The organism is Pseudomonas sp. GCM10022186 (assembly GCF_042656385.1).
GTDB lineage: Bacteria > Pseudomonadota > Gammaproteobacteria > Pseudomonadales > Pseudomonadaceae > Metapseudomonas.
The window spans coordinates 178,943-235,225 of record NZ_JBHSOU010000028.1 but is presented as its reverse complement, the minus strand read 5'-3'; the positions used below and the strand labels follow the sequence as shown (position 1 = coordinate 235,225).

Annotated in this window: 53 protein-coding genes (1 of these 53 running past the window's edge); 45 read left to right on the top strand and 8 right to left on the bottom strand. The window is 66.1% G+C overall.

Going from position 1 to position 56,283, the window contains the following annotated elements:
- A protein-coding gene (locus tag ACFPU0_RS13180; RefSeq protein ID WP_377693495.1) for an MFS transporter crosses the window boundary here: on the top strand, nt 1-1,222 show its 3' portion. 104 nt of this gene lie to the left of the window's left edge; the window shows 1,222 of its 1,326 coding nt (coding positions 105-1,326); its start codon lies off the left edge, out of view; its stop codon occupies nt 1,220-1,222.
- Nucleotides 1,223-1,321: 99 nt separating this feature from the next.
- Nucleotides 1,322-1,942, top strand: coding sequence for a TIGR04282 family arsenosugar biosynthesis glycosyltransferase (locus tag ACFPU0_RS13175; protein WP_377693494.1), 621 nt, complete (start codon nt 1,322-1,324; stop codon nt 1,940-1,942).
- Between the two features lie 3 nt (nt 1,943-1,945).
- Here ACFPU0_RS13175 and ACFPU0_RS13170 read toward each other — a convergent pair whose 3' ends face one another.
- The 4 genes from ACFPU0_RS13170 to flgA form a co-directional block, all read right to left on the bottom strand.
- On the bottom strand, nt 1,946-2,695 hold the full coding sequence (locus ACFPU0_RS13170; protein WP_377693493.1) for a flagellar brake protein: 750 nt from the start codon (nt 2,693-2,695) through the stop codon (nt 1,946-1,948).
- A gap of 89 nt (nt 2,696-2,784) precedes the next feature.
- Nucleotides 2,785-3,252: a flagella synthesis protein FlgN gene (locus ACFPU0_RS13165; RefSeq protein ID WP_377693492.1), complete on the bottom strand. Its 468-nt coding sequence runs from the start codon at nt 3,250-3,252 to the stop codon at nt 2,785-2,787.
- A gap of 48 nt (nt 3,253-3,300) precedes the next feature.
- The gene (flgM, locus tag ACFPU0_RS13160; protein WP_377693491.1) at nt 3,301-3,639 is read right to left on the bottom strand and encodes a flagellar biosynthesis anti-sigma factor FlgM; all 339 of its coding nucleotides are present in this window, start codon (nt 3,637-3,639) and stop codon (nt 3,301-3,303) included.
- A gap of 129 nt (nt 3,640-3,768) precedes the next feature.
- Nucleotides 3,769-4,530, bottom strand: coding sequence for a flagellar basal body P-ring formation chaperone FlgA (flgA, locus tag ACFPU0_RS13155; protein ID WP_377693506.1), 762 nt, complete (start codon nt 4,528-4,530; stop codon nt 3,769-3,771).
- Between the two features lie 61 nt (nt 4,531-4,591).
- Here flgA and ACFPU0_RS13150 point away from each other — a divergent pair, with 61 nt between their 5' ends.
- Nucleotides 4,592-5,524 carry a chemotaxis protein CheV gene (locus ACFPU0_RS13150; protein WP_377693490.1) on the top strand — a complete coding sequence of 311 codons (933 nt, stop codon included), beginning with the start codon at nt 4,592-4,594 and terminating at the stop codon, nt 5,522-5,524.
- Nucleotides 5,525-5,568: 44 nt separating this feature from the next.
- The gene (cheR, locus tag ACFPU0_RS13145; RefSeq protein ID WP_377693489.1) at nt 5,569-6,396 is read left to right on the top strand and encodes a protein-glutamate O-methyltransferase CheR; all 828 of its coding nucleotides are present in this window, start codon (nt 5,569-5,571) and stop codon (nt 6,394-6,396) included.
- Nucleotides 6,397-6,546: 150 nt separating this feature from the next.
- On the opposite strand, the gene ACFPU0_RS13140 is transcribed toward cheR, so the two are convergent.
- From ACFPU0_RS13140 to ACFPU0_RS13125, 4 genes are all read right to left on the bottom strand, one after another.
- Entirely contained in the window at nt 6,547-6,972 is a 426-nt protein-coding gene (locus ACFPU0_RS13140; protein WP_377693487.1) for an organic hydroperoxide resistance protein, read from the bottom strand.
- Nucleotides 6,973-7,051: 79 nt separating this feature from the next.
- The gene (locus tag ACFPU0_RS13135; protein WP_377693486.1) at nt 7,052-7,900 is read right to left on the bottom strand and encodes a helix-turn-helix domain-containing protein; all 849 of its coding nucleotides are present in this window, start codon (nt 7,898-7,900) and stop codon (nt 7,052-7,054) included.
- A gap of 43 nt (nt 7,901-7,943) precedes the next feature.
- The gene (locus ACFPU0_RS13130; RefSeq protein WP_377693485.1) at nt 7,944-9,362 is read right to left on the bottom strand and encodes an aminotransferase; all 1,419 of its coding nucleotides are present in this window, start codon (nt 9,360-9,362) and stop codon (nt 7,944-7,946) included.
- A 30-nt stretch (nt 9,363-9,392) separates the two neighbouring features.
- Nucleotides 9,393-10,487 (bottom strand): polyamine ABC transporter substrate-binding protein, encoded by a 1,095-nt coding sequence (locus ACFPU0_RS13125; protein ID WP_377693484.1) that lies wholly within the window; start codon nt 10,485-10,487, stop codon nt 9,393-9,395.
- A 151-nt stretch (nt 10,488-10,638) separates the two neighbouring features.
- On the opposite strand from ACFPU0_RS13125, the gene ACFPU0_RS13120 reads away from it, so the two are divergent.
- From ACFPU0_RS13120 to ACFPU0_RS12920, 41 genes are all read left to right on the top strand, one after another.
- Entirely contained in the window at nt 10,639-11,289 is a 651-nt protein-coding gene (locus ACFPU0_RS13120; protein ID WP_377693483.1) for a TetR family transcriptional regulator C-terminal domain-containing protein, read from the top strand.
- A 78-nt stretch (nt 11,290-11,367) separates the two neighbouring features.
- A complete protein-coding gene (locus ACFPU0_RS13115; protein ID WP_377693504.1) occupies nt 11,368-12,090 on the top strand; it encodes a response regulator in 723 nt (240 codons plus the stop codon).
- Nucleotides 12,091-12,094: 4 nt separating this feature from the next.
- Nucleotides 12,095-12,868 (top strand): substrate-binding periplasmic protein, encoded by a 774-nt coding sequence (locus tag ACFPU0_RS13110; protein ID WP_377693482.1) that lies wholly within the window; start codon nt 12,095-12,097, stop codon nt 12,866-12,868.
- Nucleotides 12,865-15,111 carry an ATP-binding protein gene (locus ACFPU0_RS13105; RefSeq protein ID WP_377693481.1) on the top strand — a complete coding sequence of 749 codons (2,247 nt, stop codon included), beginning with the start codon at nt 12,865-12,867 and terminating at the stop codon, nt 15,109-15,111. The genes ACFPU0_RS13110 and ACFPU0_RS13105 overlap by 4 nt, the downstream gene beginning before the upstream one ends.
- A gap of 180 nt (nt 15,112-15,291) precedes the next feature.
- A complete protein-coding gene (locus tag ACFPU0_RS13100; protein ID WP_377693480.1) occupies nt 15,292-16,689 on the top strand; it encodes an amino acid permease in 1,398 nt (465 codons plus the stop codon).
- Nucleotides 16,690-17,094: 405 nt separating this feature from the next.
- Nucleotides 17,095-17,877: an enoyl-CoA hydratase/isomerase family protein gene (locus ACFPU0_RS13095; protein ID WP_377693479.1), complete on the top strand. Its 783-nt coding sequence runs from the start codon at nt 17,095-17,097 to the stop codon at nt 17,875-17,877.
- Nucleotides 17,878-17,895: 18 nt separating this feature from the next.
- Entirely contained in the window at nt 17,896-19,056 is a 1,161-nt protein-coding gene (locus ACFPU0_RS13090) for an acyl-CoA dehydrogenase family protein (protein WP_377693478.1), read from the top strand.
- Nucleotides 19,057-19,069: 13 nt separating this feature from the next.
- Nucleotides 19,070-21,166, top strand: coding sequence for an acetate--CoA ligase family protein (locus tag ACFPU0_RS13085; RefSeq protein WP_377693476.1), 2,097 nt, complete (start codon nt 19,070-19,072; stop codon nt 21,164-21,166).
- Between the two features lie 136 nt (nt 21,167-21,302).
- Entirely contained in the window at nt 21,303-22,913 is a 1,611-nt protein-coding gene (locus ACFPU0_RS13080; protein WP_377693475.1) for a 5-guanidino-2-oxopentanoate decarboxylase, read from the top strand.
- Between the two features lie 108 nt (nt 22,914-23,021).
- The gene (locus tag ACFPU0_RS13075; RefSeq protein ID WP_377693474.1) at nt 23,022-24,212 is read left to right on the top strand and encodes a pyridoxal phosphate-dependent aminotransferase; all 1,191 of its coding nucleotides are present in this window, start codon (nt 23,022-23,024) and stop codon (nt 24,210-24,212) included.
- 84 nt (nt 24,213-24,296) lie between these two features.
- A complete protein-coding gene (locus tag ACFPU0_RS13070; RefSeq protein WP_377693472.1) occupies nt 24,297-25,001 on the top strand; it encodes an NAD(P)H-dependent oxidoreductase in 705 nt (234 codons plus the stop codon).
- Between the two features lie 320 nt (nt 25,002-25,321).
- On the top strand, nt 25,322-25,729 hold the full coding sequence (gene flgB, locus ACFPU0_RS13065; protein WP_377693471.1) for a flagellar basal body rod protein FlgB: 408 nt from the start codon (nt 25,322-25,324) through the stop codon (nt 25,727-25,729).
- A 14-nt stretch (nt 25,730-25,743) separates the two neighbouring features.
- On the top strand, nt 25,744-26,190 hold the full coding sequence (flgC, locus tag ACFPU0_RS13060) for a flagellar basal body rod protein FlgC (protein ID WP_377693470.1): 447 nt from the start codon (nt 25,744-25,746) through the stop codon (nt 26,188-26,190).
- A 19-nt stretch (nt 26,191-26,209) separates the two neighbouring features.
- Nucleotides 26,210-26,896 (top strand): flagellar hook assembly protein FlgD, encoded by a 687-nt coding sequence (flgD, locus tag ACFPU0_RS13055; protein WP_377693469.1) that lies wholly within the window; start codon nt 26,210-26,212, stop codon nt 26,894-26,896.
- Between the two features lie 30 nt (nt 26,897-26,926).
- Nucleotides 26,927-28,474 carry a flagellar hook protein FlgE gene (locus tag ACFPU0_RS13050; RefSeq protein ID WP_377693468.1) on the top strand — a complete coding sequence of 516 codons (1,548 nt, stop codon included), beginning with the start codon at nt 26,927-26,929 and terminating at the stop codon, nt 28,472-28,474.
- 462 nt (nt 28,475-28,936) lie between these two features.
- Entirely contained in the window at nt 28,937-29,680 is a 744-nt protein-coding gene (gene flgF, locus ACFPU0_RS13045; protein WP_377693467.1) for a flagellar basal-body rod protein FlgF, read from the top strand.
- 45 nt (nt 29,681-29,725) lie between these two features.
- The gene (flgG, locus tag ACFPU0_RS13040; RefSeq protein WP_280287599.1) at nt 29,726-30,511 is read left to right on the top strand and encodes a flagellar basal-body rod protein FlgG; all 786 of its coding nucleotides are present in this window, start codon (nt 29,726-29,728) and stop codon (nt 30,509-30,511) included.
- Nucleotides 30,512-30,529: 18 nt separating this feature from the next.
- Nucleotides 30,530-31,243: a flagellar basal body L-ring protein FlgH gene (gene flgH / locus ACFPU0_RS13035; protein ID WP_377693465.1), complete on the top strand. Its 714-nt coding sequence runs from the start codon at nt 30,530-30,532 to the stop codon at nt 31,241-31,243.
- 11 nt (nt 31,244-31,254) lie between these two features.
- Nucleotides 31,255-32,355 (top strand): flagellar basal body P-ring protein FlgI, encoded by a 1,101-nt coding sequence (locus ACFPU0_RS13030; protein ID WP_377693464.1) that lies wholly within the window; start codon nt 31,255-31,257, stop codon nt 32,353-32,355.
- 10 nt (nt 32,356-32,365) lie between these two features.
- Complete coding sequence (gene flgJ, locus ACFPU0_RS13025; protein WP_377693463.1) at nt 32,366-33,508, top strand: flagellar assembly peptidoglycan hydrolase FlgJ; 1,143 nt, start codon at nt 32,366-32,368, stop codon at nt 33,506-33,508.
- A 10-nt stretch (nt 33,509-33,518) separates the two neighbouring features.
- Nucleotides 33,519-35,633: a flagellar hook-associated protein FlgK gene (gene flgK / locus ACFPU0_RS13020; RefSeq protein WP_377693462.1), complete on the top strand. Its 2,115-nt coding sequence runs from the start codon at nt 33,519-33,521 to the stop codon at nt 35,631-35,633.
- Nucleotides 35,634-35,645: 12 nt separating this feature from the next.
- Nucleotides 35,646-36,902, top strand: coding sequence for a flagellar hook-associated protein FlgL (flgL, locus tag ACFPU0_RS13015; RefSeq protein ID WP_377693461.1), 1,257 nt, complete (start codon nt 35,646-35,648; stop codon nt 36,900-36,902).
- Nucleotides 36,903-37,687: 785 nt separating this feature from the next.
- A complete protein-coding gene (locus tag ACFPU0_RS13010; RefSeq protein WP_377693460.1) occupies nt 37,688-38,536 on the top strand; it encodes a flagellin domain-containing protein in 849 nt (282 codons plus the stop codon).
- A 79-nt stretch (nt 38,537-38,615) separates the two neighbouring features.
- Nucleotides 38,616-38,963: a flagellar protein FlaG gene (locus tag ACFPU0_RS13005; protein ID WP_377693459.1), complete on the top strand. Its 348-nt coding sequence runs from the start codon at nt 38,616-38,618 to the stop codon at nt 38,961-38,963.
- A 74-nt stretch (nt 38,964-39,037) separates the two neighbouring features.
- Entirely contained in the window at nt 39,038-40,468 is a 1,431-nt protein-coding gene (gene fliD / locus ACFPU0_RS13000) for a flagellar filament capping protein FliD (RefSeq protein ID WP_377693458.1), read from the top strand.
- A 5-nt stretch (nt 40,469-40,473) separates the two neighbouring features.
- Nucleotides 40,474-40,860 carry a flagellar export chaperone FliS gene (gene fliS / locus ACFPU0_RS12995; RefSeq protein ID WP_377693457.1) on the top strand — a complete coding sequence of 129 codons (387 nt, stop codon included), beginning with the start codon at nt 40,474-40,476 and terminating at the stop codon, nt 40,858-40,860.
- A 168-nt stretch (nt 40,861-41,028) separates the two neighbouring features.
- Entirely contained in the window at nt 41,029-41,409 is a 381-nt protein-coding gene (gene fliS / locus ACFPU0_RS12990) for a flagellar export chaperone FliS (RefSeq protein ID WP_377693456.1), read from the top strand.
- Nucleotides 41,410-41,430: 21 nt separating this feature from the next.
- Nucleotides 41,431-41,727 carry a flagellar protein FliT gene (locus ACFPU0_RS12985; protein WP_377693455.1) on the top strand — a complete coding sequence of 99 codons (297 nt, stop codon included), beginning with the start codon at nt 41,431-41,433 and terminating at the stop codon, nt 41,725-41,727.
- Between the two features lie 220 nt (nt 41,728-41,947).
- Entirely contained in the window at nt 41,948-43,420 is a 1,473-nt protein-coding gene (locus ACFPU0_RS12980; RefSeq protein WP_377693454.1) for a sigma-54 dependent transcriptional regulator, read from the top strand.
- 110 nt (nt 43,421-43,530) lie between these two features.
- Nucleotides 43,531-44,736, top strand: a complete 1,206-nt coding sequence (locus tag ACFPU0_RS12975; RefSeq protein ID WP_377693453.1) for a sensor histidine kinase — start codon at nt 43,531-43,533, stop codon at nt 44,734-44,736.
- Nucleotides 44,737-44,742: 6 nt separating this feature from the next.
- Nucleotides 44,743-46,134, top strand: a complete 1,392-nt coding sequence (gene fleR, locus ACFPU0_RS12970) for a sigma-54-dependent response regulator transcription factor FleR (protein WP_377693452.1) — start codon at nt 44,743-44,745, stop codon at nt 46,132-46,134.
- A gap of 304 nt (nt 46,135-46,438) precedes the next feature.
- A complete protein-coding gene (gene fliE, locus ACFPU0_RS12965) occupies nt 46,439-46,768 on the top strand; it encodes a flagellar hook-basal body complex protein FliE (RefSeq protein WP_377693451.1) in 330 nt (109 codons plus the stop codon).
- A 14-nt stretch (nt 46,769-46,782) separates the two neighbouring features.
- Entirely contained in the window at nt 46,783-48,573 is a 1,791-nt protein-coding gene (gene fliF, locus ACFPU0_RS12960) for a flagellar basal-body MS-ring/collar protein FliF (RefSeq protein ID WP_377693450.1), read from the top strand.
- Nucleotides 48,566-49,582, top strand: coding sequence for a flagellar motor switch protein FliG (gene fliG / locus ACFPU0_RS12955; protein WP_377693449.1), 1,017 nt, complete (start codon nt 48,566-48,568; stop codon nt 49,580-49,582). Before fliF ends, fliG begins: the two co-directional genes overlap by 8 nt.
- A gap of 10 nt (nt 49,583-49,592) precedes the next feature.
- Nucleotides 49,593-50,390, top strand: a complete 798-nt coding sequence (fliH, locus tag ACFPU0_RS12950) for a flagellar assembly protein FliH (RefSeq protein ID WP_377693448.1) — start codon at nt 49,593-49,595, stop codon at nt 50,388-50,390.
- Complete coding sequence (gene fliI, locus ACFPU0_RS12945) at nt 50,380-51,732, top strand: flagellar protein export ATPase FliI (RefSeq protein WP_377693447.1); 1,353 nt, start codon at nt 50,380-50,382, stop codon at nt 51,730-51,732. The genes fliH and fliI overlap by 11 nt, the downstream gene beginning before the upstream one ends.
- A 7-nt stretch (nt 51,733-51,739) precedes the next feature.
- Nucleotides 51,740-52,189, top strand: a complete 450-nt coding sequence (fliJ, locus tag ACFPU0_RS12940; RefSeq protein ID WP_377693445.1) for a flagellar export protein FliJ — start codon at nt 51,740-51,742, stop codon at nt 52,187-52,189.
- A 406-nt stretch (nt 52,190-52,595) separates the two neighbouring features.
- A complete protein-coding gene (locus ACFPU0_RS12935) occupies nt 52,596-52,901 on the top strand; it encodes an STAS domain-containing protein (RefSeq protein WP_377693444.1) in 306 nt (101 codons plus the stop codon).
- 11 nt (nt 52,902-52,912) lie between these two features.
- Nucleotides 52,913-54,607 (top strand): ATP-binding SpoIIE family protein phosphatase, encoded by a 1,695-nt coding sequence (locus tag ACFPU0_RS12930; RefSeq protein ID WP_377693443.1) that lies wholly within the window; start codon nt 52,913-52,915, stop codon nt 54,605-54,607.
- A gap of 32 nt (nt 54,608-54,639) precedes the next feature.
- Nucleotides 54,640-54,993 (top strand): Hpt domain-containing protein, encoded by a 354-nt coding sequence (locus tag ACFPU0_RS12925; RefSeq protein WP_377693441.1) that lies wholly within the window; start codon nt 54,640-54,642, stop codon nt 54,991-54,993.
- A gap of 168 nt (nt 54,994-55,161) precedes the next feature.
- Nucleotides 55,162-56,283 (top strand): flagellar hook-length control protein FliK (locus ACFPU0_RS12920; protein ID WP_377693440.1); only part of this gene is annotated, 1,122 nt, incomplete at its 3' end.

Sequence of the window (56,283 nt, the reverse complement as noted above, 5' to 3'; positions counted from 1 at the left end):
GGACAAGGTGGACGGGCTCTGGGTCGGCGCCCTGATGGCGGCCAACTATTTCGGCCTCATCCTCGGCGGCAAGCTCGGCCACCGCCTGATCGCCCGGGTGGGGCACATCCGTGCCTACGTGGCCTGCGCCGGGGTGGTCACCGCGGCGGTGCTGGGCCATGGGCTGATCAGTCTGCTGCCGGCCTGGCTGTTCATGCGGATGCTGGTGGGCCTGGGGATGATGTGCCAGTACATGGTCATCGAGAGCTGGCTCACCGAGCAGGCCGACGCGGGCAAGCGCGGCCAGGTCTTCGCCGGCTACATGGTGGCCTCCTACCTGGGCCTGGTGCTGGGCCAACTGGTGCTGGTGCTGCATCCGGGGTTGGGGCCGGAGCTGTTGATGCTGGTGGCCATGTGCTTCGCGCTGTGCCTGGTGCCGGTGGCGTTGACCCGCAAGCTGCACCCGGCGCCCCTGCACCCGGCGCCGCTGGAGCCGCGCTTCTTCATCAAGCGGGTGCCGCAGTCCATGACCACGGTGCTGGTTTCCGGCCTGGTGATAGGTTCCTTCTACGGCCTGGCACCGCTCTATGCGACGGCCCAGGGCCTGCCGACGCAGCAGGTGGGCTTGTTCATGGGCACCTGCATCCTCGCCGGCCTCCTGGTGCAGTGGCCCCTGGGTTGGCTGTCGGATCGCCACGATCGCGCCGTCCTGATCCGCAGCACGGCGGCCCTGCTCGCGCTGTCCGCGCTGCCCCTGGCGATCATGCCCGAGGCGCCCCTGGAGGTGTTGTTCCCGGTCGGCTTCCTGGTCTGCCTCCTGCAGTTCAGCCTCTATCCATTGGCGGTGGCATTCTCCAATGACCATATAGAGGCCGAGCGGCGGGTATCGCTCACCGCCATGCTGCTGATCACCTTCGGCGTGGGTGCCAGCCTCGGCCCGCTGCTGACCGGTGCGCTGATGAAGCAGTTGGGGCCGAACATGCTCTATGCCTTCGTCTGTTTCTGTGCCGGGGTGCTGGTGCTGCGGGTGCGGCCGGATGCGGTGACCGGTCTGCATCGGGTCGAAGAAGCGCCTCTGCACCACGTGCCCACGCCGGACAACATGACCAGTTCCCCCCTGGTGGCGGCCCTGGACCCGCGCGTCGACGAACGGTCGGTGCACGACCAGATGCAGAACGGCGACGCCCCACCGCCCGCGGAGCCGGACGGAGGCATGCCGGAGCAACCACAACCGGAAAAATAGTGGCCCAACGCCACAATGCTTTTGCCCAATTATCGACCAGTGTGACTACCTGAGCTTCACGCCCGAGCCCCATCTCGGGAGTTCAAGGAGGATGTGGTCATGACGTTGAGCATTTCCCTGCATCTGCTGGCCAGCGCCCCGCAGGCCGGCAAGCTCGACTCCCGGCTGGTCCCGGCGCTGGGGGAGGAGGGGGCGAGCCGGTTGCAGCGACAACTGGTCGCCCGTGTTCTCAACCTCCCGCCCCTGGGCTTCAGCGAACGGATCTTCTGGATCGAGGACGGTCCGGACGAGGCCCTTGAAGCGCTGGCCGAGGATAATGACTGGATGGTGGTCGGCCAGCCGGTCGGCGACCTGGGGGAGCGTATGCGGCGCATCGCCGCCCTCGGCCTTTCCGAGAATGATGCCGTGGTGATCATTGGCCAGCATTGTCCGATGCTGGATGCCGATTACCTGTCTGCCGCCTGTGAGGCGCTGGACCAGCACCAGGCAGTGCTGGGGCCGACCGAGGATGGGCGCTATGTGTTGCTTGGCCTGCGCTGTGTCGACCCGCGCCTGTTCGAGGCCATGCCCTGGGGCAGCAACCGGGTACTGGCCCTGACCTGCGAACGTCTGCGGGAGCTGGAGTGGCAGCACGGCCTGCTGCCTTCGCTCTGGGTGATGGACGACCCCGAGCACCTGCCGCGCCTGGCCAGGCTGGGTTTCAAGGTCGGCGTGGTCTGAGGGTCAGAACAGCTCGTCTTTCTCGAACCGCCGTGCTTCCCGTTGCAGCTGATAGACGAATCGCTCGACGTTGCGTTGCACCAGCCCGCTCATATTGTGGAAGCGGATGCCGGCGAAGGTCAGGCCGAGTTTTTCGTCGAAACGCGCATGGCGCAGTTCGACGGAGGTGGTGATGGGGCCGATGGGCATCCGGGCGGAGAAGCGTTCGTAGATCTGGCCCGGCTGCAGACGGCTTGTCTGGTCGCCGTCGAAGCGCAGCTTGCAGCCGGTGGCGGAGATATCCAGCATCACGCCCTTGATCGGCGCCGACAGCTTGTCGCCGTCCAGCTCGACGGGCACCAGCTGGGTCTGCTTGAGCGCGGCGCGGTAGGCGTTGCGACGCTGGTGATAGGTCACCTCATCGGGCAGGGCGCACCAGTAGCAGCGGTCGCCCTCGAACTCGCCGACGGTGGCCGCCTGCAGGCTTTCCCAGGCGATCCGCACGCCCTCGTGGAAGCCCTCGACACGGAAGGTTTCGCCGTTCTTCAGGAAGCGTTCGCCGTCATTGGGGATCATTTCGTCCAGGGCGATCAGCCCGCGGTCGCGATCCACTTCCACCAGGTAGCTCTGGAAGCGCTGGTTGCGGTCGTGGAAGGTGATGATCAGGGGATCGTGGTGTTGCTGCAGCAAACGAAGATTGGCCAGGATTTCGACGGGCGCCTTGAGCACCTTGGGCGGTTGAGGGCCGTTCACTTCGTGGAATGGGTTGGACACGGTCCAGGTCTCTCCAAACGCAAAGCGGTCTGCGCAGAACACAGTGGCATCAGGCCTCCATGGCTTTGCGCACTTCTTGTAATGTCTTGTCAGGCCTGGCTGAGCGGGCGCTGCTGGCCGATTCTAGCGGTAGCACCACGGCTGTCATAGAGGCCCGGAGTCTCGCCACCCCGTAGGATCCCGAGCATGCTGCCCACCGAGGTGCGATTGGCACGGATCAGCCGCCCGTTGCGTTCGTTGGCGGCCTTGCAGGCATCCAGCAGCTGGCCGAGTTCGTCGCCGCGTTCCAGCAGTTGCTGGCCCAGGGGGGAGCGTTCGGCAAGTCGCTGCAGGCCGGCGCGGTCTGCACTGAGCTGGAGGTTGGCCAGCACCTGGCTGCGCTGGCGGCCATGCTGGTCGAGCTGGGCGAGGAGGGTCTGCTTTTCGGCCAGGAGGCTCTCGAGGCGGGCGAGATCGCGCTCGCCGAGGACCTGGAATTCTTCGTCCATCAGCTCGAGCAGACGCTGGGCGTGGCCGATATCGTCAGTGAACAGCTGGAGCAGGTTGGTGTCTTGCATTACGCGCTCTGGGGTCAGGCGTCCAAGTTCCCCAGCGCCGCCCGTGGACTAGCGCTGGGATTCGAAGTTCAGCAGTTTGCTGGCCACGCGCTCGCTGTCGACCTGGTAGGAGCCGTCGGCAATGGCCTGCTTGAGCTTTTCCACGCGCTCCTTGTCCACCACGGGCAGATCGCGCAGTTTTTCGCCGGCTTTCTGCAGTGCCTGAACGTCACTGCTCAGTTGCACTGATTCGCCGCTCCTGGCGGTGTCGGTCAGCTCGCCGGTGCCTTGGGGCGCAGCAGTCTGGCCGCTGGTGACGGTTTCGTTCCTGCCGGCCTGGGTATTGCCGGTACGCCCCGTGCTGGTGGGCGTGGGGCCGTTATTGAGCCGGTTGAAGTCGATAACCATGGTGTTGAACCTCGGACGCAATTTGGACGCTTACCGATTCATCGGCCCTGTCCGGGATAACTTTAGAAAATTCTTTCGTACCGGCCGAGTTTAGAAAACCCGCCCGCCGGGGCGCCAGCGGAATCATCTCTACATCTCCACCTGGACCTGGCCAGGTCCCTTGACGCGCGCCTTCACCACGCGGCCGGAGCTCAGGTTGCGGACCCTTATCTGCTGGCCCGGCGCACCGTTGGCCAGGGCCTCTCCCGGCATGCGGACGTTGATTGCCGCGCTCATGGCGCTGATCACCACCTGGTCGCCCTTGCTCACCACTTCGGCCTGTTGCAGGTGCAGTGGGGCCAGCACCTGGTCCGGAAGCAGGGCGCGGGTGGTCTTCTGCCCGACTATCTGCCCGGGCTCCGTCAGGAACCCCTGGCTCAGGGAGCCCACGTCACGCTCGGCCAGCGCCACGTCCAGGGGAGCGATGGGAGCGCCGCGGCGCAGGGGCCGGACGACCACCACCACTTCACGGTAGAGCTTCACCTGGGCCGGGACGAACACCGTCCACGGCGACCCGCCGTCGCAGCGGATGCGCACGGTGACCCGTCCCAGTGGCTGGGCCGGACTCTCCAGCTTCGTCGTCAAATCCCTGTCGCACTGCGGCAGGCGTAGGCGCGGATCGAGACGATTGACCTGGATTTCACTGCGTCCCTGGATGTTGCCGCGTTGCAGATATTCTTCGACGGCGTACTCAAGAAAGCCTTCCGCCGTGCCGACAAGTATCTCAGGCGATGTCAGGTTCGCACTCGACGCCGGGCTGTAGCCGAGGCAGCACAAAGCAGGTAAAACAGCCGCAAGCGAGTTGCGGCGTTTTGCCATCAGGCGTCGGAAAAGCGTCGTCGTAGCGTTCATACCCATATAGAAGCAAGGCTCGTGCCGTCTGCTTGGCTGAGCTTGTCACAGGAGTCTGGTCATGGCCGGTATTTTGGATTCGGTAAACCAGCGTACCCAACTGGTCGGGCAGAACCGCCTGGAACTGCTGCTGTTCCGTCTCGACGGAGCGCAGCTCTACGGGATCAACGTGTTCAAGGTGAAGGAGGTGCTGCAGTGTCCACGCCTGACCCTGATGCCCAAGTCCAGTCCGGTGGTGCGCGGGGTCGCCAACATCCGTGGGGGCACCATTCCGATTCTCGACCTGTCCATGGCGACCGGGCGCGGCGGCCTGGATGACCTGAAGAACAGCTTCGTCATCATCACCGAGTACAACACCAAGGTGCAGGGTTTCCTGGTGCGCTCCGTGGAGCGCATCGTCAACATGAACTGGGAGGAGATCCATCCGCCACCCAAGGGCACCGGTCGCGAGCATTACCTGACAGCCGTCACCCGGGTCGATGGGCGGCTGGTGGAGATCATCGACGTCGAGAAGATCCTCGCCGAAGTGGCGCCGACCTCCGAGGTCGTGTCCGCCGGCGTGGTGGATGTCGAGACCCAGGCCAAGGCCATCAGCAAGCGGGTACTGATCGTCGACGACTCCTCGGTCGCGCGCAGGCAGGTGATCCGCTGCCTGGAAACCGTCGGCGTGGAAGTGAAGGCGCTCAACGACGGGCGCCAGGCCTACAGCTACCTTCGCGAGATGGTAGAGGAGGGCAAGGCGCCCGAAGAGGAGCTGCTGATGATCGTCTCCGACATCGAGATGCCGGAGATGGACGGCTACACCCTGACCGCGGAAATCCGCAACGATCCGCGCATGCAGAAGCTGCATATCCTCCTGCATACTTCGCTTTCCGGCGTGTTCAACCAGGCCATGGTGAAGAAGGTGGGGGCGGACGACTTCCTCGCCAAGTTCAAGCCGGACGACCTGGCGGCACGCGTGGTGGAACGCATCAAGGTAACGGATGGGGGTTGATGGTTCGGCCCCCTGAAAGGAAACAGATCGGTGAGGCGCCCCTAGTGTCTTCAGGCAATGTGGATTTCGAGCAGTTCCGGGTTTTCCTGGAAAAGACCTGCGGCATCCTGCTGGGCAGCAACAAGCAGTACCTGGTCTCCAGCCGGCTGAACAAGCTGATGGAGCAGAACGGCATCAAGACCCTGGGGGAGTTGACCCAGCGCATCCAGGGTTTCGCCCATGGCGGCCTGCGCGAGCAGGTGATCGACGCCATGACCACCAACGAGACCCTCTGGTTTCGCGACACCTACCCCTTCGAAGTGCTGAAGGGCAGGGTGCTGCCCGAGCTGATCAAGGCCAACCCGAACCAGCGCCTGCGCATCTGGTCGGCGGCCAGCTCCTCGGGCCAGGAGCCTTTTTCCATTTCCATGGCCATCGACGAGTTCGAGCGGACCAACCTGGGCCAGCTCCGGGCCGGGGCGCAGATCGTCGCCACCGACCTGTCACCGTCCATGTTGGCGGCCTGCCGCGCCGGCGAGTACGACAGCCTGGCCATCGGCCGCGGCCTGTCCCAGGAGCGCCTGGCCCGCTATTTCGACCAGAAGGCCCCGGGGCGCTGGGCGGTGAAGCCGGCCATCCGCAGCCGGGTGGAGTTCCGTCCGCTGAACCTGCTGGACAGCTATGCGGCACTGGGCAAGTTCGACATCGTGTTCTGCCGGAACGTGCTGATCTACTTCTCGGCGGAAGTGAAGAAGGACATCCTCACCCGCATCCACGCCACCCTGAAACCGGGCGGCTACCTGTTCCTCGGCGCCTCCGAGGCGCTCAACGGCCTGCCGGACCACTACCAGATGGTCCAGTGCAGTCCGGGGATCATCTACAAGGTGAAATGAAGAAGGGAGGCCGGAGTGCCTCCCTTCTTGCTACCGATGGGTATCGCTTCGCTCCACCCATCCTACTGGGCTGGACGGTAGGGTGCGCTGTGCGCACCAAGGGCCTGCAAGCACGAATCCCCGGTGCGCATGGCGCACCCTACGGTCGCCTCACACCAAAGTCAGCGTCACGTTGATATTGCCGCGCGTCGCATTGGAGTACGGGCAGACAATGTGGGCCTTGTCCACCAGGTCCCTGGCCACCTGCTTGTCCAGGCCCGGCAGGGAGATCTTCAATTCCACCTCTATGCCGAAGCCCGTCGGCAGGGTGCCGATGCCGACCGCGCCTTCTATATAGGTGTCTTCGCTCAGGCTGATCTTCTCCTTGCCGGCGACGAACTTGATGGCGCCGAGGAAGCAGGCCGAATAGCCCGCCGCGAAGAGTTGTTCCGGGTTGGTGCCGTCGCCGCCGGGGCCACCCAGTTCCTTGGGCGTGGTCAGCTTCACATCCAGCACGCCGTCCGAGGACACGGCGCGGCCTTCGCGGCCGCCATAGGCTTCGGCGTGGGCGGTGTACAGGGCTTTTTCGATGGGCATGGCGGGTCTCCGGTCTGGGGGAAGAGACCCTCAAGCCTAGTCAAAGGATTCGGCGCCATCCCACCGGGCTGACTGAAGGTCAGGCCGTCAGCCAGTCGATGAACAGGGCGAAGAGCTCCGCCTGGGAGCTGATCTCCAGCTTGGTGTAGAGGTTCTTGCGGTGCATGCGCACGGTTTCCGGGGAGATCTCCAGCACCTTGGCGCTGGACTTGACCGAGTGGCCGCGCAGCAGCAGGTGGGCGATCTCTCGTTCACGTTCGGTCAGCCGGTCGCCGCCGAAGTTCATGAAGGCTTCGCGGATCTGCTGGTTGAGGCCGGCGGGAGCACCGCCGCGCGGGGGCGCCGAGCCGCGGCCGTCCAGGCAGCCGACCAGGCCGCCGCGCTCGTCGAACTGGCGCACCAGTTCGCGTACTACAGGTTGCGCGGCCCGCAGCAGGTCAAGCTCGGCGTGGCTGAAGCGGCCGCCGCTGCGCCCCTGGTAGACGCACAGGGAAACCTTGCGTTGGCCGCCCAGGTCGACGATGAAGTGGGCGTCCTCCACCGCGCCGCACTTGAGGTAGTTGGTGCGGTAGTACTCGCTGTTGAAGAAGTCGTCCGGGGCGATTTCCGAGAGGTGGTAGAAGCCCTCGGCCAGGCCGTTCTCCATGGCCAGGCAGAACGGGTCGAGCAGATAGCCGCGGGCGTAGTAGCGCTCGATCAACGCCTCGCGATATTCCGCCGGGATGCCGCACTGGTAGAGCGGGCGCGGCGCCAGCCCCTTGCACTCGAGGCCGAGCAGCACCGACTCGACGGGTACCAGGCTTCTCAAGGCCTCGACCAGCCGTTCGCAGAACGCCGGCTCGGCAACGCTGGCCATGGCCCGCGCCAGCCCCGCATGCCAGGCATGCAGGGTGGCGGTGGAGGGGGAACTGGCGGCGGTATCGGTCATGCCGGGCAGTCTAGTGGGGCTGTCCGGCCGTCGCCAGAGGGCATCAGCGGCCGGCATAGTCGCCGCTGCGCTGCAGGTCCGCCGCGGTTTCCAGGATGGCCTCGCGCAGGGTCTCGACGATTTCGTCCACCTGCTCGCGGGTGATGGTCAAGGGTGGCGACATCACGTTCAGGTGCACGATGGGGCGCACCAGCAGGCCGCGCTTCTGCGCACGCAGATGGATCTGCTCGCCGATGTTCAGCTCATCGGGGAACAGCGTCTTGCTCGCCTTGTCGGCAACGAACTCGACGCAGGCCATCAGCTTCCTGCAGCGTACGCTGCCCACCAGCGGCAGGTCGGCGAGGCTCTGCAGGCGCTCCTCGAGGTAGGCGCCCACCTCGATCACATGAGCCAGCAGGTTTTCCCGCTGGATGATCTCGATGTTCTTCAGCGCGCTGACGCAGCTCACCGGATGCCCGCTGTAGGTGAAGCCATGGCTGAAGCAGCGACCCTTGCCCGGCTCGCCGATCACCTTCCAGATGCGCTCGGAAAAGATGCAGGCCCCAAGCGGCAGGTAGCCGGAGGTCAGGCCCTTGGCGGTGGTGATGATGTCCGGGACCACGCCGAACACCTCCTCCGAGGCGAAGAAGGCGCCGAGGCGGCCGAAGGAGGTCACCACCTCGTCCGAGACGTAGAGCACATCGTGGCGCTGGCAGACTTCCCACATGCGCTTGTGGTAGCCGGCCGGCGGGATGATCACCCCGCCCGAGCCCATGATCGGCTCGGCGAAGAAGGCCGCCACGCGGTCGGCGCCCAGGGTGAGGATCTTGTCCTCGAACTCGTTGACCAGGAACTCCAGGAACTCCGCCTCGCCCATGCCTTCCGGCGCGCGGTAGGGGTTGGGGCAGGAGATGTGGTGGATGCGGTCCTTGAGGAAGTCGAACTCCGCCGGCCGGTCCGCCGCCTTGCCGCCCAGGGACATGGTCAGGAAGGTGGAGCCGTGGTAGGCGTTGATCCGGGTGATGACGTGTTTCTTTTCCGGCTTGCCCCGGCAGTTCTGGTAGTACTGCACCAGGCGGAAGGCGGTATCCACGGCCGTGGAACCGCCGGTGGTGAGGAACACGTGGTCGAGATCGCCGGGGGCCAGTTCGGCGAGCTTCTCGCAGAGTTCGATGGCGCGGTCGTTGGCCATGTCGCAGAAGGGATTGGAGTAGGCCAGGCGGCGTACCTGCTCGGCGATGGCCTCGGCCATTTCCTCGCGGCCCAGGCCGATGTTGGTGCACCACATGCCGCCCACGGCGTCCAGGTAGCGGTTGCCGGCAGTGTCGTAGATATAGGCGCCTTCGCCTGCGGCAATGTTCAGCGCGCCATTCTCGCGATGGTCGTCGAAGATGTGGTAGCCGTGCATGTAATGCGCCTTGTCGGCGGCCACCAGGCGCTCGTTGTCGAACTGGGCGAAAAAGTCGGCGTTCGGGGTGTTCATGGTCGTTACCTCGGGTCCATCTGGTTCACGTCATTTGCCGGTCTTGACCGCATTCCAGGTGCGGGTGATCAGGCGCATGGCCTTCTGCGGCTGGGTTTTCTGGGTGAAGAGGCGGGCGCGGGTGGCGTCGTCGGGGTAGATCGCCGGGTCGTTGCGCACTTCTGCGGCCACCAGGGGCGTGGCGGCCTGGTTGCTGTTGGCGTAGCGGATGTAATCGGTGACCTCGGCGATCACCTTGGGCTGCAGCATGAATTCGATGAACCTGTGGGCGTTCTCCACATGGGGCGCATCCTTGGGGATATAGAAGTCATCGAACCAGATCAGCGAGCCTTCCTTCGGGATGAAGTAGTCCAGCTTGACCTTGGCGCCGGCCTCGTCGGCGCGCGCCTGGGCGGTGGCGTAGTCGCCGGACCAGGTCATGGCGATGCACTGGTCGCCGTTGGCCAGGCCGTTGAGGTAGCTCATGGAGTCGAACTTGCGGATGTACGGGCGCACCGACAACAGCAGCTGCTCGGCCGCCTTCAGGTCCTCGGGTTCCGCACTGTTGGGGTCGCGGCCGAGGTAGGCCAGCGCCAGCGGCAGCACGTCGGTGGGCGAGTCGATCAGGGTCACGCCGCAGTCGGCGAAGCGCGAGACCACCTTGGGGTCGAAGATCATCGCCAGGGAGCCGATGGGCGCGTCGGGCATGCGCGCCTTGATCATCTCCACGTTGTAGGTGATGCCGTTGCTGCCCCAGGTATAGGGCGCCGAGTAGGCCACGCCCGGATCGTAGTGCTCGAGGCTGGCCAGCACCTGCGGGTCCAGGTTGCCCCAGCTGGGCAGGCGGCTCTTGTCCAGCGGCTGGAACACCCCGGCCTTGAGCAGCGGCGGCACCAGGGCGGCGTTCAGCACCACCAGGTCGTAGCCCGAACGCCCCGGCAGCAGCTTGCCCTGGACCGTCTCGTAGGAATCGAAGGTGTCGTAGACCACCCGGATGCCGGTGGCCTTCTCGAACTCGGCGAGGGTACGTTCGCCGATGTAGTCCGACCAGTTGTACAGGCGCAGGGTCTTGCCGTCGTCCGCCGGGCTCAGGGCCGGCAGCAGGATGAGTGTCGCGCCGAGTGCTGCAACCAGGGTCTTGCGCATGTCGGTTCCACCTCTTTTGTCGTTATCGGGTCACCTGGGGGCTACTCTGTGCTCCTTGCCGGGCAGCGGCCATAACCCGAACGGGTAGGTGAGAGCCGCATCTTCCTGTACAGTCGTTCAGACTCGCCGCAACGCCACAGGAACTCTCGGCATGACAACCCAGGATGTGCGCTATTCCCGTCTGGACCCCGAGCTGCGCAAGGCCCACCTGATCGAAGCGACCCTCGCCTGCCTCAAGCGCCACGGCTTCCAGGGGGCGTCGATCCGCAAGATCTGCGCCGAGGCCGGGGTTTCGGTGGGGCTGATCAACCATCACTACTCCGGCAAGGACGAACTGGTGGCCGAGGCCTACCTGGCCGTCACCGGCCGGGTGATGGGTCTGCTGCGCGATGCCATCGACGCCGCCCCGCCCAGGCCGCGGGCGCGGCTCTCGGCGTTCTTCCAGGCCTCCTTCTGTGCCGAACTGCTCGACCCGCAGCTGCTGGATGCCTGGCTGGCGTTCTGGGGCGCGGTGAAGACCGCCCAGGCCATCAACCTGGCCCACGACCAGTCCTATGGCGAATACCGCGCCATCCTCGCCAAGGTGCTCACCGAGCTGGCGGCGGAGGAGGGTTGGCAGGGCTTCGACGCGGAACTCGCGGCCATCAGCCTCAGCGCCTTGCTCGATGGCCTCTGGCTGGAATCCGGCCTGAACCCGCAGACCTTCACCCCGGAGCAGGGCGTGCTGATCTGCGAGGCCTGGGTGGATGGCCTGCAGGCCGGCGGCGTGCAGCGATTCCTGCGACCCGTCGGGAGTCGTTGATCGGTCGTTCAGCTGACGATAACCTCCTGCCACTTCGAACAATAAGAACGCCCCGCCGACGTGCGGAGGCAGAGGGTAATTGCAATGTCTGCCAGTGTGCTGATCGTCGACGACGATCCGCTGATCCGTGAACTGCTCCAGACCTACCTGACCCAGGAGGGTTACCAGGTACGCTGCGCCAGCACCGCCGAACAGGCCGAAGCCTGCCTGGCCGAGAGCCCGGTGGACCTGGTGATGCTGGACATCCGCCTGCCCGGCAAGGACGGCCTGACCCTGACCCGCGAACTGCGTGTGCGTTCGGAGGTGGGCATCATCCTGATCACCGGCCGCAATGACGAAGTCGACCGCATCGTCGGCCTGGAATGCGGCGCCGACGACTACGTGGTCAAACCCCTCAATCCCCGCGAACTGGTGTCCCGCGCCAAGAACCTGGTGCGTCGGGTGCGCCACGCCCGGCAACCGTCCCCGGTGGCCACCACTGCCCAGCTCAAGCGCTTCGCCGACTGGATGCTGGATAGCGACCGCCGACGCCTGATCGACCAGGATGGCAGCGAAACCCTGCTCACCCACGGCGAGTTCCAGCTGCTCAGCGTCTTCCTGCGCAACGCCGGCCATACCCTCAGCCGTGACCAGTTGATGGACCAGATCCGCAATCGCGAATGGCTGCCCAACGACCGCTCCATCGATGTGCTGGTGGGGCGCCTGCGCCGCAAGCTGCGGGACGATCCCGCCGAGCCCCAGCTGATCATCACCATCCACGGTGCGGGCTATCTGTTCACTGCCAACGCCTGTGCTGCCTGAACGAATGAGAGCCGCCGCGCTGCTGTTCTCGCTCCTGCTGAGTGGCGCGGCGCAGGCCGCGCAACCGGTGCGTTACTGCGACCATCCGGTCTATCCACCGATCTCCTGGAGCGACGGCAGGCAGATGCGCGGCCTCGCCCCGCAGATGGTGCACGAGGTAATGGCCAAGCTGGGCTTCGACGTCGAGCTGGTGGTGCTGGGAAACTGGAAGCGCTGCCTGCTCGACGCCGCCGAGGGGCGGGTCGACGTGGTGCTGGCCTATCGCACCCAGCCGCGTGAAGGCTTCCTGCAGTTCGCCTCCGTGCCGGTGCTGCGTGAGGAAGTGGCCATCTTCTATAACCGCCAGCATCCACTTAAGGTGGAGCGCCTGGAGGACCTGACCCGCTATCGCGGTGGCCTGCTGTTCGGCGAGAGCTACGGCGAGGCCTTCGACCAGACGGTGGCCCGTGCCGGCAATATCGAATGGGTCTCCGACAGCCGGCAGAATTTCGGCAAGCTGATCCGTGGCCGCATCGACTTCATCCCCCACGAGCGCCGAACCGGCCAACTGTTCATCGAGCACCTGCAGGGCGGCGGCGACATCGGCACCTTGCCGAACACCGTGGCGGTGGACTACCTGCGGCTGGCGGTCTCCCGCCACTCACCCCTGGCCGCGCGCATGGACGAGATCGACCGCGAGCTGCAACGGCTGACCGACTCGGGCCAGATCGAACGCTGGCTGAACCAGAGCGAAGCCATCTACCGCGACATGGTCGTGCAACCGGAGCCACAGCCATGACCCGGCTGAAACCCGCCAGCGGCCTGCTGCGCAGGCTGCTGCTGTTCATCCTGCTGTTCAGCCTGTGCTTCACCCTGGTGGCCAGCGCCGTGCAGCTGCACCTGGAGTACCGCCGCGAGATGCGCGAGATCGAGGCGCGCCTGGAGCTGATCCGCACCGGCTACCTGGCCAGCTTCGAGCGCAGCCTGTGGGACCTCAACCAGGAACAGCTGAAGATGCAGGTGCGCGGGTTGGCGGACTTCCCGGACATCGCCCTGGTGCACCTGACCAGCGCCGACTTCGACCTGCAGGAGGGCGCCCGCGACCCGGCCGGCCCGCTGCGCCGCGAGCGCTTCCCCCTGGCCTACCAGCCACCGGGTGGCGAAGAACGCCATCTGGGCGAGCTGGAAATCGCCATCGACCTGGGCGCGGTGTACAAGCGCCTCTACGCCACCGGCCTGACCAGCCTGCTGTGGATGGGCGTGTTCCTCTGCGGCCTGGCGGTGGCCTTGTCCTGGCTGTTCCACCGCCTGGTCACCCGTCACTTGCGGGTGATGGCCGACTTCGCCCGGCGCATCGCCTCCGGCGACTGGCACGAGGCCCTGCTTCTGCACCGCCGCACCGGGCGCAGCGCCGACGAGATCGACACGGTGGCCCAGGCCCTGGACGACATGCGCCGGGCCATCCTCGACGACATGCGGCGCCGCGAAGACGATCGCGCCGCCCTGCAGGGCCTGGTGGAGCGGCGTACCGCCAGCCTGCAGCGGGCCAAGGAAGAAGCCGAAGCAGCCAACCTGGCCAAGTCGCGCTTCCTCGCCACCATGAGCCATGAAATCCGCACCCCGCTCAACGGCATCCTCGGCATGGCCGAACTGCTGCGCGGCGCGATCCCGGGTGAACGTGACCGCCAGCGCCTGGAGGCCCTCCACAAGGCTGCCGAAGGCTTGCTGGCGATCCTCAATGAAGTGCTCTATTTCGCCCGCCTGGAAGAAGGGCAGAGCCGCCCGGAGCAGCTGGACTTCTCCCTGCCGGCGCTCCTCGATCAGGTGCTGACCTTGCTCGAACCCAGGGCCAGCGCCAACGGCACCATCCTGCGTTCGCGCCTCGACCCGCGGGTGCAGGGCCGCTGCCATGGCGCCGAGCAGTTCCTCCGCCAGGTGCTGAGCAACCTGCTGGCCAACGCGGTGAAGTTCACCGAGGAGGGCGAAATCCTGGTGGAGGTGCAACTGCTCGAGGAACTGGCCGACGGCCAGCGCCTGCGCATCAGCGTCACCGACGATGGCATCGGCATCGCCCCCGACATGCAGGCGAAGATCTTCGAACGCTTCACCCAGGCCAGCGAGGCCGTGGCCCAGCGCTATGGCGGCACCGGCCTGGGCCTGGCCATCAGCAAGCGGCTGGTGGAACTGATGGGCGGACGCATTGGTGTGGAAAGCGTGGAGGGCGAGGGCAGCTGTTTCTGGTTCGAGGTGGCCCTGGGCGCCGCGCGCAACGAGGTTGCGCAGCCGGCCGCCGTGCCTGCGCTGGGGACGCTGGAGGTGCTGGTGGTGGAGGATGTCGCCCTCAACCGCGAAGTGGTGGCGGGGCTGCTGGAACGCGACGGCCACCGAGTCACCCTGGCCGAGGACGCCGAGCCGGCCCTGGCCTTGTGCCGGCAGCGGCGCTTCGACCTGATCCTTCTCGACTTGCACCTGCCGGGCATGGCCGGCACCGAGTTGTGCCGATTGATCCGCACCGACGAGCTGGGCGCCAACCGCGACAGCCGCATCCTCGCCTTCACCGCCAGCCTGCAACCCGCCCTGGTGCGCAGTTGCCTGGATGCCGGGATGCAGGGCGCCCTGGCCAAGCCGCTGAAGCTGGACGACCTGCGCCGTGCCCTGGCCGGTCAGGTTCGGTCCCAGCCGCTCGCCGGGGATGCCGAATTGCTCGACCTGCAGTTGCTGGACACCCACCGTGGCCTGCTCGGCGAGCAGAAGCTCCAGGGACTGCTGGGCCTGCTGCGGCGCATGCTCGACGAGCACCGCGCCGGACTGCTGGAAGCCCTGGCGGCACAGGATTGCGCCGAGGTCGGTAGCCTTTCCCATCGCCTGGCCGGCAGCGGCGAGTCCCTCGGCCTGCGTGCCCTGGCCGCCTGCCTGCGGGAGCTGGAGTCGGCGGCCCAGGCCGGCGATACCACCGCCTTGCTGGCCCTGAAGCCGCGCCTGGAAGCGCTCCTGGCGGACTCCGCCGCGGTGCTCGATGGCTTGCTGCAACCGGTCCCGTGAAAATCGAACAATTTCCTTACGACTTTTTACAACTTCGATCCCGGCTTACAACGGCGTCTTACAAGTCCTTCCAATAATCGGCTCGAACCGCGCTCGAACGCGGTCCCAGTGGCCTATTGGAGACAAGAATAATGACCCGCAAAGCCCGCCTGCGTCGCCACCTCGCCTTGGAGGTGCGCCATGTCTGAAGAACGCATCCAGCTCACCCGCGCGCTGAAGAGCCGCCATATCTTCATGCTGTCCCTGGGCGGCGTCATCGGCACCGGCCTGTTCATGGGCTCTGGCTTCACCATCAACCAGGGCGGTCCCGCGGGTGCCGTGCTGGCCTACCTGGTCGCCGGCCTGCTGATGTACCTGGTTATGGTCTGCCTGGGTGAACTCTCGGTACAGATGCCGGTTTCCGGCTCCTTCCAGGCCCACGCCACCCGCTACATCGGCCCCGCCACGGGGTTCATGGTGGGCTGGGTCTACTGGCTGAGCTGGGCCACCACCGTCGGCCTGGAGTTCACCGCCGCCGGCATGCTGATGGACCGCTGGTTCCCCGATGTGCCCGTCGCGTATTGGTCGGCGCTGTTCGTGGCGCTGCTGTTCGGTATCAATTCCCTCAGCACCCGCGCCTTCGGCGAGGCCGAGTACTGGTTCTCGGGCGTCAAGGTGGCGGCCATCCTGATCTTCATCGTCGTCGGCATCCTGGCCATCTTCGGCGGCCTGCCGCTGGCCAATGGCGAGCCGGCGCCGAAGTTCTCCAACCTGATCGGCGATACCCTGTTCCCCAATGGCATTTCCGCGGTGCTCGCCGTGATGATGACGGTGGTCTACGCCTTCCAGGGCTGCGAGATCATGGGCGTCGCCGCCGGCGAGACCGACCAGCCGGAGAAGAGCATTCCCCGCGCGGTACGCAACGTGGTGTTCCGCGTGCTGATCTTCTACGTGCTGGCCATTATCGTGCTCTCGGCCATCGTGCCCTGGCAGCAGGCGGGCCTGATGGAGAGCCCCTTCGTCCAGGTGTTCGACATGGTCGGCATTCCCTTCGCCGCCGACCTGATGAACTTCGTGATCCTCACCGCCATCCTCTCGGTGGGCAACTCCGGCCTCTATGCCTGCACGCGCATCCTCTGGGCCATGTCCAAGTCCGGCATGGCGCCGCGCGGGCTGCAAAAGCTCAACAAGCGTGGCGTGCCGGTCTACGCCCTGTCCATCACCCTTTGCTTCGCGCTGCTGTCCTTGCTGACCAGCTTCGTCGCCGCGGACACCCTGTTCGTGGTCCTGACCGCCATCAGCGGCCTGGCCGGCACCGTGACCTGGATCGTCATCGCCCTGGCCCAGTACCGCTTCCGCCGCGAACACTACAAGGCCGGCGGCACCGTGCAGGACCTCAAGTACGCAGCGCCGCTGTTCCCGCTGATCCCGATGGCGTGCATCCTGCTGTGCACCTCGCTGTTCGTGTCCCTGGCCATGGACCCGACCCAGCGTCCGTCGCTGTACTGGGGTTTCGGCTTCATCGCCCTCTGCTATGGGGCCTACTACTTCCTGCAGTTCAAGCGTCAGCGCAGCCCTGTGCCGATTCCGGCGGCCTGATCCCCGGCGATACCCGGAAAAAAGCGCGGCAGAGCGATCTGCCGCGCTTTTTTGTTGGGCCTGCGCGGTCCAGGGCAGGCCTGCGGCCTGCTTGGCGAATGAATTCGCCCCTACAGGGTTCGCGCGGAGCCACCGGCATGCGTCACCCCTCTCCCTCCGGGAGAGGGGCCGGGGGAGAGGGCTACCTGCCCCAGCCAGCCCTGCCTCCAGCTCCGAGTTGTTCAAAGATGTAACAACTCCCGCGGGTCTTCCCCTTTGAGAAATAAAAAATCCAATAAAAACAAATGCATACGTAAATATCCGGGCTGTTACATACCCCATTCGGGCAGGATTGCCGTCTTGTTGAACAGTCGTTTAGGATCGCTTCAACTTCCTCATCATCAAAGACAACAAGACGAGGGCTCCATGACCACACTGCTCAGCCAGGTCGATGCCGGCATCGCCCGCATCACCCTGAACCGCCCCCAGCAGCGCAACGCGCTGGATATCCCCACCCTGAAGGCCCTGCTCGAGCTGCTGGACGCCCATGAGGCCGATCCGGCCGTGCGCGTGGTTGTGCTGAGCGGGGAGGGTCGCAGCTTCTGCGCCGGTGCCGATCTCGCCGAATGGGCCGAGGCCGAAGCCCGTGGCGAATTGGAAACCTACGGTTGGACCGAAACCGCCCACGCCCTGATGAGCCGCCTCCACGGCCTGGCCAAGCCCACCATTGCCGCCATCAATGGCACCGCCGTCGGCGCGGGGATGGACCTGGCGCTGTGCTGCGACTTCCGCATCGCCGCCGCCTCGGCGCGCTTCAAGGCCGGTTACACCGGCATGGCCTATTCGCCGGATGCCGGCGCCAGCTGGCACCTGCCGCGCCTGATCGGCGCCGAGCAGGCCAAGCGCCTGCTGTTCCTCGACGAACTCTGGGGCGCCGAACGCGCCTTGGCGGTCGGCCTGGTGGGCGAAGTCTGTGCCGACGAGCAGTTGCAGGAGGTCGCCGGTGAATTGGCCGCGCGCCTGGCCGCCGGCCCCACCTTCGCTTTCGCCCAGACCAAGGCGCTGATCCGCGATGGCGCGTCCCGCAGCCTGGCCCAGCAGCTGGAAGCCGAACAGGCCGCCGGCCTGCTCTGCGGCCGCAGCGAGGATGCCGCCGAGGCGCTGCGCGCCGTTGCCGAAAAACGTTCCCCCAAATTCAAAGGCCGCTGAGAGCGGGTAGGTGAAGCCATGGATTTCAAACTGACCCAGGAACAGGAAATGCTCGTCGAGGCGGTGAAGAGCTTTGTCGAGAAGGAACTGCTGCCCTTTGAAGAAGAAGTGGACCGCGCCGATGCCGTGTCCCCGGAACTGGCCGCGCAGATTCGCGGCAAGGCCATCGCCGCCGGCTTCTATGCCTTCAACATGCCGGAGGAGGTCGGAGGCGGTGGTCTCGACTATCTGTCCCAGGCGCTGATCGAGCGCGAGCTGTCCAAGGTGTCCTGGGCGCTGCACGTGTTCGTCGCGCGGCCCTCGAAGATCCTCATGGCCTGCAAGGGCGAGCAGATCGAGCAATACCTGCTGCCCTGCGTGCAGGGCGAGAAGATCGACTGCTTCGCCCTCACCGAGCCGGGCGCCGGCTCCGACGCCAACTCGATCAAGACCCGCGCCGTGCGCGACGGCGACGACTTCGTGCTGAACGGCGCCAAGCACTTCATCAGCCACGCCGGCCATGCCGACTTCGCCATCGTCTTCGCCGTCACCGACACCTATGAACACAACGGCAGGAAGCGCAATGCCGTGACCGCCTTCCTGGTGGACAAGGGCACCCCGGGCATGACCGTGCGCCGGGGGCCAAGATGCGTCAGCAACAAGGGCTACCACACCTACGAGATCTTCTTCGACGACTGCCGGGTGCCGGCCTCCAAGGTCCTCGGCGAAGTGGACAAGGGCTGGGAAGTGGCCAACGCCTGGCTCACCGCCGGCCGCGTGATGGTTGCCGCCAACTGCGTCGGCCAGGCCCAGCGCGCCCTCGACCTGTCGCTGCAATGGGCGGCCGACCGCAAGCAGTTCGGCCAGCCCATCGGCAGCTACCAGGGCATCTCCTTCAAGCTCGCCGACATGGCCACGCAGATCCGCGCCGCCGAGCTGATGACCCTGCACACCGCCTGGAAGATGGACCAGGGCAGCATGACCGACGGCGAAGCCGGCATGGCCAAGCTGTTCGCCAGCGAAGTGCTGGGCAAGGTGGCCGACGAGACGGTGCAGATCTTCGGCGGCATGGGCCTGATGGACGAAGGTCCGGTGGAACGCATCTGGCGCAACGCGCGGATCGAGCGGATCTGGGAAGGCACCTCGGAAATCCAGCGCCACATCATTTCCCGCGAACTGCTGCGGCCGCTGCTGCGTTGAGGGTAGGCCCACCATGAGTCAACGCGACAACCTCAAGCGCCTGCTGGCGCCCAAGCACCTCGCCTTCATCGGTGGCCGCAGCATGGCGCGCGCCCTCAAGCGCTGCGCCGAAGGCGGCTTCACCGGCCAGATGTGGCTGGTCAACCCGCAGCATGCAGAGCTGGAAGGCGTGCCCTGCGTGACCAGCGTCGCCGACCTGCCGTGCGGGCCCGATGCGGTGTTCATCGCTACCAACCGCGAGTTGACCCTGGACGTGGTCGCCGCGCTTGCCGCCAAGGACGCGGGCGGCGCCATCTGCTACGCCTCCGGCTTCGCCGAGACGGGCGAAGAAGGCCAGGCCCTGCAACGCCAGCTGCTCGCCGCCGCTGGCGAGATGGCCCTGCTGGGGCCCAATTGCTACGGCCTGCTCGACTATCTGCACGGCGCCGCCCTGTGGCCGGTGGCCCATGGCGGGCACCTGGTGGAGAAGGGCGTGGCGGTGCTTACCCAGAGCGGCAACTTCGCCTACAACCTGTCCATGAGCGACCGCTCGCTGCCGGTGGCCTATATGGCCTCGGTGGGCAACCAGGCGCAACTGGGCGTGGCCGAGCTGATGGATGTGCTGCTGGACGAGCCGCGCGTCACCGCCATCGGCCTGCACCTGGAAGGCCTGAAGAACGTCCCCGGCTTCGCCCGCGCGGCCTACAAGGCCTTGCAGAAGGGCGTGCCGGTGATCGCCCTGAAGACCGGCGTCTCCGAGATCGGTGCCGAACTCGCCCTCAGCCACACCAGTTCCCTGGCCGGCTCCGACGTGCTCTACGACAGCCTGTTCGAGCGCCTCGGGGTGATCCGCGTCAGCGGCCCGGTGAGCTTCATGGAAACCCTCAAGGCCGCCGCCTGCGGCAACCTGCCGGCCGGTCCCTCGCTGCTCGCGCTGGCCTGCTCCGGCGGCGATGCCGGGCTGATCGCCGACTATGCCGAACGCAACGGCCTGGCGCTGCCCAAACTGGACGGTGCCCAGCGCGATGAGCTGGGCCTGGTGTTGCCCGACTACGCCAATATCGCCAACCCGCTGGACTTCACCACCGCCATCTGGGGCGACGGCCCGGCCCTGGAGAAGATGCTCGACAGCGCCCTGCGCACCCCGGCCGACGCCGCCCTGCTGGTGCTCGACTACCCGGGCGAGGAGACCGGCGAGCGGCCGCAGTGCGACCTGCTGCTGGAGCTCTACTGCGCCGCGCTGAAGCGTCACGGCAAGGTCGGCTTCATCGCCTCGGCCTTCCCCGAGCTGCTGCCGGCCCACGCCCGCGAGCTGTTGCACGCCCAGGGCGTCGCCGCGCTGCAAGGCGTGGAGGACGGCCTGGCCGCCTGGGGTCGCATCGCCCACTACCGCCAACGCCGCGACGCATTGCTGGCTCGCGGCGAGGCGGCGCTGGTGCCGATCTGCCCGCTACCCCTGGAAGGCCAGGGCCGGCTCCTCGATGAGTGGCAATCCAAGCAGGCGCTGAAGCCCTTCGGCGTCCCCCTGCCCAAGGCCGTGCTGAGCACGCCCGGCCAGGCACGCGAGGCGGCCGCCGACCTCGGCTTCCCCCTGGTGCTCAAGGCGGTCAGCGCCGAGCTGCCGCACAAGACCGAAGCCGGAGGCGTGGCCCTCAACCTGCGCAACGAGGCGGCACTGGAAGCGGCGCTGTTCGACATGCGCGAGAGCCTCGCCCGGCATGCGCCGCAGCTGGCCTTCGAGCAGGTGCTGCTGGAGCGCATGGCCAGCGCGCGGCTGGCCGAGCTGATCGTCGGCATCAAACGCGAGGAAGGTTTCGGCCTAGCCCTGGTGATAGGCGCTGGCGGCATCCTCGTCGAGCTGCTCAGGGACAGCCGCAGCCTGCTGCTGCCGACCACCGACGCGGCGATACGCGAAGCCCTGCTGAGCCTGCGCAGCGCGCCCCTGCTCACCGGCTTCCGTGGCCGCCCGGCGGTGCACATGGAGGCGCTGGTGGACGCGATCCGTGCAGTGGCCGACTACGCCTGCGAACACGCCGACCAATTGCTGGAGCTGGATGTGAACCCGCTGCTGGTGGACGCCGAAGGCGCGGTGGCGGTGGATGCGCTGATTCGGCTGGGTAGTGCGAATTAACTCGGGCGTGGCACGTGAACTCCCCTCTCCCGCTTGCGGGAGAGGGGCGGGGGGAGAGGGGCTCTTTGCCGTTGCACCCTCTCCCCAGCCCTCTCCCTGAAGGGAGAGGGAGCTGAATCTTCAGAGGAGAAACCTCATGCAAGACCAGAAAACCCTCACCGGCGGCCAGGCCCTGGTCCGGCTGCTGGCCAACTACGGCGTCGACACCGTGTTCGGCATTCCCGGCGTGCACACCCTGGAGCTGTACCGGGGGCTGCCCGGCAGCGGCATCCGCCATGTGCTGACCCGCCACGAGCAGGGCGCCGGCTTCATGGCCGACGGTTATGCGCGAGTCAGCGGCAAGCCGGGCGTCTGCTTCATCATCACCGGCCCGGGCGTGACCAATGCCGCCACGCCCATCGGCCAGGCCTATGCCGATTCCATCCCGATGCTGGTGATCTCCAGCGTCAACCACACGGCGAGCCTCGGCAAAGGCTGGGGCTGCCTGCACGAGACCCAGGACCAGCGCGCCATCACCGCGCCCATCACCGCCTTCTCGGCGGTGGCGCTGACCCCCGAGGACCTGCCCGAACTGGTGGCCCGTGCCTTCGCCGTGTTCGACGGCGAGCGGCCGCGCCCTGTGCATATCTCGGTGCCGCTGGATGTACTGGCCGCCCCCGTGGCGCGGGACTGGACCCTCGAGGTGGTGCGCCGCCCCGGCCGCGGCCTGCCGGACAGTGATGCCCTCAAAGCCGCGGCGGACAAGCTGGCCGCGGCCAGGCGGCCGATGATCATCGCCGGTGGCGGTGCGCTGGAAGCCGCCGCTGCTGTGCGTGCCCTCAGCGAACGCCTGGCCGCACCGGTGTTCACCAGCGTTGCCGGCAAGGGCCTGCTGCCGCCGGAGGCGCCGCTGAACGCCGGCGCCAGCCTCTGCGTGGCGCCGGGCTGGGAGATGATCGCCGAGGCCGATCTGGTGCTGGCCGTAGGCACCGAGATGGCCGACACCGACTTCTGGCGCGAGCGCCTGCCGTTGTCCGGCGAGCTGATCCGCATCGATATCGACCCGCGCAAGTTCAACGACTTCTATCCCTGCGCCCTGGCCCTGAAGGGCGATGCCCGGCAGACCCTGGACGCGCTGCTGGCGCGTCTGCCGCAACAGGGCAGGGCGGGAGACGCGGCCGCCGCCCGCGTGGCGCTGCTGCGCGAGGCCATTCGCACCGGCCACGCGCCGCTGCAGGGTATCCACCAGGCGATCCTCGACCGCATCGCCGCCGCGCTGCCGGCCGATGCCTTCATCAGCACCGACATGACCCAGCTGGCCTACACCGGCAACTACGCCTTCGCCAGCCGGGCGCCGCGCAGCTGGCTGCACCCCACCGGCTACGGCACCCTCGGCTACGGCCTGCCCGCCGGCATCGGCGCCAAGTTCGGCGCGCCGGAGCGGCCTGGTCTGGTGCTGGTGGGCGATGGCGGCTTCCTCTACACCGCCCAAGAGCTGGCGACCGCCACGGAGGAGCTGGACAGTCCGCTGGTGGTGCTGCTTTGGAACAACGACGCCCTGGGCCAGATCCGTGACGACATGCTCGCCCTGGATATCGAGCCGGTCGGCGTGTTGCCGCGCAATCCGGACTTCGCCGGCCTGGCCCGCGCCTTCGGCTGCAGTGTGAAGCAGCCGCAGAGCCTCGACGAACTGGAGCGCGACCTGCGCGCCGGCTTCGGTCACCCCGGCGTCACCCTGATCGAACTGAAACACGCCTGCGCGCGCTGACCCTGCCCCGCGGCAAGTGACGCCGCTGGTGGAAATCGCTTCGCGATTTCCACCCTACATCGATGAAACATGCCCCGTGCAGGCTTCGCGCGGGGCAAGGAGTTCCCCATGCGCTTTTCCGATCTCACCCAACGCATCGCCGGCGACGGCGCGGCGGCCTGGAACATCCACTACCGCGCCCTGGAGCGCCAGGCGCGGGGCGACGACATCCTGCTGCTGTCGGTGGGCGACCCCGATTTCGACACCCCGCAACCCATAGTCCAGGCCGCCATCGACAGCCTGCTCAACGGCAATACCCACTACTCCGACGTGCGCGGCAAGTTCACCCTGCGCCAGCGCATCGCCGCCTGGCACAAGCAGCGCAGCGGCCAGGCGGTCGGCGCCGACCAGGTGGTGGTGCTGGCCGGTGCCCAGTGCGCGCTGTACTGCGTGGTGCAGTGCCTGCTCAATCCGGGGGATGAGGTGATAGTGGCCGAACCCATGTACGTCACCTACGAGGCGGTGTTCGGCGCCTGTGGCGCCAAGGTCATCCCGGTGCCGGTGCGTTCGGAGAACGGCTTCCGCATCCAGGCCGAGGACGTGGCCGCCGCCATCACCCCGCGCACCCGCGCCCTGGCCCTGAACAGCCCGCACAACCCCTCCGGCGCCAGCCTGCCGTGCTCCACCTGGGAGGCCCTGGCGGAACTCTGCATCGCCCATGACCTGTGGATGATTTCCGATGAGGTCTACAGCGAGCTGCTGTTCGAGGGCGAACACATCAGCCCGGCCAGCCTGCCGGGCATGGCCGAGCGCACCGCGACCATCAACAGCCTGTCCAAATCCCACGCCATGACCGGCTGGCGCGTGGGCTGGGTGGTGGGCTCCGAGGCGCTCACCGGGCACCTGGAGAACCTGGCCTTGTGCATGCTCTATGGCTCGCCTGACTTCGTCCAGGACGCCGCCTGCGTCGCCCTGGAAGCGCGCCTGCCGGAGCTGGAAGCGATGCGCGAGGCTTACCGCCAGCGTCGCGACCTGGTGTGCGCGGAACTGGCCGGCTGCCCCGGCCTGCGGGCGCTGAAGCCGGACGGCGGCATGTTCGTGATGGTGGATATCCGCGAAACAGGGCTGTCCGCCCAGGACTTCGCCGACCGCCTGCTGGATCGCCATGGCGTCTCGGTGCTGGCCGGCGAAGCCTTCGGCCCCAGCGCCGCCGGGCATATCCGCCTCGGCCTGGTGCTGGGCAGCGCGCCATTGCAGGAAGCCTGCCGGCGCATCGCCGACTGTGCCTCCGAGCTGATTGATGAACGCAAAACTGCATGAATGATGATTGGCTCCATGAACCGAATCCCTGATCGTTGGGCTTCGCTCTGCGCCAACCTGCGGACCTCCCCATAAGGAACATCCATGAAGATTCTGATCGTCCACGCCCACCCCGAACCGCAATCCTTCACCAGCGCCCTGCGCGATTTGGCGGTGGAGACGCTGCAAGGGCAGGGGCACCAGGTGCAGGTTTCCGACCTCTACGCGATGAACTGGAATCCCGTGGCGTCGGCTTCCGACTTTTCCGAGCGGGCCAACCCGGACTACCTGGTCTATGCCCTTGAACAACGCGAGGGGGTCAAGGCCGGCAATATCGCCGCGGACATCCAGGCCGAGCTGGACAAGCTGCTCTGGGCCGATCTCGTGATTTTCAACTTCCCGCTCTACTGGTTCTCGGTGCCGGCCATGCTCAAGGGCTGGATCGACCGCGTGCTGGTGTCCGGCGTCTGCTACGGCGGCAAGCGCTTCTACGACCAGGGAGGGCTGGCCGGCAAGAAGGCCCTGGTGAGCCTGACCCTGGGCGGCCGCGAGCACATGTTCGGCGAAGGCGCCATCCACGGACCGCTGGAAGACATGCTGCGCCCGCTGCTGCGCGGCACCCTGGCCTATGTCGGCCTGGAGGTGCTGCCGCCCTTCGTGGCCTGGCACGTGCCCTATATCAGCAACGAGGCGCGGCAGGATTTCCTGCGGGACTACCAGGCGCGCCTGCAGAACCTGGAGCAGGACGCGCCGCTCCAGTTCCCGCGCCTGGACCAGTTCGACGACAGGTTGTACCCACTGGCGCGTTGAATGCCAAAGGCCGCCTCCGGGCGGCCTTCTTTGTTGTATGGATAGCGCTCTTCTATCCGCCATCCGTGGTCCAGGCCAGTTCCGTTGGTGGACCGGTGAAGCGTGGTCCACCCTACGCCCGGCTATTCCGCGCAGGGCCGGCTGGCGGCAAGCAGCGGCAAACAGCCTTGCCGCTTTGCCGCCCGGCAAAACCTCCGTTGCCGCTTATTGCCGCTCATGAATTTTTCAAGCCTTTGAAAATAAAGGGGAAATAATTTTGGCACGGCCTTTGCTGAATGCCTGGCAAGCAAACCAGATTGCCACTGGCAAAGGTTCCGGACATGAGCATCAGTTTCGAAAAGGCCCTCGGCATCCATCAGCAAGCCCTCAGCTTCCGCGCCCAGCGCGGTGAGGTGCTGGCCAACAACATCGCCAATGCCGACACGCCGAACTACAAGGCTCGTGACCTGGACTTCGCCAGCGTGCTGGCCCAGCAGGCCGAGAAGGCCGCCCACGGCAGCTTCCAGGCGACCCGCACCAGCGAACGCCATATCGCCGCCGACGGCTTCGCGATGGGCGAGGGCACGCTGAAGTACCGCATCCCCTTCCAGGCCGCCATCGACCAGAACACCGTGGACGCCCAGCTGGAGCAGTCGAACTACACCGAGAACTCCATGCAGTTCCAGGCCAGCTTCACCTTCCTCAACAGCAAGTTCAAAGGGCTGATCAGCGCCCTGCGCGGCGAATGACGGAGAGCCAAGCCATGTCCCTGTCCAGCATCTTCAACATCGCCGGCACCGGCATGAGTGCGCAGAACACTCGGCTGAACACCATCTCCAGCAACATCGCCAACGCCGAGACGGTGTCCTCCAGTCTCGATGCGACCTACCGCGCGCGTCACCCGGTGTTCGCCACTATGTTCCAGGACAGCCTGGGCAATGGCGACCGTGGCTCGCTGTTCGCCGAGGACGACCAGTCCGGCGCCGGTGTGCAGGTGCTCGGGGTGATCGAGGACCAGGGCACCCTGGTTCCGCGCTACGAGCCCAACCATCCGGCCGCCAATGCGGAGGGTTATGTCTACTACCCCAACGTCAACGTGGTCGAGGAAATGGCGGACATGATCTCCGCCAGCCGTTCCTTCCAGACCAACGTGGAAATGATGAACACCGCCAAGCAGATGATGCAGAAGGTGCTGACCCTGGGTCAGTGATAGGGAGCGAGGGAACAGCATGAGTGTCAGCAGCGCATCCACGAGCAACACCGCCCAGTCGGTGCTCGACCAGTACAGCCGTACCACCGAAACCAGGAAAAGCAACGAGCTGGGCAAGAACGAATTCCTCGAACTGCTGGTCGCCCAGCTGAACAACCAGGACCCCCTGGCGCCCCAGGAGAACGGCGAGTTCATCGCCCAGCTGGCGCAGTTCAGCCAGGTGGAAGGCATCGAGAAGCTGAACTCCAGCATGGGCTCGCTGCTTTCCGGCTACCAGTCGTCCCAGGCCCTGCAGGCCTCGTCCCTGGTGGGCCGCAAGGTGATAGTCCCGGCCGACAAGGCGGTGGTGGACACCAGCGAAACCTTCAAGGCCAGCGCCACGCTGCCGGTGTCCAGCAGCAACGTCTGGGTCAACGTCTATGACGCCAACGGCGCGCTGGTGAACCGCGTCAATCTGGGCCAGCAGTCCGCCGGCAGCGTCAGCTTCATGTGGGACGGCAAGGATGCCAACGGCAATCTCATGCCGCCCGGCACCTACAAGTTCGAGGCGCAGGCCCAGTACGGCAACGAGACCAAGGGGCTCTACACCATGCTGCCGGCCAACGTCGACAGCGTCACCCTGGGGCAGAACGGCGGCGAGCTGATGCTCAATCTCGCCGGCATCGGCAGTGTCGGCCTCTCCAAGGTTCAGGTCATCGGTCAGTAGCGGCCGGCAAATTCGGCAAGGAGTAATCGCATGAGTTTCAACATCGGGCTGAGTGGCCTGCGCGCCGCCAACAAGGACCTCAACGTCACCGGCAACAACATCGCCAACGCCGGGACCACCGGGTTCAAGCAATCCCGCGCCGAGTTCGCCGACGTTTACGCATCCTCGGTGCTGGGCAGCGGCAAGAACTCGCAGGGCAGCGGGGTGCTGCTGTCGAGCGTTTCCCAGCAGTTCAACCAGGGCAACATCAACTACACGCAGAACGCCCTGGACCTGGCCATCAACGGCAACGGCTTTTTCCAGGTCAGCAACAACGGCGCGCTGAGCTACACCCGCGCGGGGTATTTCGGCACCGATCGCAACGGCTTCATCGTCGACAACTACGGCTACAACCTGCAGGGCTATACCACCGACGCCAACGGCGTCCTGCAGACCGGCTCGGTCGGCAACCTGAGAATCCAGACCAACAGCCAGGACCCGAAGGCCACCGGCAATGTGGTGCAGGGCTTCAACCTGAACTCGACCAATGCCGTGCCGACCAACGCCTTCAATCCCACGGACCCGACCAGCTACAACTCCTCGACCTCGACCAACATCTTCGATAGCCAGGGCAATGCCCATGTGATGACCCAGTACTTCGTCAAGACCGGGCCGAACGCCTGGCAGATGAACGTGCTGATCGACGGCAACCACCCGCTGGCGGGCGTGGCCAACCTGGAAGCCAACTCCGCGGCCGGCGCCGCCGGAGCGACACCCGCCAGCGTGGCTGCGGCGGTGGCGGCGCTGGCCGGCCCCGGTTCCAATGTGCTGCCGGCCCAGGTGACGGCCGCCACCAATGCCGCCGCGGCGGCGGGGGCGACGGTCGAGAGTGTGGTCGCGGCCATTGCCGCAGCGGGCAAGACGCCGGTGAGCGCGGAGCTGGAGTTCGACTCGGTGGGCAAGTTGGTGCAGCCGGTAACCTCCACCAACCCCGCCGCCTATGATCCGAACGCCGTTCCCGCCATGCCGGCGCCGCAGCCCACTGATATATGGGAGCTGAATGCCGACGGCACCCTCAAGATCAGGAGCTGGATTCCCTCCACCTCCAATGGCCAGCAGGACCCGGTGTTCCTCGCCAACGGGGCGACGGCCAATGCCACTGGCGTGAACCTGGACTTCCGCCAGGCCACTCAGTTCGCCAGTGCCTTCGCGGTCAACAGCGTTGCCCAGGACGGCTACACCACCGGCGAGCTGGCGGGGGTGGAGATCAGCGACACCGGCGAAATCTTCGCCCGTTATACCAATGGCCAGTCGCGGGTCCAGGGCCAGGTCATCCTGGCGAACTTCGCCAACGTCCAGGGCCTGGCGCCGGTGGGCAAGACCCAGTGGATCCAGTCCTCGGACTCCGGCGAGCCGGTGCGCAACCCGCCGCGTTCCGGGACCCTGGGTGCCATCCAGTCCGGCGCCCTCGAGGATTCCAACGTCGACCTGTCGGATCAACTGGTGAACCTGATCGTCGCCCAGCGCAACTACCAGGCCAACGCCAAGACCATCGAGACGGAGAGCGCGGTTACCCAGACGATCATCAACCTGCGTTGATGAGCCGGACCTTGTAGGAGCGAGAAAGTAGGGTGGACCACGCTTCACCGGTCCACCATCCGGGGTTTGGGACGACACCTCCGGTGGATGTGAAAAGCGACATCGACCCTTGTACGCGCTTGCCGCTTTTCTGTGGGGGGCGAATTCATTCGCAAACCGGACCGCAGGTTCGGCCTGGGAATCAGATTGGGGCTGCTGCGCAGCCCTTGGCGAATGAATTCGCCCCCACAACAAAGGCCCCGCCACACTCCGTAGCCGGGAAGCGTTCCGGGCGGCAAATCCCCTTGCCGCTGGCGGCAGCCGCTGGCCGCCAGTGTATTGACCAGGCCTCGCAAGAGGCCTGTTTGTTTTCAATAAACTCCTTTTATTTCAATGTCTTGTGATTGTTTTTCCGGTTTGGCACGAGGCTTGCTGAATGGCATGCATAGCGCCAAGGGCGGCAATGCCCACTCGGAGAGATTCATGGACAAGATGCTTTACGTCGCGATGAGCGGGGCCAGCCAGAACAGCCTGGCCCAGCGCGCCCACGCCAATAACCTGGCGAACATCTCCACCACCGGGTTCCGCCGCGACTTCGAGCAGGCGCGTTCCATGCCGGTGTTCGGCGACAGCTTCCCGTCGCGGGTCTATGCCATGACCGAGCGCCCCGGCACCGACTTCACCCCCGGCGCCCTGCAGGAGACCGGCCGCGACCTGGATGTGGCCGTCGAAGGGGAGGGCTGGGTCGCCGTGCAGGCAGCCGATGGCAGCGAAGCCTATGTGCGCACCGCCAGCCTGCAGATCGACGCCCTTGGCCAGCTGCGCACCGGCAACGGTTTGCCGGTCATGGGCAATGCCGGTCCCATCGCCATCCCGCCGGAGCAGAAGGTGGAGATTGGCCAGGACGGCACCATCAGCATCCGCGCCCTGGGCGAGAACCCCAACGTGGTGGCCGAGGTGGACCGCATCAAACTGGTCAACCCCGATCCGAAGCAGCTGGAGAAGGGCAGCGATGGCCTGATCCGCATCAAGGACCCGCAGCAGGCGGTGCAGGCCGACGCCAACGTGCGCCTGACCTCGGGCTTCCTCGAAGCCAGCAACGTCAATGCCGTGGAAGAGATGACCGCGATCCTCTCGCTGTCCCGCCAGTTCGAGCTTTCCGTGAAGATGATGCGTACCGCCGAGGACAACGCCTCGGCAATGGCGCGGGTCTTGCAGTTCAGCTAATCACCAGCACGCGGCGCCATGATTCCGGCGCCCGAGGAGAAATAGATGCTTCCGGCACTCTGGGTCAGCAAGACCGGCCTGTCCGCCCAGGACATGAACCTGACCACCATTTCCAACAACCTGGCGAACGTCTCCACCACCGGCTTCAAGCGCGACCGCGCCGAGTTCGAGGACCTGCTGTACCAGGTTCGCCGCCAGCCGGGTGGCCAGAGCAGCCAGGACAGCGAGCTGCCCACCGGCCTGCAGCTGGGTACCGGCGTGCGCATCACCGGCACCCAGAAGATCTTCACCCAGGGCAGCCTGCAGACCACCGAGCAGCCGCTGGACATGGCCATCAACGGCCGCGGCTTCTTCCAGGTGCTGCTGCCCGACGGCACCGTCTCCTACACCCGCGACGGCAGCTTCCACCTGAGCTCCGACGGCCAGCTGGTCACCTCCCAGGGTTTCGCCCTGGAGCCGGCCATCGTACTGCCCGCCGAGGTGCAGACCTTCACCGTGGGCGAGGACGGCACCGTCTCCGTGACCACGGTCGGCAACCCCGCCGCCCAGGTGATCGGCAACATCCAGACCGCCGACTTCGTCAACCCGGCCGGCCTGCAGGCCATCGGCAACAACCTGTTCCTCGAGACCGCCTCCAGCGGTGCGCCGCAGGTCGGCACCCCGGGCCTCACCGGCCTTGGCGTCGTGCAGCAGAACACCCTGGAAAACTCCAACGTCAGCGTGGTCGAGGAGCTGGTGAACATGATCACCACCCAGCGCGCCTACGAGATGAACTCCAAGGTCATCTCCACCGCCGACCAGATGCTCGCTTTCGTCACGCAGAACCTGTAACGCCCCGAGGTAGTCGCCATGAACCGGCTGATCATTCTTCTCCCGCTGCTCGGCATCACCCTTGTCCAGGGCTGTGTGCAGCCGGCTCCGCGACCCAACGACCCGTACTACGCGCCCGTGCTGCCGCGCACCCCGCTGCCGGCCGCGCAGAGCAACGGCGCCATCTACCAGGCCGGTTTCGAGACCAACCTCTACGACGACCGCAAGGCCTATCGCGTCGGCGACATCATCACCATCACCCTCAACGAGCGCACCCAGGCCAGCAAGAACGCCAACTCGCAGATCCAGAAGGACAGCAACGCCAACATCGGCCTGACCTCGCTGTTCGGCGGCGGCGTCTCGGTGAACAACCCCAACGGCGGCCTCAACCCGCTGGATGCCGCGCGCCTGTCCCTGGATGCCGAGTACAACGCCACCCGCGATACCAAGGGCGACTCCAAGGCGGGGCAGAGCAACAGCCTGTCCGGCTCCATCACCGTGACCGTGTCCGAAGTGCTGCCCAACGGCGTCCTCGCCGTGCGCGGCGAGAAGTGGCTGACCCTGAACACCGGCGACGAGCTGGTGCGCATCGCCGGCCTGATCCGCGCCGACGACATCGGCACCGACAACACGGTGCCTTCCACCCGCGTGGCCGATGCGCGCATCACCTATTCCGGCACCGGCGCCTTCGCCGACGCCAGCCAGCCGGGCTGGTTCGACCGGTTCTTCATGAGCCCGCTGTTCCCGTTCTGATGAGGCCGACCATGAAGCGACTGATCACCGTCCTCTGCCTGCTGCTCGCCGCAGGCGCAGCCCAGGCCGAACGCCTGAAGGACCTGGCGAGCATCCAGGGCGTGCGCACCAACCAGCTGATCGGCTACGGCCTGGTGGTGGGCCTGAACGGCACCGGCGACCAGACCACCCAGACGCCCTTCACCCTGCAGACCTTCAACAACATGCTGGCGCAGTTCGGCATCAAGGTGCCGGCCAACGTCGGCAACGTGCAGCTGAAGAACGTCGCGGCGGTGTCCATCCACGCCGACCTGCCGCCCTTCGCCAAGCCGGGCCAGACCATCGACGTCACCATCTCCTCCATCGGCAACGCCAAGAGCCTGCGCGGCGGCAGCCTGCTGATGGCGCCGCTCAAGGGCATCGACGGCAACGTCTACGCCATCGCCCAGGGCAACCTGGTGGTGGGCGGCTTCGACGCCGAGGGCAGCGATGGTTCGCGGATCACCGTCAACGTCCCGTCGTCCGGCCGCATTCCTTCCGGCGCCACCGTGGAGCGCCCGGTGCCGAGCGGTTTCGAGCAGGGCAACTTCCTCACCCTGAACCTCAACCGCCCGGACTTCACCACGGCGAAGAACATCGTCGACAAGCTCAACGAACTCCTCGGCCCGGGCGTGGCCCAGGCCATCGACGGCGGCTCGGTGCGGGTCAGCGCGCCGCTGGACCCGAGCCAGCGGGTGGACTACCTGTCGGTGATCGAGAACCTGGAAATCGAGGCGGGCCAAGCGGTGGCCAAGGTCATCATCAACTCCCGCACCGGCACCATCGTCATCGGCCAGAACGTGCGGGTGCAGCCCGCTGCCGTGACCCACGGCAGCCTCACCGTGACCATCACCGAAGACCCCATCGTCAGCCAGCCCGAAGCCTTCTCCGGCGGCCAGACCGCCGTGGTGCCGCGCTCCAAGGTCAGCGCCGACGAAGAGGCCAAGCCGATGTTCAAGTTCGGCCCCGGCACCACCCTCGACGAGATCGTCCGTGCGGTGAACCAGGTGGGTGCGGCCCCGTCCGACCTGATGGCCATCCTCGAAGCGCTGAAGCAGGCCGGTGCCCTGCAGGCCGACCTGATCGTGATTTAAGGAAAGGACGATGAACTCCAGACTCTCCACAGGCGTCGCCACCGGCTCCAGGCCGGACAGCGGCGCCTACACCGACCTGAACCGGCTCAGCCAGCTCAAGGCCGGCAAGGATCGCGACAGCGAGGGCAACATCCGCAAGGTGGCCCAGGAGTTCGAGTCGCTGTTCCTCAACGAGATGATGAAGTCCATGCGTCAGGCCGGCGAAGCCTTCGCCGAAGGCAACTACCTGAACAGCAACGAGACCAAGGCCTACCAGGACATGCACGACCAGCAGCTGGCCGTGACCCTGTCCAGGCAGGGCGGCGTCGGCCTGGCCGATGTGCTGACCCGCCAGCTGTCGAAGACCCGCCACGCCGAGCGGCCCAATCCCTTCGCCCAGGTCCAGGCCAGCGGTTCGGCGCAGGTGGCCAAGGCGGCCGACGCCACGGCCCCGGCGCGTGACGATTCGAAGCTGCTCAACCAGCGCCGCCTGGCCCTGCCGAGCAGGCTCAGCGACCGCCAGGTAGCCGGCATGGTGTCGTCGCTGGAACAGCTGGGCGGCAAGCCGCTGGCGGGCAGCGACTGGACCCCGGCCCGGGTCTATGCGGCACCCGAGCGCGAGTCGGTGGGCGTCGAAGCCGCCGGCAACGCCACGGGCGTCGGCAAGCGCGTGTTCGCCTCGCGCGATGAATTCATCGAGACCCTGCTGCCCATGGCCGAGAAGGCCGCCGAGCGCATCGGCGTCGACCCCCGCTACCTGGTGGCCCAGGCCGCCCTGGAAACCGGCTGGGGCAAGTCGATCATCCGCCAGGCCGATGGCGGCAGCAGCCACAACCTGTTCGGCATCAAGGCCCACCAGAGCTGGGATGGCGAGTCGGCGCGGGTGCTGACCACCGAATACAAGGGCGGCAAGGCGGTGAAGGAGTCGGCGTCGTTCCGCGCCTACAACTCCTTCGAGCAGAGCTTCCACGACTACGTGAGCTTCCTGCAGAACAACGACCGCTACCAGGAAGCGCTGGACTCCACCGACAACCCCGAGCGCTTCGTCCGCGAACTGCAGGAGGCGGGCTACGCCACCGACCCGCAGTACGCCCGCAAGATTTCCCGGATCGCCCGCGGCATGCAGATCTACCAGGCCGTTGCCGCCGTCGACGGCACGACCACCAGGACCTGAGGCTTGAGTCATGGCTGACTTGTTGAACATCGGACTGTCCGGGCTTGCCGTGAGCAAGACCCAGCTGTCCATCACCGGCCACAACATCACCAACGTCAACACGCCGGGATTCAGCCGCCAGGACGCCTCCCAGGCCGCGCGGCTCTCCCAGTTCAGCGGCGCGGGCTACATCGGCTCCGGTGCAGCGCTGACCGAGGTGCGGCGGACCTACAGCGAATTCCTCACCGCGCAGCTGCGCAACTCCACCGCGCTGAACAGCGATGTGGCCGCCTACAAGAGCCAGATCGACCAGCTGGACTCGCTGCTGGCCGGCACCACCACGGGCATCAGCCCATCGCTGCAGAAGTTCTTCGCCTCGCTCCAGGCCGCCGCGGAGGACCCGGCCAACACCCCGGCGCGGGAACTGGTGCTGGCCGACGCCGAGGGCCTGGCGCGGCGCTTCAACAACCTGCACGACCGCCTCAGCGAGCAGAACGGCTTTATCAACAGCCAGATGCAGAGCATCAGCGAACAGGTCAATCGCCTGGCGAGTTCCATCGGCAGCCTGAACAACGCCATTGCCGAGGCTTCGGCCAACGGCCACTCGCCCAACGACCTGCTGGATGCCCGCGACGAGGCGGTGCGCCAGCTGTCGAGCTTCATCGGCGTGTCGGTGGTGAAGCAGGACGACAACAGCCTCAACCTCTTCATCGGCACCGGCCAGCCGCTGGTGGTCGGTGGCACGGTCAGCCGCCTGGATATCGTCAACGGCACCGGCGACCCGACCCGCTTCGAGGTGGAACTGGTCAATGGCGGCACCCGGCAGAACGTCACCAGCCAGGTCAGCGGCGGCCAACTGGGCGGCCTGATCCGCTACCGCAACGAAGTGCTCGACTCCTCGCTCAATGCCCTGGGCCGCCTGGCGATGGCGGTGACCGAGCAGGTCAACGGCCAGCTGGGCCAGGGGCTCGACCTCAAGGGGCGCGTCGGCTCGATGCTGTTCGGCGACTACAACACCCCCGAACTGGCGGACCTGCGTGCCCGTGCCTTCGCCGACAACGCCTCGGGCGTGGATGCCTCGCTGACCATCGACGACACCAGCCTGCTCGGCACCAGCGACTATCGCCTGGAATTCGACGGCACCTCCTACCAGGCGCGGCGCCTGAGCGACGGGGCGCCCATGACCGTCACCGTCGACCCGGCCAACCCCCTGAAGCTGACCCTGAAGGACGCCTCGGGGCGCGACCAGGGCTTCAGCGTGACCCTCACCGGCACGCCGGCCGCTGGCGACCGCTTCATGCTCGAACCGACCCGCACTGGAGCCTCGTCCATCTCGGTGGAACTGGACCAGGCCGACCAGCTGGCCTTCGCCGCGCCCCTGCGCAGCGAGGCCAACCTGCAGAATCGCGGCAACGCGGTGATCGGCGCGCCGGAAATCACCCAGGTGATCGACCCGGCCAACCTGGCCGGCATGCAGGCGCTGCGCTCCGACCCGCTGCAGCAGGGCGTGATCGGCGGCTTTCCCAGCCTGACCCTGACCTACGATTCCGCCAGCGGCCAGCTGCAGTTCCCCTCGCCGCTGCCGCCGGGCGTGCGCATCACCACGGTGCCGCAGCTACCGCCGGCGCCCGCGCCGAGCGACATCAGCGGCCTCGCTGTCACTCCGGGGCAGTCCAACAGCCTGTCCTTCGCGGTGGAAGTCACCGTGGGCGGGGTGACCCAGAGCTACAGCATCCAGCAGACCTTCAGCGGCCAGCCGCAGAACGGCGATATCTTCACCCTGGGCTTCAACAAGGGTGGCGTCTCCGACAACCGCAACGCCCAGAAGCTGGTGGACCTGCAGAACAAGGCCACCGTGGGTGTCGATTCCACCCTCGGCAGCAAGGGCTCCGGCGTCAGCTTTTCCGACGGCTACGGCCAACTGGTGGAACGGGTCGGCACCCTGACCGCCCAGGCCCGCCAGGACAGCGAGGCCTCCGGCGCCATCCTCAAGCAGGCCAGCGACAACCGTGACTCCTTGTCAGGGGTCAACCTCGACGAAGAAGCCGCCAACCTGATCAAGTTCGAGCAGTACTACAACGCCTCGGCCCAGATCATTCAAGTTGCGCGCTCCTTGTTCGATACCCTGATCAGCAGCTTCCGCTAACGGGCCATCGCCATGCGAATTTCCACTCTCCAAGCCTTCAACAACGGTGTGAACGGCCTGCAGCGCAACTTCTCCGACGTCGCCCGCACCCAGGAGCAGATCAGCACCGGCAAGCGCATCCTCACCCCGGCCGACGACCCGGTGGCCTCGGTGCGCCTGCTGCAGCTGGACCAGCAGCAGGCCGTGCTCGAGCAGTACCAGGGCAACCTCGCCGCGGCGCAGAACAGCCTGAGCCAGGAAGAGGCCACGCTGAACTCGGTGAACAACCTGCTGCAGCGCGTGCGCGAACTGGCGGGGTCGGCGGGCAATGGCGCCTTGAGCCAGGCCGACCGCAAGGCCATCGCCACCGAACTGGCCGAGCGCGAGGACGAGCTCCTCGGCCTGATGAACACCCGCAACGCCCGCGGCGAATACCTCTTCGCCGGCTACCAGGGCAAGACCCAGCCCTTCGTGCGCAATCCGGACGGCAGCTACAGCTACCAGGGCGACGAAGGCCAGCGCCAGCTGCAGGTCGCCAGCTCCCTGCAGGTACCCATCAGCGACAACGGCCGGGCCCTGTTCGAGAACTCCATCAACGCTGCGCGCCTCGCGGTCGCCGGCAACCCGGCGGCACCGGCCGCTCCCTATGTCAGCGGCGCCCTGGTGGACGACGAGGTGAGCTTCGCCAACTTCCCGGCGGGCGGCATCCAGCTGGACTTCAACGACCCGGCCGATCCGCTCAAATACAGCCTCACGCCCCTGCCGCAGCCCGCGGCGGGGCCGGTGGTCAATGGCAGCCTGACGGCGGGCAAGGACACCAAGGTCAGCTATGGCGGCGTCACCTTCCACATCAACGGCACGCCACCCAATGGCGCCAGCGTCACCATCGCCCCGCCCGACGATGACCCCGCCACCGCGCCGGCGAACAAGGTAGGTCTGCTGGACACCATCGCCAGCCTGCGCAAATCCCTGGAGTCCGGCGTCGACACTCCCCAGGGCAGCCGCGAAGTCCGCGACGCGGTGGCACTGGCCCTGACCAACCTGGACAACGGCATGACCACCCTCGACACCGTGCGCGGCCAGATCGGCGCGCGGCTGAACATAGTCGAGTCCACCCAGACCTCCCACGAGGAAGTGGGCCTGGTGAACAAGAGTGTCCAGGCCGAACTGCGCGACCTGGATTACGCCGAGGCCATTTCCAGGCTGTCCATGCAGTCGATCATCCTCGAGGCGGCGCAGCAGAGTTACGTGAAGATCAGCGGGCTGAACCTGTTCAACCAGTTGCGCTGACCCCAGCTGTTTGCCCTGCGAGGCTTCGATCCTGCTTCGAAGCCTGGCCATTGCACGGACAGCCCCCTCTCCCTTCAGGGAGAGGGCGGGGGGAGAGGGTGACCGGACCCGTGCAAAGGTTGGATGGCATCCTCTGCCCATCGAGGCTCACTGTCGCGCCGGACCATCTCCAAGGCCGCGTCCTTTCATTTCAACTTGGGATGTCCTTCGGGTGTCATGAGCAATCGGCTCTGCCTGTTACAGCTCAAGTTGTCCGGCTAGAGCGACGGAGCTGACCAGGTAGGGTGCGCGTGGCGCACCTTACGGTGGAGCAAGTGCAGGTGTTTTGCCCCGAGTGCGTCGATCAACCCCTCCCTCCAGTAGCGTGAGAGAGCCAGGATCGATGGGTTTCGCAAGCTCTACCCATCCTACGGGCTGCTTCAGTGCCCATCCAAGGCACGGATATCCCCCTCTCCCTTCAGGGAGAGGGCTGGGGAGAGGGGAGGGCATCCGGGGGCCACAAGGAATCCGAAGGGGAGACCTTCGGCCTCCATGGCGAATGAATTCGCCCCTACAGGGTCATACAGGCGGCACCTGCGCCGGACCCTCCCCATAGCCGCGCCCTCCACTCCTAAGTCCTTGTCAAGACAGCAAAAATAAAAAAACGAAAAAATCTTCCAGCAAGCCCTAAAGGTCCCAAGGGCAGGGCCGATACAAAGGACGAATGCGAACTCACTGGCGCCTGAGCATGGAGGCCCGCGGGTCGCTCACTCAGGTAACCACCAGGTCCCTTTGGAGAGTCCACCATGGCCTTGACCGTCAATACCAACACCTCTTCCCTCAACGCCCAGCGCAACCTGGGGGCGTCCTCCAATGCGCTGAGCACCTCCCTGCAGCGCCTTTCCACCGGTTCGCGCATCAACAGCGCCAAGGACGACGCCGCCGGCCTGCAGATTTCCAATCGTCTGACTGCTCAGATCAATGGATTGAATGTGGCAGCTCGCAATGCGAATGACGGGATTTCCGTTGCGCAAACAGCGGAAGGAGCATTGCAGGAGACCACGAACATCCTGTTCCGGATGCGCGACCTTACGCTGCAAGCTGGTAACGGTAGCAACAATGCTGATGATCGCACCGCTATCAATACAGAGCTGACCGCCCTTAAAGACGAACTTGATCGAATCGCATCCACCACCACCTTTGGTGGGGTAGCTCTTCTGGACGGTTCTTACGACAAGGATTTCCTGGTAGATGCCAACGCTGCGGCGGCAGGTGGGGTGAAAATCACCATTGAATCTGGCACTGCAGGAGAGGGATTCAGTTCGACCAATTTGGGAGTTAATACGCTCGACGCAACAACAATTACCGATCAGGCGACCACCGAAACTGCTGTGACTGCCATCGATGCGGCTATCAAGGAGGTTGATACCTCTCGTGCAAACCTTGGTGCGGTACAGAATCGCCTCGGCAGCACAATTTCCAACCTGCAAAACATCGCCGAGAACCAATCGGCATCCCGTGGCCGTATCAAGGACACCGACTTCGCCGCTGAAACCGCCAATATGACCAAGAACCAGGTGCTGCAACAGGCCGGCACCGCGATCCTGGCCCAGGCCAACCAGCTGCCGCAGGCGGTGCTCAGCCTGCTCCGCTGATACCGGCAGCGAGTCCGCGTAACCACCACGGGGGGAAGTGCCTGGCGCTTCTCCCCGTCTTGCCATGTGAGGTGAGGCGATGGACGTTACGAAAATTCAGGCCCAGCCGCAGGGGCTAGCCGTTACCCGTCAGTCCCAGGTGGGCAACGACCTGGCGGTCGGCTCGGCTGGAAAGCCAGCGGAAAGGGAAGCGGCCAAGGCCGAGGAGAAACCGGTCGAGGCTGCGTTATCCAATATCCAGGACTTCGTGCAGCACATTCAGCGCAACCTGAGCTTTGCCCTAGACGAGTCCAGCGGGCGGGTGGTGGTGAAGGTCACCGATGCCGAGTCCGGCGAGCTGATCCGGCAGATACCCTCAGAAGAAGTGTTGAGGCTGGCGGAAAGCCTGTCCGAGGCCCGCAGTCTGCTGTTCCAGGCCGAGGCTTGATTCAGGGTTGGCATGGGATTTGTAGCAATGGGGCACCAGGTACTGTGGTGCCAGAAGCTTGACGAGGGGGAGAAATGGCAGGGATTACGGGACTGGGTTCGGGGCTTGACATCGACAGCATCGTGTCTGCCCTGGTAAAGGCGGATCGTGCGCCTAAAGATTTGCAACTGGCGCGACTGGAAAAAACTACGAACACGAAGTTCACCGCATTAGGTCAGCTAAAGAGCGTGTTGAGCGAATTCCATACTGCCCTCAAGGACCTGAACAAGTCGTCCCTGTTCGAGAATCGTTCCGCGACCTCGTCCGATACCAGCCTACTCACCGCTACTGCCGCCAAGTCGGCCCTGGCCGGCACCTACAGCATCAAGGTCAGCCAGTTGGCCACCGGCAGCAAGGTGGGCACGGCGGCCCTGGCCAGTGACTACAAGGTGCCCACCAACGCCGATGCCAATGGCATCGCCGGCAAGCTGACGGTCAAGGTCGGGGCCAGCGATACCGGCACCGAAGTCGAGATCGCCGAAGGCGCCACCCTCACCGAAGTGCGCGATGCGATCAATATTCAGCTCAAGGAAAAGGGCGTTACCGCGAACCTTGTGAGTAACCCCAGCGATGGCACCACCCGTCTGGTGCTCAGCTCCAGCAAGAGCGGTGCCGGCAACGATGTGCAGATCACCAGCAGCGACCCGGACCTGGCCTCGCTGACCATCGGCAGCGGAACCCTGAGCAGCGCCGATCCCGCCAGCAGCGGCATTATCGAAGCCGCGCGCAATGCCAAGTTCAGCATCGACGGCCTTGAGCTGGAAAGCGCCAGCAATAGCGTGACTGGGGCCATTCCCGAAGTCACCGTCGACCTCAAGGCGGCCAGCACCGAAAAGACCATCACCCTGACCATCGACCAGGACAAGGATGGGGTGAAATCTCAGATCGGCAAGTTCGTCGATGCGTACAACAAGGTGGTCACCATCACCAATAAGCTGACTTCGGTAACGCCTTCCAGCAGCGGCGATGCTCCGATCACCGGAGGCCTGGTGGGGGATGCCACGGTAAGGAACCTGCTCGGCGGGATTCGCAATACCCTGGCGGAACCGGCGGAACCGGCGGATCAGGAGGGTATCCGCGTCCTCGCCGATCTGGGTATCTCCACCCAGAAGGACGGTACCCTGAAGATCGACGACACCAAGCTGGACAAGGCCCTGAAGGACAATTTCGACCAGGTGGCGAGCTTTTTCACCGGCGACACTGGACTGATGAGCCGCTTGGACAAGCGCGTCGACAGCTTCGTGCAGACCGGCGGCATACTGCAGCAGCGCATGGATGGCCTGCAGAGCACCCTCAAATCGGTGGACAAACAGAAGGAGGCCCTGGAGGTCCGAGTCGCCCAGGTTCAGGAGCGCCTCTACAAGCAGTTCAATGCCATGGACTCCATGGTCAGCCAGCTCACCCAGACCAGCGACCGCCTGACCCAGGCGCTGGCCAGCCTGCCGGGCGTGGTCAGCAAGGATTGATCGCCATGCCGAATCCCATCGAAACCTACAAACAGGTGGTCGCCAGCCCCGAGGTCTCGCCCTACGAGGCGGTGCGCCTGCTGCTGCAAGGCGCGCTGGAGCGCATCTCCCTGGCCCGTTTCGCCATGCAGCAGGGCAACCCCGAAATGCGTGGCAATGCCCTGGGTTCCACCCTGGATATCCTCGGTGCCTTGCAGGCGGGGCTGGACCCGCAACTGGGTGGCGAGATCGCCGCCAACCTCGATGCCCTCTACGACTACATGACCCGCCGCCTCGCGGGCGTGGCGCTGGACTCCACGCCGCGCCGGCTGGATGAGGTGGAGGCCCTGCTGTTGCAGATCAAGGAAGCCTGGAATGGCATAGGTCCCGAGGTGGGTGCTTCCGCCGGTTGAGCTGGTGGCTGCTATTGAGGGATCGTGAGCCACTCGGGAGAATTCGCGAGCAAGCTCGCTCCTACAGGTCCTGTGCGCTACCGCAAAATTTGCATTGGATCGGGCTAAAGCTTGCCGTTGGTCGGCCGATACCTGGGGTATCAGCCAGACAGCGCAGCCGGAGTCACCATGTACGCAGCCACAGCCCTCAAGCAGTACCAGTCGGTCAATGTCCAGGCCCAGGTCTTCGATACCACGCCGCACCGCCTGATCCAGATGCTGATGGAAGGTGGCCTCGGCCGGCTGGCCCAGGCCCGCGGCGCCATGGAGCGCGGCCAGGTTGCCCTCAAGGGCGAACTGCTGGGCAAGGCCATCGCCATCATCGGCGGCCTGCGCGATGGCCTCGACCGGCAGAAGGGCGGCGAGATCGCCGCGAACTTGGACGGCCTGTACGAGTACATGGAAGGCCGCCTGCTGCAGGCCAACCTGGAGAACGATGCCGCTCTGGTCGACGAAGTGGCCGGATTGTTGCGAGAAATCAAGTCCGCCTGGGATGCCATCGCACCCTGAGCGGCAGTAGAGGACGACACCATGAATTCATCCGTTCAGCGTCTCGAAAGCACCGGCAGCGCCCTGCGCGCCGCCCTGGCCAACCAGGATTGGGCGGCCATCGGCGAGCTCGACCAGCAGTGCCGGCAGGCCGTCGACGACGCCATGGTCGATGCGGTGTCCGACACCGAGGTCCTGCAGGCGCGCATGGAAGAGTTGCTGGCCCTCTACCGCGAGCTGGTCACCCTGTGCCAGGCCGAGCAGCAGCGCCTGGCCGGCGAGCTGATCCAGCTAAACCAGGCCAAACAGGGCGCCAAGGTCTACCAGCTGTTCGGCTGATAGCTGTGCGATGTTCTTCTGCCATTAAATCGACACTGTACTGACAACTGCTTAGCCGTTCCGTCGGCTGGATCAAAAAAAGCACGCCATAAATTTGACTCGGCAGGGGTTTTTCACTTTACTAGTGGCCAATTGCCGGTCGATCCCGCACCCGGGAAGCACCGTCTCCCCATGCGCCGTGGAATACGGCGTCCAGCCCAGAAAAAGCAAGAACCCGACAATGTGGCGTGAAACCAAAATCCTGCTGATCGACGACAATGGCGATCGCCGCCGCGACTTCGCGGTGATCCTGAATTTCCTCGGTGAAGAGTACCTGGCCTGTGCCAGCAACGACTGGCGGGACATGACGGGTTCCCTGGCCTCCAGTCGCGATGTCCTCTGCGTGATGCTGGGCGAAGTGAGCGCCAAGGGTGGCGTGCTCGAGCTGATCAAGCAGGTGCTGGCCTGGGACGAATTCCTCCCGGTGTTGCTGCTCGGCGATCAGGTCCAGGCGGATTGGCCGGAAGACCTGCGCCGCCGTCTCCTGGTCAGCCTGGAGATGCCGCCGAGTTACAACAAGCTGCTCGATTCCCTGCACCGCGCCCAGGTGTATCGCGAAATGTACGACCAGGCCCGCGAGCGCGGCCGCCAGCGCGAGCCGAACCTGTTCCGCAGCCTGGTGGGCACCAGCCGTGCCATCCAGCAGGTGCGGCAGATGATGCAGCAGGTGGCCGACACCGACGCCAGCGTGCTGATCCTCGGCGAGTCCGGCACCGGCAAGGAAGTGGTGGCGCGCAACCTCCACTACCATTCCAAGCGTCGCGAAGCGCCCTTCGTGCCGGTCAACTGCGGCGCCATCCCGGCGGAGTTGCTGGAAAGCGAATTGTTCGGCCATGAGAAGGGCGCCTTCACCGGCGCCATCACCAGCCGGGCGGGGCGCTTCGAGCTGGCCAACGGCGGCACCCTGTTCCTCGACGAGATCGGCGACATGCCGCTGCCGATGCAGGTCAAGCTGCTGCGGGTGCTGCAGGAGCGCACCTTCGAGCGGGTCGGCAGCAACAAGACGCAGAACGTGGACGTGCGCATCATCGCCGCCACCCACAAGAACCTCGAACAGATGATCGAGGCCGGCAGCTTCCGCGAAGACCTCTACTACCGCCTCAATGTCTTCCCCATCGAGATGGCACCGCTGCGCGAGCGGGTGGAAGACATCCCGCTGCTGATCAACGAGCTCATCGCCCGCATGGAGCACGAGAAGCGCGGCTCCATACGCTTTAACTCCGCCGCCATCATGTCCCTGTGCAACCACGACTGGCCGGGCAACGTTCGCGAGCTGGCCAACCTGGTGGAGCGCATGGCGATCATGCATCCCTACGGTGTCATCGGTGTCAGCGAGCTGCCGAAGAAATTCCGCCACGTCGACGACGAGGACGAGCAGCTCAAGGCCAGTCTGCGCGAGGAGATCGAAGAGCGTTCGGCCATCGGCGCCGGCCTGCCGGGCGTCAGTGCCCCGGCACTGCTGCCGCCGGAGGGCCTGGACCTCAAGGACTACCTCGGCAACCTGGAGCAGGGCCTGATCCAGCAGGCGCTGGACGATGCCTCCGGCGTAGTGGCCCGCGCCGCCGAGCGCCTGCGCATCCGGCGTACCACCCTGGTGGAGAAGATGCGCAAGTACGGCATGAGCCGTCGCGACGAGGAATTGGCGGAAGAATAATTCCGCTTTTTCCAAGTGCCTGTTTTATAAGGAAAACATTTTAGGCATGGGTATTGCTTTGTCTCGCTCGACCGACCGTCTGCTGACGGTCGATGGAGCGAGAGAAGAGCATGAACCCAGCCGTCATCCCCGCGCAGAATCCGCAAGCATCCCCGGCCGAACAGGCAAGCCGTGCAGGCCTTGAACAGGCCTTCGCGCTGTTCAACCAGATGTCGGCCCAGCTCAGCGAGTCTTACAGCATGCTGGAGGCGCGGGTCACCGAGCTGAAGGGGCAGCTGGCCCTGGTCAGCGCCCAGCGGATGCAGGAACTGGCGGAGAAAGAGCGCCTGGCCAACCGCCTGCAGAGCCTGCTGGACCTGCTGCCCGGCGGGGTCATAGTGATCGACGGCCAGGGCGTGGTGCGCGAGGCCAATCCCGTGGCCCGCAATCTGCTGGGCCAGCCCCTGGCAGGCATGCTCTGGCGTGAGGTGATCGCCCGCAGTTTCGCCCCCCGCGAAGACGATGGCCATGAAATCTCCCTCAAGGATGGCCGCCGCCTTTCCATCGCCACCCGTTCCCTGAATGCCGAACCCGGCCAGCTGGTGCTGCTCACCGATCTGACGGAAACCCGTCGCCTGCAGGACCAGTTGGCCCGCCACGAACGCCTTTCCGCCCTCGGGCGCATGGTCGCCTCCCTGGCCCACCAGATCCGCACGCCGCTGTCCGCGGCCTTGCTCTACGCCGGCCATCTCAATCAGCAGGTGCTGCCGGTGGAGCAGCAGCAGCGTTTCGCCGGCCGCCTCAAGGAGCGCCTGCACGAACTGGAACACCAGGTTCGCGACATGCTGGTGTTCGCCCGCGGCGAGCTGCCGTTGCCGGATCGCCTGGCGCCATCTGCGCTGTTCGCCGCCTTGCGTGCCTCCGCCGAGTCCCATGTGGAAGGCCGTCAGGTGCGCTGGCAGTGCGACCTCGCCGAAGGCGAGCTGCTGTGCAACCGCGACACCCTGGTGGGCGCCATGCTCAACCTCATCGAGAACGCCAACCAGGCCGCCGGCCGCGACCTGCGGCTGAAGGTGCACCTCTATCGCCGCGGCGGCGACCTGCTTCTCTCCATCAGTGACAACGGCCCGGGCATCGATGCCGCCACCCTGGCGCGCCTGGGCGAGCCCTTCTTCACCACCAGGACCACCGGCACCGGCCTCGGGCTGGCGGTGGTCAAGGCGGTGGCGCGCGCCCACCAGGGCGAGCTGCGGCTGCGTTCGCGGCCCGGCCGCGGCACCTGCGCCACCCTGGTCCTGCCGCTGATTCCCGCGGCGCAATCGGTTACTCAGGAGTAAAGGACGATGACTGCCAAAATTCTGCTGGTCGAGGATGATCGCGCCCTGCGTGAAGCCCTGGCGGACACCCTGCTGATCGGCGGCTACGACTTCCGCGCGGTGGACTGCGCCGAAGCCGCCCTGGTGGCCCTGGGGGAGGAGCCCTTCGGCTTGATGGTCAGCGACGTCAACATGCCCGGCATGGACGGCCATCAGTTGCTGGCCGTGGTCCGCCAGCGCCATCCGCAACTGCCGGTGCTGCTGATGACCGCCTATGGCGCCGTGGAGCGCGCGGTGGAAGCCATGCGCCAGGGCGCCGCCGATTACCTGGTGAAACCCTTCGAGCCCAACACCCTGCTGGAGCTGGTGGCGCGCCATGCCCTGGGCCGCGTCGCCCCGGCCGCCAGCGATGGCCCCGTGGCCCTGGAGCCGGCCAGCCGCCAGTTGCTGGAACTGGCCGCGCGGGTGGCACGCAGTGATTCCACCGTGCTGATTTCCGGCGAGTCCGGCACCGGCAAGGAGGTCCTGGCGCAGTACATTCACCAGCAGTCGAACCGCGCCAACGGGCCCTTCATCGCCATCAACTGCGCAGCCATCCCGGACAACATGCTCGAAGCCACCCTGTTCGGCCATGAGAAGGGTGCCTTCACCGGCGCCATCGCCAGCGCCCCGGGCAAGTTCGAGCTGGCCGACGGCGGCACCATCCTGCTCGACGAGATCTCCGAAATGCCCCTGGGCCTGCAGGCCAAGCTGCTGCGTGTGCTGCAGGAGCGTGAAGTGGAGCGGGTGGGCGCGCGCCGGCCCATCAGCCTGGATATCCGCGTGCTCGCCACCACCAACCGCGACCTGGCCGGCGAGGTGGCGGCGGGGCGTTTCCGCGAGGACCTCTACTACCGTCTCTCGGTCTTCCCGCTGGCCTGGCGGCCGCTGCGCGAGCGCCCGGCGGACATCCTGCCCCTGGCCGAGCGCCTGCTGGGCAAGCACGTCAAAAAAATGAACCACGCCCCCGTGCGCTTCTCCGTCGAGGCCCAGGCGGCCCTCGTGGCCCACGCCTGGCCGGGCAACGTCCGCGAACTGGACAACGCCGTGCAGCGCGCGCTGATCCTGCAGCAGGGCGGGGTGATCCAGCCCCAGGACCTCTGCCTGACCGCGCCCATCGGCATGGCCCTGGCGCCGGCTGTTCCAGTCGCCGCGCCGGTACTGCCGATGGCCCCCGTGCCCACTGAGGCGCCCAGCGCCCTGGGCGACGACCTGCGCCGCCACGAGTTCCAGATGATCATCGACACCCTGCGCTCCGAGCGCGGCCGCCGCAAGGAAGCCGCCGAACGCCTGGGCATCAGCCCGCGCACCCTGCGCTACAAGCTGGCGCAGATGCGCGATGCGGGGATGGATGTCGAGGCGTATCTGTACGCTAGCTAGTAGCTAGTAGCTAGAAGCTGGAAGCTGGAAGCTGGAAGCTGGAAGCTGGAGGCTGGAGGCTGGGTGGCGCCGTAGGATGTGGCGGGCGGCGTCCCGCATACCCATCGATCAAGGCTGATGGGTATCGCAGGCTCCACCCATCCTACGGGGCGCTTTGCCATCTGGAAGCCCGGAGTTCTCTCCGGGCTTTCTTCTTCCAGCTTCAGGCTTCCCGCTTCCAGCTGCTCTTAACTGGCACCCTTGTTGCACATACCCCGCATCGGACCGCGCAGCGTCAAAAAATCGCGGCAGTTGGAGGAATGTGATGAGCCAGGGTGTCGAGTTCAATCGCCTGATGTTGGAAATGCGCGCCATGCAGATGGATGCCATGGCCCGCAAGCCTGCTCCCGCGGCTACCCCGGAGGCCGGCGCGCCGAGCTTCGCGGACATGCTCGGGCAGGCGGTCGACAAGGTCGCCGACACCCAGAAGGCCGCCAGCGAAATGGCCAGCGCATTCGAGGTGGGCCAGAAGGGCGTGGACCTCACGGATGTGATGATCGCGTCGCAGAAAGCCAGCGTCTCCTTCGAGGCCATGACCCAGGTGCGCAACAAGCTGGTCCAGGCGTACCAGGACATCATGCAGATGCCGGTTTGAGGACGGATTGAGAAATGGCTGAAGCCGCTGTTGCAAAGGTCCTCGCCAAGGCAGGCGCATCGGGTGAGGCGGACGGGAAGAAACCGCTGCTCGGCCTGTCTTTCCTGGATAACCTCTCGCAGATGACGGTGCTGCGCCAGGTCGGCCTGCTGGTGGGCCTGGCCGCCAGCGTCGCCATTGGCTTCGCCGTGGTGCTCTGGTCCCAGCAGCCGGATTACCGCCCGCTGTACGGCAGCCTCTCGGGAATGGACGCCAACCAGGTGGTGGAAGCCCTGGGCGCCGCCGATATCGGCTACAAGATCGAACCCAACTCCGGCGCCCTGCTGGTGAAGTCCGAAGACCTCGCCCGTGCGCGCATGAAGGTCGCCGCAGCCGGCGTGGCCCCCGGCGACAACACTGTCGGCTTCGAGATCCTCGACAAGGAGCAGGGCCTGGGCACCAGCCAGTTCATGGAAGCCACCCGCTACCGCCGCGGCCTGGAAGGCGAACTGGCGCGCACCATTTCCAGCCTGAACAACGTCAAGGGCGCCCGCGTGCACCTGGCCATCCCGAAGAGCTCGGTATTCGTGCGCGACGAGCGCAAGCCCAGCGCTTCGGTGCTGGTGGAGCTCTACCCGGGTCGCACCCTGGAGCCGAGCCAGGTCATGGCCATCGTCAACCTGGTGGCCACCAGCGTGCCGGAGCTGGACAAGTCCCAGGTCACGGTGGTCGACCAGAAGGGCAACCTGCTGTCCGACCAGCAGGAGCTGTCCGAGCTGACCATGGCCGGCAAGCAGTTCGACTACACCCGGCGCATGGAAACCCTCTACACCCAGCGCGTGCACAGCATCCTGCAGCCGGTGCTGGGCAACGGCCGCTACAAGGCGGAAGTCTCGGCGGACGTGGACTTCAGCGCCGTCGAATCCACCTCGGAAATGTACAACCCGGACCAGCCGGCCCTGCGCAGCGAGCAGAGCCTGGCGGAGGAACGCCAGAACAGCAGCGGCCCGCAGGGCGTGCCCGGTGCGCTGTCGAACCAGCCGCCGGCGCCCGGCGCCGCGCCGCAACAGGCCACCGCCGCTGCGCCTGCCGGCGTGGCGCCGGGGCAGCCGCTGCTGGATGATAACGGCCAGCAGATCATCGACCCGGCCACCGGCAAGCCGATGCTGGCACCGTACCCCACCGACAAGCGCGACCAGACCACCCGCAACTACGAGCTGGACCGTTCCATCAGCCACACCAGGCAACAGCAAGGGCGCCTGCGCCGGCTTTCCGTCGCGGTGGTGCTGGATGATCAGGTCAGGCTGGACCCGCAGGGCGGCGAGACCACCCGGGTGCCCTGGAGCGCCGACGAGATCGCCCGCTTCACCCGCCTGGTGCAGGACTCGGTAGGCTTTGATGCCAGCCGCGGCGACAGCGTCAGCGTGATCAACACGCCCTTCGTCGCCGACAACAGCGAAGAGGTGATCGAGATTCCCTTCTACACCCAGCCCTGGTTCTGGGATGTGGTGAAGCAGGTGCTCGGCGTGCTGTTCATCCTGGTGCTGGTATTCGGTGTGCTGCGCCCGGTGCTGAACAACATCACCGGTGCCGGCAAGGGCAAGGAACTGGCGGGCGGTCGCGAGGGCGACGCCGAACTGGGCGAGATGGGGCTGTCCGGCGAGCTGTCGGATGACCGCGTCAGCCTGGGTGGCCCGCAAAGCATCCTGCTGCCCAGCCCGAGCGACGGGTATGATGCGCAGCTCAACGCCATCAAGAACCTGGTGGCCGAAGATCCTGGCCGTGTGGCCCTGGTAGTCAAGGAATGGATCAACGCCGATGAGTGAGAACCGCGCTCCCGCCAAGCTGGCCAAGGTCGACAAGGCCGCCATCCTGCTGTTGTCCCTGGGTGAGACCGACGCCGCCCAGGTGCTCCGCCACATGGGGCCGAAGGAAGTGCAGCGGGTCGGCGTGGCCATGGCGCAGATGCGCAATGTCCATCGCGAACAGGTGGAACAGGTGATGAGCGAGTTCGTCGAGATAGTCGGCGACCAGACCAGCCTGGGCGTCGGCGCCGATGGCTACATCCGCAAGATGCTCACCCAGGCGCTCGGCGAGGACAAGGCCAACAACCTGATCGACCGCATCCTGCTGGGCGGCAGCACCAGTGGCCTGGACAGCCTCAAGTGGATGGAGCCGCGCGCCGTGGCCGACGTGATCCGCTACGAGCACCCGCAGATCCAGGCGATAGTGGTCGCCTACCTCGATCCGGACCAGGCCGCCGAAGTGCTCAGCCATTTCGACCACAAGGTGCGCCTGGACATCGTCCTGCGGGTGTCCTCGCTCAACACCGTGCAACCTTCCGCGCTCAAGGAACTCAACCTGATCCTCGAGAAGCAGTTCGCCGGCAACGCCAGCACCACCCGCACCACCATGGGCGGCGTGAAGCGCGCGGCGGACATCATGAACTTCCTCGAGAGCTCGGTCGAAGGCCAGTTGATGGACTCCATCCGCGAGGTGGACGAGGACCTCTCGATGCAGATCGAAGACCTGATGTTCGTCTTCGACAACCTCGCCGACGTCGACGACCGCGGCATCCAGGCGCTGCTGCGGGAAGTCTCGTCCGACGTGCTGGTGCTGGCCCTCAAGGGGGCGGACGACGCCATCAAGGACAAGGTCTTCAAGAACATGTCCAAGCGCGCCGCCGAACTGCTGCGCGACGACCTGGAGGCCAAGGGCCCGGTACGCGTCAGCGACGTGGAGTCGGCGCAGAAGGAAATCCTCACTATCGCCCGCCGCATGGCCGAAGCCGGGGAAATCGTCCTCGGCGGCAAGGGCGGCGAAGAAATGATCTGAGGCGGCGTCCATGTCCAGCAAGGAACCGGAAAGCGAGCTGATCCGCGCCAGGGACGTCAGCGTCTTCGACCGCTGGTCGCTGCCCAGCTTTGACCCGGAGGTCCCGGAGCCCCCGGCGCCCGAGCCGGAAGAGGTGCTGCTCGAGGCTGAAGCCGAAGGGGAGCCGCAGATCGAGGAAGTGCCGGTCGAGGCCGTCAAGCCGCTGACGCTGGACGAACTCGAGGCCATCCGCCAGGACGCCTACAACGAAGGTTTCGCCACCGGCGAGCGCGACGGTTTCCACGCCGGCCAGCTGAAGGCCCGACAGGAGGCGGAAGTCGCCCTGGGCGCCCGCCTGGCCCAGCTGGAGAGGCTGATGGGCCAGTTGCTCGAACCCATCGCCGAGCAGGACCGGCAGATCGAAGAGTCCCTGGTGCAGCTCACCAGCCTGATCACCCGCCAGGTGATCCAGCGTGAGCTGCGAGTGGATTCCAGCCAGATCCGCCATGTGCTTCGCGAAGCCCTGAAGCTGTTGCCCATGGGCGCGAACAACCTGCGCATCCACGTCAACCCGCAGGACTTCGAGCAGGTCAAGGCACTGCGCGAACGTCACGAAGAAAGCTGGCGCATCCTCGAAGACGAATCCCTGCTGCCCGGTGGCTGCCGGGTCGAAACCGAGCACTCGCGCATCGACGCCAGCATCGAGACGCGCCTGAGCCAGGCCATGAAGCAGCTCTTCGAACAGCAGCGCGAACAGAAGGTCCATCCGCCGTCGGCCGACCTGGTCATGGACCTGGGCGCCCCGGACAGCCTCGACCATGCGTATTGAGCGGGCCAGCTTCGCCAAGCGCCTGGCGGGCTACAGGGACGTCGTCGACCTGCCCGCGCAACCCGTGGTCGAAGGCCGCCTGCTGCGTATGGTGGGCCTCACCCTGGAAGCCGAGGGGCTGCGCGCGCCGGTGGGCAGCCGCTGCCTGGTGATCAACGACGACAGCTACCACCCGGTGCAGGTGGAGGCCGAGGTGATGGGGTTTTCCGGCAGCAAGATCTACCTGATGCCGGTGGGCAGCCTGTCCGGGATCGCTCCCGGCGCCCGCGTGGTGCCGCTGCCGGATACCGGCCGCCTGCCCATGGGCATGTCCATGCTCGGCCGGGTGCTCGACGGCGCCGGCCGCGCCCTCGACGGCAAGGGCGGGATGCGCGCCGAGGACTGGGTGCCGATGGATGGCCCCACCATCAACCCGCTCAAGCGCCACCCCATCGACGAGCCGCTGGACGTGGGCATCCGCTCGATCAACGCGCTGCTCACCGTGGGCCGCGGCCAGCGCCTCGGCCTGTTCGCCGGTACGGGCGTGGGCAAGAGCGTGCTGCTGGGCATGATGACCCGCTTCACCGAGGCGGAGATCATAGTCGTCGGGCTGATCGGCGAGCGGGGCCGCGAGGTGAAGGAGTTCATCGAGCACACCCTCGGCGAAGAAGGCCTCAAGCGTTCGGTGGTGGTGGCATCGCCGGCGGACGAGGCCCCGCTGATGCGCCTGCGCGCCGCCATGTATTGCACCCGCATCGCCGAATACTTCCGCGACAAGGGCAAGAACGTCCTCCTGCTGATGGATTCCCTGACCCGTTTCGCCCAGGCCCAGCGCGAGATCGCCCTGGCCATCGGCGAGCCGCCGGCCACCAAGGGTTATCCGCCCTCGGTCTTCGCCAAGTTGCCGAAACTGGTGGAACGCGCCGGCAACGCCGAGCAGGGCGGCGGTTCCATCACCGCCTTCTACACCGTGCTTTCCGAAGGCGACGACCAGCAGGACCCCATCGCCGACTCCGCGCGCGGTGTGCTCGACGGCCACTTCGTGCTGTCGCGCCGCCTGGCCGAGGAAGGGCACTACCCGGCCATCGACATCGAGGCCTCCATCAGCCGGGTGATGCCGCAGGTGGTGAGCCCCGAACACATGAAGCGGGCCCAGCGCTTCAAGCAGCTCTGGTCGCGCTACCAGCAGAGCCGCGACCTGATCAGCGTCGGCGCCTATGTCGCCGGTGGCGACCCCGACACCGACCTGGCCATTGCCCGCCAGCCGGCCATGGCCGCGTTCCTGCGCCAGGCCCTGGACGAGAGCGAGGGCCTGGCCCAGAGCAGTCAGCGCCTGGCCGCCAGCCTCGGCATCCAGGGCTGATAAGCGCATGTCCCGCAGTCGCGCGGCGCGTCTGGCGCCGGTGGTGGAAATGGCCGAGCGCGACGAACGTGAAGCGGCGCGCATGCTCGGCCGTTGCCAGGGCCAACTGTCCCAGGCGGAGATGAAGCTCGGCGAACTGGAGCGCTACCGCGCCGATTACCAGCAGCAGTGGCTCGAGGAGGGGCGGCGCGGCGTCTCCGGCCAGTGGCTGATGAACTACCAGCGCTTCCTGTCGCAGCTGGAATCGGCCATCGGCCAGCAGATGCAGAGCGTCAAATGGCATCGCGACAACCTGGACAAGGCCCGCGCCGCCTGGCAGCAGCGCTACGCGCGCCTGGAGGGCTTGCGCAAGCTGGTGCAGCGCTACCTCGACGAAGCCCGCGCGGCGGAGGACAAGCGCGAACAGAAGCTGCTGGACGAACTGGTGCAGCGCCTGCCGGCGAAAAGCGAAGAGTAAGGGAGAACCTGTAGGGGCGAATTCATTCGCCAAGCAGGCCGCAGGCCTGCCAAGGGGCGCCAGTTCGTCGCTTGCGGCGGGCGGCATTCCGCGAGCTTGCGATACCCATCAGCCCTGTCCGCATGGGTATCGCTCCGCTCCACCCATCCTACGTAACTGCATATGTTCAGGCACTGGCCAGGCATCAGGATTGCCGCGCCCTGCCAGGCGCGAGTCACCCCTCTCCCTCTGGGAGAGGGGCTGGGGGAGAGGGCGGTGCCAGCCGGGCGTTCCGCTTCCAGGCATTCTTCAGGGCGTCATCTCAGAACCATAAATTCTCCCGCGCCGCGGCTTTCCTGTTGCCCTGCCTTGAGGGGGGTGCTAAATCTTCTCCACGCGTATTCCGCACTTGAACAAGGAGTTTTGCATGGCCATCACCTCGATGCCCTCCGACGATGGGCAGGAGCTGACCATCTACATCCAGGGACGATTCGATTTCGGGGCCCACCAGGAATTCCGCGACGCCTACGAGCGCGTCAACATCACCCCCAAGCGCTACGTCGTGGACCTCAAGGGCACCACTTACCTGGACAGCTCCGCCCTCGGCATGCTTCTCCTGCTGCGTGACCACGCCGGTGGCGAACGAGCGCAGATCCGCCTCGCCAATTGCAACCCCGACGTTCGCAAGATCCTCGCCATCTCCAATTTCGAACAATTGTTCCAGATCGCCTGAGGCCCGCTGCCATGCCGTCGCCGCTGACGATCCTGATTGCCGAGGACAACGCAGCGGACAGGCTGCTGTTGTCCACCATCGTCAGCCGCCAGGGGCACCGTGCGCTGACTGCCGCCAATGGCCGCGAGGCGGTGGCCCTGTTCCAGCAGGAGCAGCCGCAACTGGTGCTGATGGATGCCCTGATGCCGGTGATGGACGGCTTCGAGGCCGCCCGCCGGATCAAGCAACTGGCGGGCGAAGCCCTGGTGCCGATCATCTTCCTCACCTCGCTCACCGAGAACGAGGCGCTGGTGCGTTGCCTGGAGGCGGGGGGCGACGACTTTCTCGCCAAGCCCTACAACCGGGTCATCCTGGAGGCCAAGATCAAGGCCCTGGACCGCCTGCGCCGCCTGCAGGACACCGTGCTGCAGCAGCGCGACCTGATCGCCCGGCACAACGAGCACCTGCTCACCGAGCAGCGCGTGGCCAAGGCGGTATTCGACAAGGTCGCGCATTCCGGTTGCCTGAGCGCGCCGAACATCCGCTACCTGCAATCGCCCTACGCCCTGTTCAACGGCGATCTGTTGCTGGCCGCCTACAAGCCCTCCGGCGGCATGCATGTGCTGCTGGGCGACTTCACCGGCCACGGCCTGCCGGCGGCCATCGGCGCCATGCCCCTGGCCGAGGTGTTCTACGGCATGACCGCCAAGGGTTATGCCATGGCCGACATCCTCCGGGAAATGAATGCCAAGCTGAAGCGCATCCTCCCCATCGGGGTGTTCTGCTGCGCCACCTTCCTCAACCTGAGCTTCCAGCGGCGCATGCTCGAGGTATGGAACGGCGGCCTGCCCGACGGTTATCTGCGTCGCGCCGAGAGCGGCGAGCTGGTGCGCCTGGTGTCGCGCCACCTGCCGCTGGGGGTGCTCGACCAGGGCAGTTTCAATCCCCATTTCGAGTCCTATCCGGTGGAGACCGGCGATCGCATCCTGCTGGTCTCCGATGGTGTGCTGGAGACCCGCAACGACAGCGACGAACTCTTCGGCGACCAGCGCCTGCGCGCCGTGTTCGATGCCAACACCGACCGCAATCGGCTGTTCGACGATATCCAGCTGGCCCTGAGCGCCTTCCGCGGCCAGGCCCAGGATGACGTGAGCATGATCGAGGTGCGCATGCTCGACGAGGTCACCGAGCGCGCCAAGCTGGCCTTCACCGACAGCGGCCAGTCCAGCCCGCTGGACTGGTCGGCCACCTTCGAGTTCCGCGCGCAGACCCTGAAGCGCTTCAATCCCTTGCCCTTCCTGCTCCAGCTGTTGCTCGAGGTCCAGGGCCTGCGCGACCAGGGAGGCGCACTCTACACGGTGCTCGCCGAACTCTATTCCAACGCTCTGGAACACGGCGTGCTGGGGCTGGACTCTTCCCTCAAGGGCAACGCCGAGGGCTTCGCCCGCTACTACCGCGAACGCAGCGAGCGCCTGGCGGGGCTGGAGGACGGCTATGTGCGCTTTCACTTCCAGCTCATTCCCGAAGGGCGGGGAGGGCGCCTGTTGCTCGATGTGGAGGACAGCGGCAAGGGCTTCGACCTGAGGGAGGCGCTGGTCCGCCGGCCGAGCGTGGAAAGCCTCTGCGGAAGGGGCCTGACCCTGGTCAGGCAGCTCACCGCGTGCTGCGAGCCGACCAAGGGCGGTACGGGCATTCACGTCGAATTCCGCTGGCCCAATAAGGCATAATTTTCAGATGTTCAGTACAGGGAGTGACGGATTTGTCTGATATCCATCTCGACCATTCTGTGCTGTCTGCCCTGCGGGATGTCATGGAGGACGAGTTTCCTGTCTTGCTGGATACCTTTCTGGCGGATTCCGTGGAGCGCCTGCGGCAGATCCAGCAGGCGCTGGCCTCGTCCGACAGCCAGGCCCTGCGCCTGGCCGCCCACAGCTTCAAGGGCAGTTGCAGCAATATGGGCGCGCCCGTGCTGTCCGGCTTGTGCAAGCGGCTGGAAGACATCGCCCGGCACGAACAGCTCGCCGATGCGCCCGCGCTCATCGGGCAGATAGAGGAGGAATTCCTCGTCGTCCGCAGCCTGCTGCAGGAAGAACACCAGGGCCGGAATCGCTGATCGCCGTCGCCTTCCTGCCGACCGGATGTTGGCCCGCCCCTTGCTACCCCAGGGGCAACGAAGCAACCCGAGCGGAGAGTGCCCATGCCCGTTGCCCCAGATCTGCTTCTCCAGGCCAGGCCTGCAGTGAAGCCGAAAGCACCGGCCGCAAAAGCCCCGGAAAAACCGGTGGAATCCAGCAGGGACGAGGCTGCCAGCTTCGCCCGGATGTACGCGAAGGAACGCCAGGCCAAGGCCGTCGAGCACAATGACGCGGCTGCCAGGCAGTCCAGGACCGGATCGGACGAGGCAGCGAGCCCGGACACGCCGGCGGCCGATCCTGCCGTCAGCCAGCCCGCCGTTGCCGATAGCGGCAAGCCCTTGCCGGCCGAGGAGGGGGAGGCCTGTGTCGCCTCCGACGAGCCTGCCATGGACCCGCTGCTGGTCATGGCGATGGCCGGACAACTGCCGATCGACCAGGCTCCGGCCGATGCGGCCCTGACCGGTACCACGGCGGCCGAAAGCGCCGTGACCGAACCCGACGGGGCTGGCGATGCGTTGCCGGCTGCCCCCATCGCGCCGCAGGCGGCCAACGCGGCCCAGATCGCCTTGGGCGAGGCCGCTTTCGCCCCTGAGCCGAGCCAGTCCAGCGGTGTGTCGGCGGTGACGGCGGCCCTGGACCCGGGCGTCCAGGTTGGTCAAACCGCCCAGGCTGCTACCCGGCAGGTACAGGATGCGACCTCGGCGCAGGCTGCGCCCACCCTCGATCAGGAATTCTCCGCAGCCCTGGCGGCTTTCGCGGACAAGCCGCTGGAGGCCGAGGAAGGCGGACTGGACAAGGCCCTGTCATCCACCGAGCTCGCGGTGGAAGTGTCTGCTGGCCTTGGCGAAAACAAGGGTGAAGTACGCAACGAACTGCTGGCCAGCCGACTCAGTGCCCTGAGCCAGGCCATCGGCCAGCAGGCCGCCCAGGCCCAGCGTGCACCGGCCCTGGTTCCTGGCCAGCCGCTGGCGATGAACCAGGGCGGCTGGAGCGAAGCGGTGGTGGACCGGGTGATGTGGCTGTCGAGCCAGAACCTCAAGTCCGCGGAAATCCAGCTCGACCCGCAGGAACTGGGGCGCCTGGAGGTGCGTGTGCACCTGACCCAGGACCAGGCCCAGGTGACCTTCGCCAGTCCCCACGCCAACGTCCGCGATGCCCTGGAAGGGCAGATGCACCGCCTGCGCGAACTGTTCGCCCAGCAGGGCATGAACCAGCTGGATGTGAACGTCTCCGACCAGTCCCTGAGCCACGGTTGGCAAGGGCAGGGT

What these genes read in the sequence shown, in the direction of transcription:
- ACFPU0_RS13175 (WP_377693494.1), top strand. Translation starts at nt 1,322, where the DNA reads ATGACGTTGAGCATTTCCCTGCATCTGCTGGCCAGCGCCCCGCAGGCC.
- ACFPU0_RS13165 (WP_377693492.1), bottom strand. Translation starts at nt 3,252, where the DNA reads ATGCAAGACACCAACCTGCTCCAGCTGTTCACTGACGATATCGGCCAC.
- flgM (WP_377693491.1), bottom strand. Translation starts at nt 3,639, where the DNA reads ATGGTTATCGACTTCAACCGGCTCAATAACGGCCCCACGCCCACCAGC.
- flgA (WP_377693506.1), bottom strand. Translation starts at nt 4,530, where the DNA reads ATGAACGCTACGACGACGCTTTTCCGACGCCTGATGGCAAAACGCCGC.
- ACFPU0_RS13150 (WP_377693490.1), top strand. Translation starts at nt 4,592, where the DNA reads ATGGCCGGTATTTTGGATTCGGTAAACCAGCGTACCCAACTGGTCGGG.
- ACFPU0_RS13140 (WP_377693487.1), bottom strand. Translation starts at nt 6,972, where the DNA reads ATGCCCATCGAAAAAGCCCTGTACACCGCCCACGCCGAAGCCTATGGC.
- ACFPU0_RS13135 (WP_377693486.1), bottom strand. Translation starts at nt 7,900, where the DNA reads ATGACCGATACCGCCGCCAGTTCCCCCTCCACCGCCACCCTGCATGCC.
- ACFPU0_RS13130 (WP_377693485.1), bottom strand. Translation starts at nt 9,362, where the DNA reads ATGAACACCCCGAACGCCGACTTTTTCGCCCAGTTCGACAACGAGCGC.
- ACFPU0_RS13125 (WP_377693484.1), bottom strand. Translation starts at nt 10,487, where the DNA reads ATGCGCAAGACCCTGGTTGCAGCACTCGGCGCGACACTCATCCTGCTG.
- ACFPU0_RS13120 (WP_377693483.1), top strand. Translation starts at nt 10,639, where the DNA reads ATGACAACCCAGGATGTGCGCTATTCCCGTCTGGACCCCGAGCTGCGC.
- ACFPU0_RS13110 (WP_377693482.1), top strand. Translation starts at nt 12,095, where the DNA reads ATGAGAGCCGCCGCGCTGCTGTTCTCGCTCCTGCTGAGTGGCGCGGCG.
- ACFPU0_RS13105 (WP_377693481.1), top strand. Translation starts at nt 12,865, where the DNA reads ATGACCCGGCTGAAACCCGCCAGCGGCCTGCTGCGCAGGCTGCTGCTG.
- ACFPU0_RS13100 (WP_377693480.1), top strand. Translation starts at nt 15,292, where the DNA reads ATGTCTGAAGAACGCATCCAGCTCACCCGCGCGCTGAAGAGCCGCCAT.
- ACFPU0_RS13095 (WP_377693479.1), top strand. Translation starts at nt 17,095, where the DNA reads ATGACCACACTGCTCAGCCAGGTCGATGCCGGCATCGCCCGCATCACC.
- ACFPU0_RS13090 (WP_377693478.1), top strand. Translation starts at nt 17,896, where the DNA reads ATGGATTTCAAACTGACCCAGGAACAGGAAATGCTCGTCGAGGCGGTG.
- ACFPU0_RS13085 (WP_377693476.1), top strand. Translation starts at nt 19,070, where the DNA reads ATGAGTCAACGCGACAACCTCAAGCGCCTGCTGGCGCCCAAGCACCTC.
- ACFPU0_RS13080 (WP_377693475.1), top strand. Translation starts at nt 21,303, where the DNA reads ATGCAAGACCAGAAAACCCTCACCGGCGGCCAGGCCCTGGTCCGGCTG.
- ACFPU0_RS13075 (WP_377693474.1), top strand. Translation starts at nt 23,022, where the DNA reads ATGCGCTTTTCCGATCTCACCCAACGCATCGCCGGCGACGGCGCGGCG.
- ACFPU0_RS13070 (WP_377693472.1), top strand. Translation starts at nt 24,297, where the DNA reads ATGAAGATTCTGATCGTCCACGCCCACCCCGAACCGCAATCCTTCACC.
- flgB (WP_377693471.1), top strand. Translation starts at nt 25,322, where the DNA reads ATGAGCATCAGTTTCGAAAAGGCCCTCGGCATCCATCAGCAAGCCCTC.
- flgC (WP_377693470.1), top strand. Translation starts at nt 25,744, where the DNA reads ATGTCCCTGTCCAGCATCTTCAACATCGCCGGCACCGGCATGAGTGCG.
- flgD (WP_377693469.1), top strand. Translation starts at nt 26,210, where the DNA reads ATGAGTGTCAGCAGCGCATCCACGAGCAACACCGCCCAGTCGGTGCTC.
- ACFPU0_RS13050 (WP_377693468.1), top strand. Translation starts at nt 26,927, where the DNA reads ATGAGTTTCAACATCGGGCTGAGTGGCCTGCGCGCCGCCAACAAGGAC.
- flgF (WP_377693467.1), top strand. Translation starts at nt 28,937, where the DNA reads ATGGACAAGATGCTTTACGTCGCGATGAGCGGGGCCAGCCAGAACAGC.
- flgG (WP_280287599.1), top strand. Translation starts at nt 29,726, where the DNA reads ATGCTTCCGGCACTCTGGGTCAGCAAGACCGGCCTGTCCGCCCAGGAC.
- flgH (WP_377693465.1), top strand. Translation starts at nt 30,530, where the DNA reads ATGAACCGGCTGATCATTCTTCTCCCGCTGCTCGGCATCACCCTTGTC.
- ACFPU0_RS13030 (WP_377693464.1), top strand. Translation starts at nt 31,255, where the DNA reads ATGAAGCGACTGATCACCGTCCTCTGCCTGCTGCTCGCCGCAGGCGCA.
- flgJ (WP_377693463.1), top strand. Translation starts at nt 32,366, where the DNA reads ATGAACTCCAGACTCTCCACAGGCGTCGCCACCGGCTCCAGGCCGGAC.
- flgK (WP_377693462.1), top strand. Translation starts at nt 33,519, where the DNA reads ATGGCTGACTTGTTGAACATCGGACTGTCCGGGCTTGCCGTGAGCAAG.
- flgL (WP_377693461.1), top strand. Translation starts at nt 35,646, where the DNA reads ATGCGAATTTCCACTCTCCAAGCCTTCAACAACGGTGTGAACGGCCTG.
- ACFPU0_RS13010 (WP_377693460.1), top strand. Translation starts at nt 37,688, where the DNA reads ATGGCCTTGACCGTCAATACCAACACCTCTTCCCTCAACGCCCAGCGC.
- ACFPU0_RS13005 (WP_377693459.1), top strand. Translation starts at nt 38,616, where the DNA reads ATGGACGTTACGAAAATTCAGGCCCAGCCGCAGGGGCTAGCCGTTACC.
- fliD (WP_377693458.1), top strand. Translation starts at nt 39,038, where the DNA reads ATGGCAGGGATTACGGGACTGGGTTCGGGGCTTGACATCGACAGCATC.
- fliS (WP_377693457.1), top strand. Translation starts at nt 40,474, where the DNA reads ATGCCGAATCCCATCGAAACCTACAAACAGGTGGTCGCCAGCCCCGAG.
- fliS (WP_377693456.1), top strand. Translation starts at nt 41,029, where the DNA reads ATGTACGCAGCCACAGCCCTCAAGCAGTACCAGTCGGTCAATGTCCAG.
- ACFPU0_RS12985 (WP_377693455.1), top strand. Translation starts at nt 41,431, where the DNA reads ATGAATTCATCCGTTCAGCGTCTCGAAAGCACCGGCAGCGCCCTGCGC.
- ACFPU0_RS12980 (WP_377693454.1), top strand. Translation starts at nt 41,948, where the DNA reads ATGTGGCGTGAAACCAAAATCCTGCTGATCGACGACAATGGCGATCGC.
- ACFPU0_RS12975 (WP_377693453.1), top strand. Translation starts at nt 43,531, where the DNA reads ATGAACCCAGCCGTCATCCCCGCGCAGAATCCGCAAGCATCCCCGGCC.
- fleR (WP_377693452.1), top strand. Translation starts at nt 44,743, where the DNA reads ATGACTGCCAAAATTCTGCTGGTCGAGGATGATCGCGCCCTGCGTGAA.
- fliE (WP_377693451.1), top strand. Translation starts at nt 46,439, where the DNA reads ATGAGCCAGGGTGTCGAGTTCAATCGCCTGATGTTGGAAATGCGCGCC.
- fliF (WP_377693450.1), top strand. Translation starts at nt 46,783, where the DNA reads ATGGCTGAAGCCGCTGTTGCAAAGGTCCTCGCCAAGGCAGGCGCATCG.
- fliG (WP_377693449.1), top strand. Translation starts at nt 48,566, where the DNA reads ATGAGTGAGAACCGCGCTCCCGCCAAGCTGGCCAAGGTCGACAAGGCC.
- fliH (WP_377693448.1), top strand. Translation starts at nt 49,593, where the DNA reads ATGTCCAGCAAGGAACCGGAAAGCGAGCTGATCCGCGCCAGGGACGTC.
- fliI (WP_377693447.1), top strand. Translation starts at nt 50,380, where the DNA reads ATGCGTATTGAGCGGGCCAGCTTCGCCAAGCGCCTGGCGGGCTACAGG.
- fliJ (WP_377693445.1), top strand. Translation starts at nt 51,740, where the DNA reads ATGTCCCGCAGTCGCGCGGCGCGTCTGGCGCCGGTGGTGGAAATGGCC.
- ACFPU0_RS12935 (WP_377693444.1), top strand. Translation starts at nt 52,596, where the DNA reads ATGGCCATCACCTCGATGCCCTCCGACGATGGGCAGGAGCTGACCATC.
- ACFPU0_RS12930 (WP_377693443.1), top strand. Translation starts at nt 52,913, where the DNA reads ATGCCGTCGCCGCTGACGATCCTGATTGCCGAGGACAACGCAGCGGAC.